A 53,655-nucleotide genomic window follows, 5' to 3' on the forward strand; every position below is an offset into this window, starting at 1 on the left:
TTCTTCGGCTCGGTGATCGCGACGAAATGCTGCCCCAGCCATTTGCCGCCGCCGGCCTTCTCGATGGCGTCCGCCGCGGTCAGCGCCTGGAACAGCGTTTCCGCCGTGCCGCCGGATTTGGAGATCACCACGAAGCGCGTGGTCTTGAGATCGACGGAGGCCAGCGTCTCCTGCCAGCTCCAGGGATCGGGATTGTCGTGGAAGCTGACGCGGGGCGTGCCGCCGGCCCTGGCGATGGCCTTCAGCGCCTGGCCGCCGAGGCTGGAGCCGCCGATACCGAGCACGGCGATGTCGGACGAGTCCTTGGCCCAGCCATCGGCGACCGCCTTCGCCGCGGCGATGTCGTCGGTGCGCTCGACGATGTCGAGCAGTTCGATCGCGTGGGCCTTTTTCTGGTCCCGCAGCCAGGCGAGCGCCGCGGCGCCGTCCTTCAGCGCGGCATCGAACGCGGCGCGCGGAACCGCACCGGGGCCGGAGAGTGCGAGATCGAGAGAGATGGCGAAGGGGAGCGACATGGGCGAATTCCTAGAGTGGCTCGTCGGCATTGTTCAAAAACTGTCATCCCCGGCCGAGCGTCGCGTAGCGACGCGAGGGGAAGGGGACCCAGGTGGTCGGGCGCTGGCAGACTTCGAAGTTTGCCACAGAAGTCAGCACACAACCATCAGCAGTATTCGAGCCTGACCACCTGAGTCCCCTTCCCTCGCCGGGGATGACAGGGCGATAACTCAACCGTGCGCGGCGGGTTTCCGGATCGGCTTGCGGCCGGTCGACGCGACCGCGATGGTGCCGCCGACCACAACGGTCATCCGCCGGGGGTCGAACAGGCGGGCGGCCGCCCGCTTCACGTCGGCCAGCGTCAGCGCCCGGATCAACCCGTTGCGGTGGGCGACATAGTCGAGCGGCAGCCCGGAGCGCTGGAAGGAATTGAGCTGCGCGGCAATGCCGGCATTCGAGGCGAAGGCCAGCGGATAGGACCCGGTGAGATAGGTCTTGGCATCGTCCAGCTCGGCCGCGGTCGGTCCGTGCGCGGCATAGTCCGCCAGCACGCCGCGCATCACGGCGAGCGAGGCGTCCATCGCGTCCTGCCGCGTCGCGACCTGTCCCAGCACCACGCCGCCGTCCCGGAAATCGGAGAAGCCGGTGGAGATGCCGTAGGTGAGGCCGCGCTTCTCCCGCACCTCATAGGTCAGCCGCGAGGAGAAGCCGCCGCCGCCCACGATGTAGTTGGCGACATAGCCGGCGAGATAGTCCTTGTCGGCGCGGGCGAAGCCGGGAAGGCCGAAGATTGCGGTCGGCTGCGGCACGGCCATGGCGACGACCGTCTCGCCCGGCAGACCGGGGCGGACGACCGGCGGCGGCGCGGGCGGAGCGGCGGCCGGCAAGGGATCGAAGGCCGATTTCAGGAGCGCGGTCAGCGTCGCGGCGTCGATATCGCCGGAGACGGCGATCTTCACGCCGCCCTTGACCCAATGCGCCGCGGCGAAGGTCTTGAGATCGGCGGCGCCGATCGCGTTCAGGCTCGCGGTCTCGCCATTGACCGGATGGGCGTAGGGATGACGGCCGAAATAGACCCGGTAGAAGCGGTTGGACGCGACGGCGGCGGGATCGCTTTCGTCCTGGCGGATCGACTGGAGCATCTGGGCCCGCACGCGCTCGATCGCGTCGGCGTCGAAGCGCGGATGCTGCAGCGCCAGCGCGAACAGGCGGAAGGCCTCCCGGGCCTGCGACGACAGCATGCTCATCGAGAGGACCAGCGCGTCGCGGTCGGGCGACATGGAAAGCTGGATGGCGCGGTTGGCGATCTCGGACTGATAGGCCTCCGAGGCGAGCGGGCCGGCGCCCTCGTTGAAGAGATAGGCGGCGAAGGCGGCGAGGCCGGCCTTGCCCGCGGGGTCGTAGGCCGAGCCCGCCGGCAGCGAGACGGCGACGGCCACCATCGGCACGGTGTGGTCCTCCTCGAACCAGACCTCTTCGTTCGGGCCGATGTCGAGGCTGCGCGGCGGCGCGGCCAGCGCGGGACCGGCGAGGCCAAGTGCGAACAGAAGCGCGAGCGCGATCTTTTTCATCCCGGACCCGGCGTCAGATAGAGCGAGACGGACTCGCGGGGGACAAGCTGCTCGGCGGCGGCGGCGCGCACGGCATCGGCACCGACCGCCTCGATGGCGCGCGGCCAGTTCTGCACATCGGCGACGCTGCGCCCCTCGGCGAGCGCCTGGCCGTAGGCGGTGGCGAGCTGGAGCTGGCTGTCGCGGCGGAACACATCGTTGGCGATGAGCTGGATCTTGATGTGCGCGAGCGCCGAGGCGTCGGGCGGCGTCCTGGCGAAGCCGGCGAGGATCGCGTCGATCGCATGTTCGAGCCGGGGCAGCGTCACGCCGGGGCGCGGCGTCGCATAGACCGAGAAGGCGCCGGCATTGCGCGCGTCGCCGTCATAGGACGCGCCGGCGTCGGTCGCGAGCTTCTGCTCGACCACCAGGGCGCGGTAGAGCACGGCATTGGCGTCGCCGCCGAGCAGCGCGGCCAGGATCTCGAGCGCCTCGGCCTGGCCGGGCCTGCCTTCGCTGTAGCTCGCCACGCGCCAGCTGCGCGAGAAGCTCGGCACGCCGGCGTCGGGCCGCGCGATGGCGAGGCGCGTTTCGCCGAGCCGCGCGGGCTCGGCATAGGCCGCGCGGGGATCGAGGGCGCGCGCCGGCACTTTCGCCAAGGTCTCGGCGGCCGCCGCCTTTACATCTTCGGGCGTCACGTCGCCGACCTCGACCAGGATCGCGTTGTTCGGCGCGTAGTGGCGGTCGTAGAAATCCTGCGCCTCGGCGCGGCCCAGGCGATGGACCTCGTCCGGCCAGCCGATCACCGGCCTGCCATAGGGATGCGAGAGATAGAGCGCGGCGTCGACCTGCTCGGCGGCGAGCGAGCTGGGCACGTTGTCGACGCGCATGCGGCGCTCCTCGAGCACGACGTCGCGCTCGGTCTTCACGCCGGTGTCGGTGAGTTCGAGATGCGCCATGCGGTCGGCCTCGAGCCCCATGACGAGCTTCAGGCGGTCGCGCGCGATCTGGACGTAGAAGGCGGTGTAGTCCTCGGTGGTGAAGGCGTTGTCCTCGCCGCCGTTCCTGGCGACCAGGCGCGAGAAGCTGTCGCCGGGCTCGGCCTTGGTGCCGCGGAACATCATGTGCTCGAAGAAATGGGCGAGGCCGGAATGGCCGGCCGGATCGTCCATGCCGCCGACCTTGTACCAGATCATCTGGGTGACGACGGGCGCGCGATGATCGGGAATGACCACGACCTGCATGCCGTTGGGGAGCACGAACTGGGTGACGGATTCGGCGGCGGAAGCGGACCCCAGCGAAAGCAGCGAAGCAGCCATGACGGCGCAGAGGGCTACCCTCCCCTTGAGGGAGGGTCGAAATTTGCGGAGCAAATTTCGGGGAGGGGTCCGGCCCCTGCGCAGAACCCCTCCCCGAAAAATCTTCGCTGCGCTCCGATTTTTCGACCCTCCCTCAAGGGGAGGGTAGAAGGCGGAGCGCATCAAAACGGCCAGAGGCCGCCGAGCCAGCCATCGTCGCTGTTCCTGCTCGAATCGTCGGGCGAGGAGGGACGCGGCGCGGGCGCAGCGCCAGGCGCGACCGGCGTGCCGGCACGGGCGGCGTCGACGCGGCGGGCCTCGGCGTCGGCATCGACCGGCGTCGAGCCCGGTTCGGGCGACGGACCTTTCCAGAACAGGACGTCGTTGGCGAAGCTGTCGTCGGAGGCGCGCATGCCCCGCGCGTCGGAGGCGATCTGCTGGCGGATGGCGGGATCGGCGTTCTGCACGCCGGCGGCGGCGAGGAAGTAGCGCTCGCCCGGGCTCATCGTGGCGGGCAGCGTGGAGGCGACGGTCGCCTGGTCGGCGTTGAACAGCGCGTTCTGCGCGGACTGGGTCGGCTCGATCTGGTTGGTCGGCGCGGTGCCCGGCGCCGGCGGCTTCAGGTTGAAGTCGGGCGGGATGACGAGCGGCGCCTTGGTGACGACCGCGAACTCGTCCGGCGAATCCTTGCCCTGGCCCGAGGCGCTGCGGATCTGCTCGCAGCCGGACAGCGCGGCGGCCGCGGCGAGCGCGATGGCCAGAAGGGTGCGCGAATGCATGGACTACTCCCGAACTTGTCTATTCCGTTCAACCCGGTTCGTGGCCCGGGTGCGCCTCCGGCCGCATCAGCGCGTCGTACAGCAGCGCGATCACGCCGAAGGTGATCGCCGCGTCGGCCACGTTGAACACATACCAGTCATAGCCGAAGACGTAAAAGTGGAAAAAGTCGGCAACCTTTCCGTAGATCAGCCGGTCGATCAGGTTGTTCCCGATGGCGCCGCCGATAACCAGGCCCAGCCCGATCGCCAGCGCCCGCCTTGTCGCGTTCCACAGCCACCATCCGAGGCCGATTACCGCCAAAAGCGACAGGAAAACCAGGAAGGCCGAGCCCAGCCGGCTGTGCGCCGGGAACAGGCCGTAGCTGACGCCGGGATTCCAGACCATCACGAGATTAAAGAACGGCAATACTTGGATGGCCTGGCCGGCAACCATGTCCTTGAAGCCATAGCCGTAGAGCAGGAGCAGCTTGCTCGCCTGGTCCAGCAGCAGGGCGAGCGCGGCCGAGGCCAGGCCCCAATCGCGCGGGGACATGGTTAGCGGCATGGGGCTGCTCCGTTCTCCTCCCCCGCTGTAGCGGAGGAGGTGCCGAGCGAAGCGGTCCGTAGCGACAGCGTACGGACGAGGGGGCCATCGCACAGGCCCCCTCCGTCACGGCTCCGCTTCGCTACGCCGTGCCACCTCCCCCGCAACAGCGGGGGAGGAAAAAGCTCAAGCGGCATCGACGGCCTCGCTGCAGCGGTTGCAGAGGTCGGGATGGTTCGGGTGGGTGCCGACCTCGGGCAGGATCATCCAGCAGCGGGCGCATTTGTCGCCCTCGGCGTGATGGAATTCCACCGCCGCGCCGGCGACGTCGGGCAGGCGGAAGACGTCGTCCGGCGGCGTATGGGTGGAGACCTTGGCGCCCGAAGTGATCGCGATCTCGCCGAGATCGAGGCCGTCGAACAGCGCGGCATCGGCCGCCTCGGCGACATAGAGCACGGGCCGCGCTTCCAGGCTGGCGCCGATCACCTTGTCGCGGCGCTTGAGCTCCAGCGCGCCGGTGACGACGCGGCGGAGCGTGCGGATGCGGTTCCACTTTTCGATCAGCGCGTCGTTCCGCCAGCCCTCCGGCGTCGCGGGAAAGACCTGGAGATGGACGCTCTCATGCTCGCCGGGGAAGCGGTGCAGCCAGGCTTCTTCCATGGTGAAGCAGAGCAGCGGCGCCAGCCAGGTGACGACGCGGCGGAAGACCTCGTCGGTCACGGTGCGGGCGGAGCGGCGGCGCACCGCGCGTTTCGAGTCGCAATAGAGCGAGTCCTTGCGGATGTCGAAATAGAACGCCGAGAGTTCGTTGGTGCAGAACGAGAAGACCGTGTTGTAGACGCGGTTGAAGTCGTAGCTCTCGTAACCCTCGCGCACCAAGCCGTCGAGCTCGGCGAGCTTGGCGAGGATGTAGCGCTCCAGCTCCGGCATTTCGGCCGGCGCGATGCGCTCGGCCTCGTCGAAGCCCGAAAGGTTCGCCAGCATGAAGCGGATCGTGTTGCGCAGGCGGCGATAGGCGTCGGCATTCGCCTGGATGACGTCGCTGCCCATGCGCAGGTCTTGCGTGAAATCCGAGGAGGCGACCCAGAGACGGAAGATGTCGGCGCCGTTCTTCTCGGCGATCGCCTGGGGCAGGATCACATTGCCGACCGATTTCGACATCTTGTCGCCCTCGCGGTCGAGCACGAAGCCGGCGGTCAGGACTTCGTCATAGGGCGCGCGGCCGCGCGTGGCGCAGCTTTCCAGCAGCGAGGACTGGAACCAGCCGCGATGCTGGTCGGAGCCTTCGAGATAGAGGTCGGCATGGTCCTTCCGCGGCCATTCCGGCTCCAGCGGCTGCTCCACCGTGAAGACGTGAGTCGAGCCGGAGTCGAACCAGACATCGAGGATGTCCTTCACCTGCTCGTAGTCGTCGGCGTTGCGGTCAGGCCCAAGGAAGCGCGCGGCGGAGCCGGGCTTGTACCAGGCGTCGGCGCCTTCTTCGCGGAAGGCCTCGGTGATGCGGGCGTTGACCTCGGGATCGAACAGCACGGCCTGCGTCTTCTTCTCGACGAAGATCGCGAGCGGCACGCCCCAGGCGCGCTGGCGCGAGAGGACCCAGTCGGGCCGGTCCTTCACCATGCCGGCGAGGCGGTTCTCGCCGGATTTGGGGAACCATTTGGTGTCGTGGATCGCCGTCATGGCGCGGGCGCGCAGCGTGTCGGCCGGATCGCCGGTGATCGGCTTGTCCATCGCGACGAACCATTGCGGCGTGGCGCGGAAGATCACCGGCGCGCGGGAGCGCCACGAATGCGGATAGGAATGGCGGAGCGTGCCCTGGGCGAGCAGCGCGTGGGCCTCGATCAGCGCGGCGATGACGGATTTGTTGGCGTCGCCGTCCTTCTTGCCGTCGCGCGACAGGATGAACTTGCCGGCAAACAGCGGGACGTTGGCCGAGAACGAACCGTCTTCCTTCACGACGTTGAACGCGTCGGGATTGGTCCGCGCATAGTCGGGGAAATTGTGGAGGATGAGTTCGAAGTCTTCCTCGCCATGGCCGGGCGCGGTGTGGACGAAACCGGTGCCGGTGTCGGCGGTGACGTGGTCGCCTGGGAGGACGGGCACGTCGAAGTCGAAGCCCTGGCCGCGGAACGGATGCGCGGCGAGCGCGCCCTTCGGATCGGCTGCGCCGAGACGATTCAGCACGATCTTCGCATGCTTGGCGGTCTGATCGGCCAGCGCATCGGCCAGCGCGATCCTCTCGCCCGGCTTGGCAAGAGCGCCCTCCTCGACGGCGGTCACTTCATAGAGGCCGTAATCCATCGTCGGCGAATAGGCGATGGCGCGATTGCCGGGGATGGTCCAGGGCGTCGTCGTCCAGATCACGATGCTGGCGCCCTTGAGCGCGCCGGAGACGACCGGAAACTTCACATAGATCGTCGGGCTGGTCTTGTCGTGATACTCGACCTCGGCCTCGGCGAGCGCGGTCTTCTCCACCGGCGACCACATCACGGGGCGGAAGCCGCGATAGAGCAGCTTGTTGGCGACGAATTTGTGCAGCTCGCCGGCGATCACCGCCTCGGCGCGGTAGTCCATCGTGGTGTAGGGCTTGTACCATTCGCCCATGCAGCCAAGCCGGATAAACTGCTTGCGCTGGACGCCGATCCAGTGCTCGGCGAAGGCGCGGCAATCCTTGCGCAGCACGTCGATCGGCACGTCGTCCTTCGACTTGCCTTCCTTGCGGTATTTCTCCTCGATCTTCCATTCGATCGGCAGGCCGTGGCAGTCCCAGCCCGGGATGTAGGGCGCGTCGTAACCGAGGAAGCCTCTGCTCCGCACCACGATGTCCTTCAGCACCTTGTTCAGGCCGGTGCCGGAATGGATTTCGCCGTTCGCGTAGGGCGGGCCGTCATGCAGGACGAAGAGCGGGCGGCCTTTCGCCTGTTTGCGGATGCGACCGTAGAGATCGATCGCGTCCCAGCGCGCCAGCCATTGCGGCTCGGCCTTGGGCAGGCCGGCCTGCATGGGAAAGGAGGTTTCGGGCAGGAAGAGCGTGGCGCGGTAGTCGTGCGCGTCGGAGGGGGTGTCGGTCTTGGACATGTCTTTCAGGCTTTCGCGGGAGTGTGTGGGATCGAGACCCGGCCGTCCGCGCGTAAGGGCTTACCCCCGGCACGGAGCCGGGCGGCAAATTCGCGAATGTCCCGCGAAATCAAGCATCTGGTTCAAGCCCGCCAAATCAGCCCGTGCGTTCTAACAGCGGGGCGGGGACGGGTCCAGCGGCCATGTTTCCTGCCCGCTTTTGCGGGGGAGGCGGCACGCGAAGCGCAGCGTAGGCTGACGGAGGGCGTCTTCGCGCGGTCCCCCTCCGCCTCGCTGCGCTCGGCACCTCCCCAACAGCGGGGGAGGAAATTCATTGCACAACGGCGAGGACCTTTCGTGCCGCCTCGCCGTCCTTCGCGATCTGCGCCTTCAGGGCCTCCAGACCGTCGAGCTTCGCTTCGGGGCGGAGATAGGCCACGAACTCCACCGCCATGTGCTTGCCGTAGAGGTCGCCGGAAAAATCGAACAGATAGGTCTCCAGCATCGGGACCTTGGTCTCGAACATCGGGCGGATGCCGAAATTGGCCACGCCGTCATGGTTCGACACCACCGCGTCGTCCTCGAACACTTTCGCCCGCACCGCATAGATGCCGAAGGCGGGCTGGAGACTGTCGACGAGGCGCATGTTCGCGGTCGGAAAGCCGATGGTGCGGCCGCGCTTGTCGCCGTGCTCGACGCGGCCCTCCACCGACCAGGGATGGCCGAGCAGCCGCGCGGCAAGATCGGGCTTGCCCGCCTTCAGCGCGTCGCGGATCTCGGTCGAGGAGATCTTGTCGCTGCCATGCGCCAGCACCGGATCGAACAGCGTGACGCCGAAACCCTCCATCTCGCCCATATAGGCCAGCATCGTCGTGTTGCCCGCCCTGCCCTTGCCGAACTGGAAATCGCGGCCGACCACGACGGCGCCGACGGCGAGGCCGTCCACCAGCACGTCCATCACGAAATCGGGCGCCGCCTTGGCCGCCATCCCGGCATCGAAGGCGAGCGCATAGAGCACGTCGGCGCCCAGCCCGGCGATCAGCCGCGCCTTCGCGCGGAACGGCGTCAGGCGGAACGATTCGGGCGAGGGACGGAAGAATTCCTGCGGATGCGGCTCGAAGGCGAGGACGCCGAGGGGGGCGTGACGCTCCTCCGCCATGCGGCGCGCCTCGCCGATCAATGCCTGATGGCCCAGATGCACGCCGTCGAAATTGCCGACCGCCACCACCGCGCCCTTATAGGCGTCGGGAACATCGTTGGCGTGGCGGAAGATTTTCATCATCTACCCTCTCTCAAGGGGAGGGTGGAACGGTGCGCTTGAGGCCGAACCCGCAAACATCACCCCTTGGGTTTTGCCGGCGCCATGACGAGGGCCTCGCCGTCGACCACGGTGGTCTCGCCGACCTTGGCAACGCAGTCGAACACCACGCGGCGCTTCTCCGGCACGACCTCGCGCACCGTGCAGGTCGCCACCACCGTGTCGCCGATGCGCACCGGCGCCTTGAAGCGCGTGGTCAGCGACATGAAGATCGTGCCCGGGCCCGGCATCTTCATGCCGAGCACGGTCGAGATGTAGCTCGCCGACAGCACCCCATGGGCGATGCGGCCCTTGAAGATCGTGGTTTTGGCGAAATCCTCGTCGAAATGTACGGGATTGGTGTCGCCGGACACCTCGCCGAACTTCTCGATGTCGGACTCGGTGACGGTCTTGGCGAAGCTCTCCGACATGCCGGGCTTCAGGTCTTCGATGTAATAGGGCATGGGCGCCTCGTGTTGCCGACAGATGTTCTATCGGTTCGCGCCGCTACCAGACAAGCGCCCGCATCGCCGCGATCGCATGAAGGCCGGCGCCCGCGAACAGCTCGGCCATGTGGGCCGCGGTGAACGCCTTGACGTCCTCGCCATGGATGCCGTCGGCGATGAACACCGCGTCGATGCCGGCCGCGTTGGCGCCCTTGATGTCGGTGGCGAGGCCGTCGCCGATGGCCAGGAAGCGGCGGGCGCCGCCGGCCACTGCGCGGACATGGTCATAAATCGGACGGTGCGGCTTGCCGTAGTAGACGACCTCGCCGCCAAGGCTCTCATAGGCCTTCGCCAGGGCGCCGGCGCAGTGCACGAGCCTGCCGCCGCGCTGCACGACGAGATCGGGATTGGCGCAGATCATCGCAAGGCTCCGCGCCTTCATCCGGGCCAGCAATTCCCGGTAGTCGGCCGGACCTTCGGTCTCGTCCTCGTAGAGGCCGGTGCAGACCACGACATCGGCGCGGGCGAGGTCGGTGCGTTGGAGATCGAGGCCGGCGAACAAGCCGAGGTCGCGCTCCGGGCCGAGATGCATGATCGCGGCGCCGCGCCGGCGCGCCAGCTCCTCCCGCGTCGCGCCGCCGGAGGTGACGATGGCGTCGTAGCAGTCGAGCGGCACGCCGAGGCGTTCGAACTGGTCTTCGAGATCGGACGGCGGCCGCGGCGCGTTGGAGAGCAGGATGACGCGGCCGTGATTCGCGCGGAAGGTCTTGAGCGCGGCGCAGGCCGGCGCGAAGGCCGCGTGCCCGTTGTGCAGCACGCCCCACACGTCGCAGACCAGCGCGTCGTAGCCGGGCGCGACGGCGGCGAGATGTTCGAGAAGGAGCGGTGCGGCGGCCATGACGTAGCGGTCGCATACCGGCGGCAGTGCGGTCAATGCCGGACGTTCGTCGCGCGAAGCGCAATTGAAAAGATTCACGCGGAGCCGCGGAGGCGTGGAGACGTACAGCGCTCCGCGTCTCCGCGTGAAACTTTGCGTTGGCGCTCCGCGCCGTCAGAAATAATGCGAGATGCGTATCAGCGCGTTGGCGGCTTCGGGGATGCTGCCGTAGTCGGAGCGGCGGCCGCCGAAGGTGGCATCGACGAGGCCGCCGACCTGCCAGGTTCGCGACAGAACATAATCCGCGTCGAACTGCGCGAGGCCGGAGCCGTCACGCGTATCGGCGAGGATGAAGCCGGTAAGGCCGAGATCGTGGACAAATGCGTCCGCCCAGGCGGCGCGGAAGAAGACGCTGGACCGCGCGACCGGCTCCTGGCGGTCGGCGGCGTAGCCGCGGATGAACCAGAGGGCACCCCGCGTCCCGTCGTCGCCCGTCGCGCCGGTCGCGAACCAGTCGCGCCAGTCGGCACCGGAGAAGCCGGCCTGGTGATAATGGTATTCGAGGTCGAAGGTGAACTCGTCCGCCGTTGCATAGGATGCGCCGACGGCGAGGTCGCTGCGGAAGGCGCGGGAATCGTCATGCGGCAGGATGCCGGCCGCCGGCGGCGGCAGGGCGTGCGTCGCAATGCCGGAAGCGAGTGCGTCGGCGACCAGGCTTCGCCGTTCGCCGCCGCTCCATTCGATATAGCCGATAACGGATTTTCCGAAGGCGCGGGTGAGGTCGAACCCGGCAAAGCTGTCGCCGCCTTCGCCGTAGAACAGAATTTCCGGCGAAAGGTCGTCGGCGAGCCGGACGCTCGCCTTGGCCAGAAAGCGGGTGCGCGCATTGGTGCGGTCGAACATCGGATCGAAGCTGGGCAGATCGTCATGGGCGTAGAGCGCGCCCAGGCGTGCGATCTTGGGCGCCAGCGCGACGGTCAGCGAAAATCCGTTCCACACGCCCTGCCCCAGCACCATCAGCGTGCCGAGCCGGTCCTCGCGCAGCACGGAGGGATCGGCCGAGAGCGGCTCGACCACGGCGCGGGTCTTGAAATAGTCAGTCGGATTGAAGCCGAGCGCCACGCCGCTCTTCAGGTTGATGCGGCCGGCTTCGAGGAAGAGGCCGCCGCCGGCGTCCCAGGCGAGATAGGCCTCGCGCAGATCGTGGCGGATGTTCTCATGGCCGGGAAAGGGCAGATCGTCCTCGGCGCGCAGATTGAGACGGCCGCTGTAGTGGAGGCTCAGCGCGTCGTTCAGCCGCCATTGCAGGCGGGCGTCGAGGAACAGCCGCTCCTCCCAGGAGGGCGACGGCGCGGGCGGCAGCGGCACGGCGAGCGCGGAGCGGACGGCATAAGACGCGAGATCGTCCTGCACATAATAGATGCCGGTCAGGGACGCGGCCGGTGCGAGCGGCGCCGATGGGTTCGCGGGCGGCGGGATGCGGCCGAGATCGGCGTCGTCGTCCCCGCGCGCCGGCGCGGCCAGCGACAGCAGCGCGAGCGTGAGCACCGCGATGCGCCGCATCACTCCGCCTTCACCTGCGGGAGATAGTCGCGCTGGAACCAGAAATCCGGGATATCGCGGTATTGCATGTCGGAGAAATCGAGCGTGGTCACCAATGCCGGATTGACGGCGTCGATGATGACGGCCTCCGCGGGGCGCACGCCATCGAGGCTCGGCCGGAAATCGCGGTAGTAGAGGATCTTCAGCAGGCGCCCGCTGTCGGAATAGAACTTCGCCTTGATCGGATTGTAGCTGCCCTGCTCCACCCAGTATTCGACGCGGTTGTAGGTCGCGCTCTCATTGGCGGGCTTGAGGTCCAGATGCCAGCAGGCGCGCTTGCCGCGATCCGCGTCCGCGATCGTCTCGGTGCCCAGGAGGGTCGCGGCGTAGTTGACCGCCAGGTTCTCCGTCAGCAGATCGCCGGCCGAGGCCTGGCCGGTGAGGATCTGCTGCGGCGGGATGCGGATGCTGTCCTTCGAGGCGGGGTCGTAGAACCACAGCACATTGCCGCGGAACAAGACCATCTTGCCGGCGTCGCGCGGCGGATCGACATAGATCACCAGGTCGCGGAACTGGCGCGTCGCCGGATCGATCTTGGAATAGACGCTGAAGACGGTCTTGTCGGTGGGCTTGCCGTTTTCGTATTCGACGGTCGTGGAGGTCAGGTGGAACGGCCGGTCCGGATTGCGCACCCGGTCGGCGCCGGCGACGATCTCCTGCGCCGTGTCGGCCTGCGCCGCCGTCGCCGGCAGGCAGGCCAGCAGGAGAACGGCGGCGATCCTATACATGGCGCAGCGCATCGACGATGGGAAGACGCGCGGCACGATTGGCGGGCAGCAGCGCCGCGAGCGTGGCGACCGCGACCAATACGATCCACACGGCGAAAAGGAGTCCGGTCGCGTTCAGCAGATAGAGCTTGAGCGGGATCGGATGGGCGTCGCCCGGCGGGATCCAGGTCAGGCCAAAGCCGTTGACGAGGCCGGTAGCCGCGAAGGCGACGGCGAGGCCCAGCGTCGCGCCGATGACGCCGAGCATCGCGCCCTCGGCCAGGAACTGGCGGCGCACGCGGCTGCGGCGCACGCCGAGCGCCCGCGTGGTGCCGATCTCGTCGGTGCGTTCGACCACGCTCATGCTCATGGCGTTGGAGACGGTGAACAGCACCACGACGCCGATGATGACCGCGATGAAGGAGAACACCGCGACGAAGAAGGCTTCGCTCTGCCCGACATAGGAGCTGATCTCGTTGAAGTCGTGGGTCTCCAGGTTCAGACGATGGGCGGCGATGAGTTCGCGGACGCGGGCGACGGCACGCGGCGTGTCCTCGCTGCGGTGGAGCTGGAGCATGATCGCGGAGACCTTGTGCGGGCCGCGGCCGTAGACGAGCTGTTGCGCCTCAGCCAGATGAAGCTGGACATAGCCGTCGTCCATCTCGCGCGCGCCCTGGACCTCGACTCGCGGAACCCGCACGGTGACGATGTTGGGCGCGCCGCCGGCCGTCGAGGCGAGCAGGTTGAGCGTCGGCGGACCGGAGGGCGCCGTGGCCGACACCCCCTCGCCGGTCATCGCGCTGAAATCCCGCCCCGGCAGCCCCGACACGTCGGCGGCACGCTCCACCGCGTTCTTGGGCTGTTTGGGACAGCTCTTCAGATGCAGGCTCTCGCACATGCCGAGCGTGCGCGCGAAGCCGAATCCGATAGTCGCGACCGTCGAATCGGCTTCGGTCAGGACGGTCGTGTCGCCGCCGGCACGGGTGTCGTATTCGTCCCAGCGCTTCATGCGCGCGAGATCGGAGGGCACGAAGCCGGTCGCGAAATAGGTCTTGGATTGGCCGTTCGCGGGATTCTCGGCGATGCCGGTCAGGAACTGCGCGGGTGTCGCCACGGCGGTCATCGGCGCCAGGACGGGGTCGCGCTTCAGCAGGCGCAGCACGGATTCGTAGTCGTCCATGCCCCAGGCGGCGGGATCGCCGCTGCCGAAATCGAAGAAGCCGTTGCGGTAGACCTGCAGGTGCCCGGTGCGCTGCACTGCGCCGGTCTGAAGCAGGTAGAGATCGTATTGCGCATAGGCGCCGAAGATCAGCATGGCGGCGGCGCCGATGGCGATCGCCAGCACCGTCATGATCGAGCGGCGCGCGTTGCGGAAGATGCTGCGGAAGGCGATCTTGAGCATCATGGCGACGCCAGAAGGCCGTCGCGGATCGTGAAGATGCCGTCGGCATGGGCGATGAGCTGGGGATCGTGGGTGGAGAAGACGAAGGTGGTGTGCGCCTCCGTTTGCATCCGGCGCATCAGCGCGACGATGGCGGCGCCGGTGGCGGTGTCGAGATTGGCGGTCGGCTCGTCGGCCAGGACCAGCGCGGGCTGCTTGACGAGGGCCCGGGCGATGGCGACCCGCTGCTTCTGGCCGCCGGAGAGCTCGTTCGGACGCTGGCCGCGCTGGTCGGCGAGACCCACCGCCTCCAGCATGGCGAGCGTGGCGCGGCGGCGCCGGGCGGCCGGCGCGCCCGTCAGAAGCAGCGGGTATTCGACGTTCTCATAGGCCGACAGCACCGGGATCAGGCTGAAGCCCTGGAAGATGAAGCCGATGGTGCGGGCACGGAAATCCGACAGCGCATTGTCGCCCATGCCGGTGACGTCGCGGCCGGCGATCTCGACCCGGCCGGAGGTCGGCGCGTCGATGCAGCCGATCAGATTCAGGAGCGTGGTCTTGCCGCTGCCGGAGGGGCCGACGACGGTGGTGAAACGGCGCGGCGGAATGTCGAGCGATACGCCCCGCAGCGCCCGCACCTCGGTCTTGCCGACCCGGTAGCTCCGCGCGACGTTGTGGAGGCGCACGACGGGCGCATCGTCGCCGGATTGTTCGACCATCCCTGCCGTCCTTCGACATTGCAGGACGGACGTAGGACGGGCCGGCGCCTAGCGCCAATGATATCGGTTCATGTGTGATATCGAGCGTGTCGATATCAAATGGGAGAATATCCGCCCAGTCGTCTGGATGCCCGCCTGCGCGGGCATGACAAAAGCGTTCTACCCCGCCTTGCGGAGCGGGATGACGGCGGCGTCCTTTTCGACCGCCTTGAGCGTCTCCTCGCGCACCGCGCGCGGCTCGCCGAAGAGATAGCCCTGGGCGTAGTCGACGCCGTAGTCAAGGAGCTGGACGACGGTCTTCTCGTCCTCGACGCGCTCGGCGATCAGGTTGAGGCCGTTGCGTTCGAGCAGCTTCTTGAGGTCCTCCGCCGCGACGGCGGCGCCGGAGCCGCTCATGCCGTAGGCCAGCGTGTGGGCGCGAACCTTCAGATGGCGGAAGCCGGTCTTCTTGAGCTTGGCGAAATCGAGCGCCAGCGAGCCGACGTGGTCCATCGACAGCGCGAAACCGAGGCTGGAGAGATAGGCGAGGTTCGCCTCGCCCGCGCCGCCGGCCTTGGCGACCGCGTCCTGCGCGAACTCGAACACGATATGGCCCGCGAGGTCGCGGTTGTGATGCATGTATTCGAGGAATTGCGGGAAGAATTCCGTGTCGGTCAGCGTGTCGCCCGAGATGTTGCAGAACACGCCGACGTCGCGGCTCTTCTGCGTCAGGCGGCGCACGATCTGCACGCAGCGGAACAGGAGGAGATTGTCGACCACCGACATCAGCCCGGCGGGGGCCGCGACCTTGATGTACTGCTCCGGCATGATGACCTTGCCGTCTTCCGAGCGCAGCCGCGACAGCGCCTCGTAGAAGCGCAGCTTGCGCTGCGGCAGGCTGACGATGGGCTGCAGATAGAGGTCGACGCGGTTCTGCTCCAGCGAGGCGCGGATGGTCTCGAGCATCGCCGAATCGCCGAGCGTGCCCATATAGGCCGAGGCGGTTCCCTGGCGCGGCGCGGGCGCGCGTTCGGCCGCCGGTTCAAGCCCGGCACGCCCCGAAACCTTGCTCGCGAATTCGCGCATCAGGGTTTCGAGGACCTGGAGCTCGGCGACGATCTTCTTGTTCTGGGCGCTGGTCTTGGCCTCGATCGCCTTGGACATGTCGTCCATCTTGACGCGGGTGTCGTTCAGCGCCTGCTCGAACTGGAAGCTGACGCGCTTGAGGCCGGCGATCTCGCGGTCGGCGATGCGCTTGTCGCGGCGGCGGCGGATGGCGGCGTGGGTCTGGGTGCAGCCGAGCGCGAGCACCACGCCGGTCAGAAGGCCGATCGGGACGCCGGCGACCATGAACATCGCGGTCGCGGCGGTGGCGCAGGCGAGAAGATAGGTCGCGACGATCAGGGCACGCGTCATGAAACGGGCTTTCGGCTTCACTGGGCAAGTTTTGCAGGCCGCGCGTTTCGAAAGGATTAACCATGGAACGGGCCGAGGTCGCGGCGGGCGGAGGTTAAGAAGCGGTTAAAAGCGCCTTGCATCTGGTGCAGCCAGTCGACCGGGCGCTACCATGCGTCTTGCACAACTGGCGGAGGAAGACATGACCACGGCCTATGATTTTTCGTTCACGTCGATCGACGGCGGGGCGCTGCCGATGTCGAATTTCAAGGGCAAGACGGTCCTGGTGGTCAATGTCGCGAGCCAGTGCGGGCTGACACCGCAATATGCCGGGCTCGAAGCCTTGTGGACGGCGAAGAAGGACAAGGGGCTCGTCGTGCTCGGCGTGCCGGCGAACAATTTCGGCAGCCAGGAACCCGGCACAGAGGGCGAGATCAAGACGTTCTGCGAGACGAAATTCGGCGTCGACTTCCCGATGACCGCGAAAGAGGACGTGATCGGCCCGGGCGCCCATCCGCTCTACAAATGGATCGCCGGCGAACTCGGCGAGGACGCGGCGCCCAAGTGGAACTTCCACAAATACCTGATCGGCAAGGACGGCAGCATCGCCGGCGTGTTCGGCTCGCGCACGACGCCGGACGATGCGGAAATGAACGCGCAAATCGACAAGGCGCTCGCCACGTAGCCGCCCTTCTCGGTGTCATCCGCCGCTAATGCGGCGGACCCAGGTGAAATCCCGCGAGGAATGCGCAGGCGTCAACTGGGTGCCCCGCATTCGCGGGGCATGACAGTTTTTACAGTGCGAACCTTCGAACGGCGGCCGCCGGGGTCACGTGTTCGTCAGGCGGATCACCACGCGGCGGTTGCGCGGCTCGGACACTTCGTCGGCGGTCGGCACCGCCAGGTGCGTCTCGCCATAGCCATGGGTCTCGATGCGCCGTCCGTTGACGCCCTGTTCCATCAGCGCGTCCGCGACGGTGCCGGCGCGCGCATGGCTGAGGTCGAGATTGTGCTCGGGCGAGCCCGTCGTGTCGGTGTAGCCATCGACCACGATGGTGGCGCCGGGATGGTGGCGGGCTTCCGCGGCCAGCGCCTCGACCACCCGGCCGGCATGCTCCGAAAGATCCGCGGAATCGTTGCGGAACAGGACGCGATCGAGCAGTTCGTAGTCGATCTCCCTGTCGTTGCGCGTCATATGCCAGGGCGCCTGGTTATCGGGGTAGGTGTCGTAGTCGGTGTTGTCCGCACAGCCCGCGAGCAACAAAACGGAAGCGGCCGAAGCCAGCACGATACGCGACATGATCGGTTCCTTTGCGTTTAGGGAACTTCCCCGCTCGCATCGGAAACGATTGTCGCGCCGAAAGGTGGCACTCCGGCCTACATCGGCGGCTTGATGCCGTTCTTCTCGAGGACCAGCGAGCCGACCGCGATCTTGCCGTCGGGCAAGGTGGCGGCGTTGGCGAACACGGTCAGGCCGGGCTTGGGATCGGTCGGCTTGGCCGGCACGATGGCGACGATCTGCGTCGCGGGCGTGACCGAGACGGCGGCGACGCCGGTGCAGCCGCCGGCCGCCGGCGCATGGCCGACGCATTTGCCGTTCACCGTTTCGGCGCCGCGATAGGTCACTTTCAGCGCCCAGCCGCCGGACATCGTGACGGTTCCGTTGGTCATGCTGCCCGCCACGGTCGGCGCGCTGCGCACCACGGCGACGGTGCCGTTGGTCATGCTGCCGGCGCTCTGGGGGCCGCCCGGATGATGGTCCCAGGGATAGGTGCCCTCCCCGACATGGATCGGCAGGATGTGGATCTCCTCGGCCTTCAGCGTGTCGTTCGGACCCGGCACCGCGGTGATGCCGACGAAATCCGTCGCCTTGATCTGGTCGAAGCGCCGCGGCTCCACCGCCGAGAAGAACGTGGTCGGCCCGACCGCGCCGGTCACCGAGGATCCGTCCGCCCTGGTGATGGTGACGGACTTGCCGTCGAAGCTCGCGATGACGCCGCGCACCAGCAGCGGCGCCGGCGGCGCGGCATCGGCCGCGAGCGCGGGCCCGGTCAGAAACGCGAACGCCGCGGTCATCATCAGTGTACGGAATTTCATGCGCGTCTCCTCGATGCGATTTGCCGGCGCCAGTGCATACGAGAACGCCCGCCGGGGCAAGCACACTAGCGGTAAGTTTACCGCGTGGCTTGTAGCTTTGCGCTACCCCGGTAAGGGCCGGATGAGGATTTCGGTGCGGCGATTGCGCGGTTCCTTCTTCCCATCGCCGGTCATGACGGCGAGGTGGGTTTCGCCCAGGCCCTGGGCGGAGATGCGACCCGCGGGCACGCCTTCATGCGCCAGCGCGTCGGCGACGGCGCGCGCACGCTTCTGCGACAGCGCCAGATTCTGCGCCGGCGTACCGGCGGTGTCGGTATAGCCGTTCACCGCGATGGCGGTGTGGGCATAGCCGCGCAGGATCGCGGCCAGGGGTTCGAGCACGTCGTCGCCGGCGACGCCGCCATCCTCCGTGAACAGCAGGCTGTTCTCGATGACGATGGCGATGTCGTTGCCCCGCCGCGCCGTGACGAGGCCGCGGGCATGGACGTGGCGGCGCAGAGCCGTCTCCAGCGCATCCATATAGGGCTCGATCCGCGCCACGATGAGCGGACCGGCAAGACCCGGCGGGATGGGCGCCGCAGGCACGATGCCGGGCGCGGCGGCGCGGGCCGGCGGCCTCGCAATGGGCGCATGCGGCGTCTCGCGCGCGGTGCGATCGGGACCGGGGGGCGGCGGCTCGTAGATCGGCCTCGGACCGCCGCCGCAGGCCGGAAGGCCGAGCGCCAGAAGGACGACCGAGAGCTTGAACCTGGACATGCGCGAATTTCCGTTTTTCCCGCGCCGATTCCGCGCGGCGATGGTGGCGGATGTTTGGCCGGGAGGCCGCCCGCTGGTAAAGAGGGCGCCTCGCTATCCATAACGCACGGGGACGGAAAAATGACGACATTGTTCGATCTGACGGGAAAGGTGGCGCTGATCACCGGCTCGACCAAGGGCATCGGCGAGGCCATCGCGCATCGCATGGCCGAGCACGGCGCGAAGGTCGTGATCTCCAGCCGCAAGGCGGACGCCTGCGAGAAGGTCGCCGCCGACATCAACGCGGCGCGCGGCGCCAAGGTCGCGGTGCCGATCCCGGCGAACATCAACTACAAGGAGCAGCTCCAGATGCTGGTCGACGAGACCCGCAGGCAGCTCGGCAACATCGACGTCCTGGTGTGCAACGCGGCGCTCAACCCGGCCTATGGTCCGATGTCGAAGATCGACGACGCGGCCTTCGACAAGATCCTCGGCGCCAACATCAAGTCGAACCATTGGCTGGCGCAGATGGTGCTGCCCGACATGATCGAGAAGAAGGACGGCGCGATCATCATCGTGTCGTCGATCGGCGGCTATCGCGGCTCGCCGGTGATCGGCACCTATTGCATCTCCAAGGCGGCGGACCTGCAGCTCGCGCGCAATCTCGCGGTGGAGAACGGGCCGCACAATATCCGGGTCAACTGCATCGCGCCGGGCCTGGTGAAGACCGATTTCGCCCGCGCCCTGTGGGACACGCCGGAGGCGGAAAAGCGCTCCAGCGTCGGCACGCCCTTGCGGCGGCTGGGCGAGCCGGACGATATTGCGGGCGCCGCGGTATTCCTCGCCTCCCGGGCGGGATCGTGGATGACGGGACAGTCCATCGTGATCGACGGAGGAACGCTGGCATGAGAACGCTGCTGATCGGAGTGGCGGCGGCGCTGCTGCTCGCCGCATCGCCGTCCCGCGCCGACGAATCGGACGGCATCGACTGCGACAACGCGATGACGCAGACCGATATGAACATCTGCGCCGACAAGGACTACCGCGCCGCCGACAAGCTGCTGAACGCGGCCTATGCCAAGGCGATGGCGGGGCTCGACGCGCACAACCGCGACCTGCTGCGGACGGCGCAGCGCCAATGGATCAAGTTCCGCGACGCGGAATGCACCTATGAAAGCGCGCCGAACGAGGGCGGCAGCATGCATCCGCTGAGCTATTCGGGATGCATGACGACGCTGACGCTGGAGCGGACCAAATTGATCAAGGCCGGGCAGCTCTAGGCGCGGCGCCGCTCACATCCCGATGACGTCCTCGGCATCCCTGCAGGGCAGGCCCTGCGCGTCGGCAACGGCCTTGTAGGTCATCGTGCCCTTGTAGACGTTGAGGCCTGCGCGCAGATGGGCGTTGCGCCGCATCGCGGCTTCGGCGCCCTGCTCGGCCAGCGCGATGGTGAACGGCAAGGTCGCGTTGTTGAGCGCGAAGGTCGAGGTGCGGGCCACCGCGCCCGGCATGTTCGCCACCGCGTAATGCACCACACCGTCCACGACATAGGTCGGGTCGGCATGGGTCGTGGCGTGGCTGGTCTCGGCGCAGCCGCCCTGGTCGATGGCGACGTCGACGATCACCGAGCCCTTCTTCATCTGGCTCACCATCTTGGCGGTGATCAGCTTGGGGGCCGCGGCGCCGGGCAGGAGCACGCCGCCGATCACCAGATCGGCGCTGATCACCTGTTCCTCGATCGCGTCCAGCGTCGAGAACAGCGTGTGCATGCGCGAGCCGAACTGCTCGTCGAGCTCCTTGAGGCGGTTGAGCGAGACGTCGAGGATCATCACATGCGCCTCCAGCCCCATCGCCATGCGCGCGGCATTGGTGCCGACCACGCCGCCGCCGAGCACCACGACCTTGGCCGCCGGCACGCCCGGCACGCCGCCGAGCAGCTGGCCGCGCCCGCCCTGCGCGATCTCCAGGCAATGCGCCCCGGCCTGGATCGACATGCGGCCCGCGACCTCGCTCATCGGCGCCAGCAGCGGCAGGCCGCCGCGCGAATCGGTGACGGTCTCATAGGCGATGCAGATGGCGCCGCTCTTGAGCAGGCCCTGGGTCTGCTCCGGATCGGGCGCGAGATGCAGATAGGTGAACAGCACCTGGCCGGGCTTCAGCCGCGCGATCTCGACCGGCTGCGGCTCCTTGACCTTTACGATCATGTCGGCGACGGCGAACACTTCGTCGGCGGTCGCCAGGATCTTCGCGCCGACGCGCGTGTAATCCTCGTCGGAGATCCCGATGCCGCCGCCGGCCTCGGTCTCGACGAACACCTCATGGCCGCGCGATGTGAGTTCGCGCACCGCCGGCGGCGTCATGCCGACGCGGTATTCGTGGTTCTTGATTTCCTTGGGAACGCCGATGCGCATGGGCTGGCCTTTCGGGTTGCGCCGCGAGAGGGCGCCGTCGCGAAGAAAGGCGGAACGTATCGGCCGCGCGGTGCACATTCAATCGAAGCCGATTGCGCTCTTTGCCGTCGTGCGGACCGAATGTTTCAGAAAAGCGTCCCGTCCGGGCAGAGAACGGGGCCGCCGCCGATTCGCGTGCGGAAACGGCTCCGGCGCGTCCGTGCCCGCGTCTGTGAGAAAGAAAACGGGCGACTCTCGCTTGCTGGCGCGAGAGCCGCCCGTGTCGTTTGTTCTAGGCGTTAGTGGTGGTGTCCGCCGCCGCCATGGCCGCCGCCGTGTCCGCCGCCATGACCGCCACCGCCCCAGTTGCCGCCACCATGACCGCCGCCGTGTCCGCCGCCACCCCAGTTGCCGCCGCCATGGCCGCCACCGTGTCCGCCGCCGCCCCAGTTGCCGCCGCCATGGCCGCCGCCGTGTCCGCTCCAGTTGCCGCCACCATGGTGGAAGCCGCCATGCCAGCCCGAGCCGCCATGCCAGCCGCCGTGGTAGTAGAACTGCCGGTGGCCGCCATAATAGCGCGACCGGAAGCCGCCATTCAGCCAGATGCCGTCGATGAAGACCGGGCCGTTATAGTAGTCGTAGTCGTCGAAATCCTCGCAGCGATAGGGGTCGTACCAGCGGCTGTAGGGATCGCAATAGGCCGGCGGATAGCCGCCGTCATAATAGTCGCCGCCGATGCCGATGCCGACCGTCACGCGCGCCTCGGCGGGTGCCGCGGTCAATGTCGCCGCGCCAGCCAGAAGCAGGGCGGCGATGGCGGCCTTCTTGAAGAATTTCATGACTTACCTCGTATCTGAATCGATTGCCGAGCCTCAGATTGACGGCGAGCGCCTGAACCGCACATGAACGCCGCTGTCAGAATGACGACGGCAAAAGGGTCACGCCGAGCGGCCGCGCCCGTCGACCGGCCAGATCGCCTCCAGCGTATCGCCGCGCACGCCGTGATAGCGGTCGTAGAGATTGACCGTCGGATCGCAGTGCGGGACGACGCAGCGCACCACGTCGCCGGGCTGGAGCAGCGGACCGTCCTTCGGATAGGAGATGCCGCCCTGCTCGTCGCCGAAGAAGAAATAGACCGCGCCGGCGGGCGCGCCGGACTGCAGCAGCGGCTGGCCGGCATCGGTCGCGAAGGATTTGAAGCCGGCATCGGTGGTGGCGAGTCCCGGGCGGTTGGCGCTGATCACCGTGGTCTGCACGAACAGCGAGGTCTCGAACGGCACGCGGTCGCCGGGCTTCTCCCACACGTCGTTGTACTGCCGGTCCATGAAGATGTAGGAGCCGACCTGAAGCTCGGTCAGCACATGCGCATCGGGATCGATGTCGAAGGTGCCGGTGCCGCCGCCGGAGACGATCGCGGGCGCCAGGCCCGATTGCGCCAGCGCGTCGCGCAGCTCGCCGAGTTCCTTCATCGCCTGGAGCGAGGCGGCGCGGCGCTCGTTCGGCGATTCCAGGTGCTGCACCTGGCCCGCATAGCATTGCAGTCCGCCATAGATGAGACCGGACGCGGCGGCGACCTGCGCCACGAGGGCCGGTGCGTCGGCCGGCCGGATGCCGGTGCGGCTCATGCCCGGATCGATGTCGACGAGAAGCTTGAGCGGCTTGCCGGCGCTCCGCGCCGCCGCGTCCAGCCGCGCCGCCACCTTGGCATTGTCGCAGACCGCCATCAGATCCCGGATGCGGGCGTTCAGTGCCGTCAGCCGCGCGATGCCGGCCTCGGTCACCACGGGCGAGGTGATGAGGATCGATTCGATGCCGCCATCGGCCAGCGCTTCGGCTTCGCCGAGCTTGGCGCAGCACACGCCGTTCGCGCCGGCCGCGATCTGGCGCCGGGCGATCTCGACCGATTTGTGGGTCTTGGCGTGAGGACGAAGGCCGATGCCCGCACGCTTCGCATGGGCGACCATGTGCGCGAGATTGCGTTCGAGGACGTCCAGGTCGATGACGAGGGCCGGCGTCTGCAGCCGGGCCGCGCCGCCGGCGACGCCGACGAGATCTTCGTTCAGAGCTTTCATGTTTCCCTTGGGGTGGCGATGCGGCGGCAGTATTGCGCGAATGCCGCGCCAAGATAAGGTCGATGCGTGACCTTCGCGCTCGTTCTCATCTTCGTCTCCGCCGCGGTGCATGCCGTCGTCAATGTGCTGACCAAGCGCGCCGAAGACAAATACGCCATGCGACTGCTGATCGGCGTGTTCTCGGCGGTGCTGGTGACGCCGGCGCTGTTCTTCCTGCCCCTGCCGCGCGGGATCGCGGTGTGGCTTCTGGTCGCCACCGCCTTCGTGCATGCGCTCTACGAGCTTCTGCTGGTCAAGTCGTACGAGAACGGCGCGTTTTCCGCCGTCTACCCGGTGGCGCGCGGCACCGGCCCGCTGTTCACCGCGTTGGGCGCGATCCTGATCCTGCGCGAGCACGCGCCGGTCAGCGAGATGATCGGCATCGTGATGGTGTGCGGCGGGGCGATCGCGATCGGGTGGTCGCATCGCGCGAGCGACGGCGCACTGAAGGGCCTCGCCTATGCGCTCGCCACGGGGCTGACCATCGGCGTCTACACCCTGATCGACGCCTCGGGAGTCCGCGCCGTGGCGGAGCCGCTGAGCTATGTCGCCTGGTTCTTCGTGGCGCATGGCGCCTCGGTGCTGCTGACGGCGCCCGGCATCCGCGGCCGGGCGGTGGTGATCGAGGCGCGGCGGCAATGGAAGCTCGGCGTGCTCCTGGGCGCGCTTTCGATCACCACCTATGGCTCGGCGATGCTGGCCTACAGCTTCGGCGCCACGGCGCAGCTCGCGGCCTTGCGCGAGACCAGCGTCCTCTTCGGCACGGCGCTGGCGATGACGTTCCTGGGCGAGCACATGACGCTGCGCCGCTGGCTCGCCGCCGGGGTGATCGCGGCCGGCGCGATCATGCTACAGATGGGCTCATGAAGGTCTTCTATTCGCCCGTCCATCTCGACCATGCGCCGCCCGAGGAGTTCGAGGGCGGGCGGATGCATCCGGCCGTGGAAGTGCCGGCGCGGGTGGAGCGCGTGAAGGCCGAGGCCGAGCGGCGGAAGATCGGGCCGATCCTGGCGCCCATCGATTTCGGCAGGACGCCGATCGCGCGGGTGCACGATGCGGGGCTGGTCAAGTTCCTCGGCGAGGCGAGCGATCTGTGGCGCAAGCAGTATGGCGAGGAAGCGCCGGCGGCGATTCCCTCCGCCTGGCCCGCGCGCGGGATGCGCGACCGTTTCGAGGGCGATGTCGAGTCGCGGCTCGGCAGCTATGCCTTCGACACCGCGACGCCGATCCTGAAGGGCACCTGGCGCGCGACGCTGGCGGCGGTGAATTGCGCGCTGTCGGCGGCGGCGGAGATCGGGAGCGGCGCGCGGTCCGCCTTCGCGCTGGCGCGGCCGCCGGGCCATCATGCGAGCGCCGACGTGTTCGGCGGCTATTGCTATCTCAACAACATCGCCATCGCGGCACAGTGGTTCGCGGACCAGGGCCTGAAGCCCGCGATCCTCGACGTCGACTATCATCATGGCAACGGCACGCAGAGCATCTTCTACGGCCGCGGCGACGTGCTGTTCTGTTCCATCCACGGCGATCCGACTTTCGCCTATCCGCATTTCCTGGGCTTCGCGGACGAGACCGGCGCGGGCGGCGGCGAGGGCGCGAATCTGAACCTGCCCCTGCCGATGTACGCGGCGTGGGACCGTTACGGCGAGGCGCTGGACGCGGCGGCGAAGCGGATCGCGGCGTTCGGGCCGGACGTGCTGCTGGTGTCGCTGGGGCTCGATACGTTCGAGGCCGATCCGATCTCGAAGTTCAAGCTGGCGGCGGCGGACTATCTGCGCCTGGGCGAGCGGATCGCGGCGCTGGGCCTGCCGACCCTGTTCCAGTTCGAGGGCGGCTATAACCTGGATGCACTGGCGCGGATCACGGTCAACGTGCTCGAAGGCTTCGAGGGCGGTTAGGGCAGTCTTGCCGGGAATTGAATCATTCAAACAGGTCGTCATCGCCCGCTTCATGCGGGCGACCCGATTTGGCAACGAGAAAAATGGGTTGCCCGGACAGGCTAACGACAGCGTGGGCCGGGCAATGAAGACTTTTGTGTGAGTGATTTCGAAACGAAACGCGCCTAAGGCGCGTCGCCGCCCATTTTCCGCATCTTCTCGTGCAGCTTGTCGGCCGCGGCCTTGGCGGCGTCGGCGGCCTTCGCGGCGGCGTCGCCGGTCTTGGCCTGCATCTCGTCGATCGCCCGGTCGACCGCCTGCTTCATGCTGGCGGCGGTGCCGCCCTTCTCGAACTCGCGCAGGATCACCGCCTCGACCTTGCCGATCACCGCGTCGACCGTGAAATCCTTGTTCAGGACGCGCTCGCGGTGCGCGACGATGGAATAGATGTCGATGGAATCGTCGATGGTGCGGCCCATCTCCACCATCTTGTAGAAGCGCTCGCCCTCGGTCTTGCCCCGCACCACCAGGTCGAACGCCGCGACCGCCAGCGTCAGCGGAATCTGGAAGAAATTGTGCAGGTTGTTGAGCGCGAGCTTCGCCTCGAAGACCGCGACGTCGCGGATGAACTTCCAGCGCGTGTCGGCATTGGTCGGCGGCGGCAAGGTGGGGTCCGTCATGGCGCGCCGATTATGCCCGAAGGTGCCGTGCGCGCAAAACCGCGCAGGGGTCAGGCGTCCGCGAACATCGCTTCGGGCGTCGGAACGATGCCCATGGCCGCCGTCACCTTGAAGATCCCGCTCGCCCGCAGGCACAAGACGCCGTCGGCCGTCGCCGTGCCCTGCGCGAAGAACAGGCTCTTGCCGGCGCGCAGGAATTCCGCCCTTCCCTCGACCCAGGACCCGAGCTTCGCCGGCGCGATGAAATCGAGCGTCAGGTTCACGGTCGGCGCGAAGCCGACATCGGCCTTGCCCTGCACGCGCGCGCCGATCGGGATGAACATGTCGGCGAAGGTCGCGAGCATGCCGCCATGCGCGACCTGGCCGGGATTGCAGTGGCGCATCTCGACACGGAAGCCCATCGCCAGCGTCTCGCCGTCCCATTTGCCGTAGAGCGGACCGATCGCCTCGATGAAGCCGGTGTTGAACCGGAACGGCCGGAAGCCTTCGGGAATGGACATGGGAAGCCTTGGATAGCGGTTGACGCACTGTGGCGGCGATTGTGGACGCGCACAACATCGCGGCTCACATTTGCGTCACCATGACCGCGCGGCTTGCCAGGCTCGGCGCGCAAACTTACGTTCGGTCAGGCAAACCCCGGCGCACCCCATATCTTGAAACGCGTTCTTCTCCTCCTGCTGCTCGTCGTCTCGTGGAGCGGGGCGCGTGCCGAGGAACACAAGGACCGCGAATTCCAGGAGTGCCCCGGCTGTCCGGTGATGGTCGGCATTCCGGCCGGCAGCTTCACGATGGGCAGCCCGCCGAGCGAGCCGGGTCATTTCGACAATGAGGGACCGCAGCACGCCGTTTCGGTGCGCGCCTTCGCGCTCGGCAAGTTCGACGTGACGAGCGAGGAGTTCCTGCGCTTCCTCCGGGAGACGGGCTACAAGCCGGCGCCGTGCAATTCGATCCTGAACCTGCGCTGGCAATCGGCGGCCGGGGGGCTGCCGCGGCCGCCGGCCGAGGTCGAGCCGCCGCGCTGGCCCGCCGTGTGCCTGGAATGGAAGGACGCGCAGGCCTATGTCGACTGGCTCAATGCGACGGTGAAGACGGCACGGCCGCAGCTTGCCGGCCGCACCGGCCCCTATCGCCTGCCGACCGAGGCGGAATGGGAATATGCCGCGCGCGGCGGCACCGCGACGGCGCGCTGGTGGGGCGACGACCTCGGCGCCGGCAACGCCAATTGCAACGGCTGCGGCAGCACCTCCGACGCGCGGGTGCTGACCGAGGTCGACAGCTTCGCCGCCAATCCGTTCGGCCTTTTCGGCATGCTCGGCAATGCCTGGCAGTGGACGGCGGATTGCTGGCATCCGAGCTATGTCGGCGCGCCGCGCGACGGCTCGGCGTGGACGAACGGCGGCGACTGCACGCGGCACGTGCTGCGCGGCGGCTCGTGGGACAATGTGCCGGTGTTCGTGCGCTCGGCGGCGCGGACCGGCGCACCGGCGGTGACGGGCGAATACGACTATTCGAGCCTGGCCGGATTCCGCGTGGCGCGGACGCTGCCTTAGGGAATCGCCTCCCCTCTCGGACGGTGGAACTGCGACATCGGACCCTGCGGCATGTGCGACGCCGTTCATTGTCCGGTCGGCGGCGCGGTACTATTTCCGTCGCCATGAACGCGCTGACGTCGAAGCTCCAGGAGCTAAAGGCCGAGCCCGTGATCCGCGGGCTCTGCGGCCGTTGTCCCAAATGCGGCGAAGGCCGGATGTTCCGGGCCTTCCTGAAAGTGACCGACATCTGTCCGGCCTGCGGCGAGGAGCTGTACCATCAGCGCGCCGACGATTTTCCGGCCTATCTGGTGATCGTGATCGTCGGCCATGTCGTGGTGGCGCTGGCGCTGGCCGTGGAGGCGACGTTCTCGCCGCCGCTATGGGTGCATGCGCTCCTCTGGACGCCGCTGACATTGGGGCTGGCGCTGGGGCTGATCCAGCCGGTGAAGGGCGCGGTCGTCGCGTTCCAGTGGCAGCAGGGGATGGAAGGCTTCGCCCCCGCCAAGCGCTGCCGCGACCTGCTCGCCGCCGCGGCGACTATCTGAGCGTATCGCGCGGGTTCAGGTTCAACGTCACTTCCATGCTGTAATCGATCGCGCCGGCCGGCAGCGTCAAAGGCGACGACAGCAGCACCGCGTTGCGCGCGCTGAGCGCGATGTCGCGGTAGAGCGCGTCGCGCGTGTAGCGCTCGCGGTCGAGGATCTCCGCGCTCGCCACCGTGCCGTTCTTCAGGACGACGATGCGCAGCGCGACGATGAAGCCGCGGCCGCCGAGCGCGGTCACGTCGAAATTCCATTTGCGCACGACCTGAGCGCGGATGAGGTCGCGCACCGCATAGGCCGCCTGGTTGCCCGGCGCCGCGTCGTTGCTGCTGGCGGCTTCCTCCGCCGCGGGCGTCTCCAGCGGCCTGGTGTTGCTCTGCGGCTGGCGCAGGCGGGCGAGCGAATTCAGCTTGGTCTCGAGATCGTCGGGCAGCGGCTTTCTGCCGACCGCCGAGGTGCCTTCGGGGCGGTTCGCCGAGGCCGGCTCGCGCGCGGCGGTGCGCGGCGCGAAGGGGCGCGGGATCTTCGCCTTCACCGGCGCGGGCAGTGCGGTCGTCTCCTCGCCCAGGCGGATGACGTCGATCGGCACGACATGCGGCGGCGAAGCCGCCGGCGGCGCGGTCCGATGCAGCATCATCAGCAACACCAGCGCCGCGAACAGGCCGTGCAGCGCCAGCGAGACCGCAAGCCCCCGTCCATCGCCTTCGATATAGGCGATGCCCGCGCCCAGCAGCGCTCGTCCATTCTCGATCGTGAACCGGGCGGGCATGCGGCTTCGACAGTATCCCTTTCGCGACGCCCCCGCGGGCGATGCTGCGCCGGACGGGCCGCGCTTTCAAGCACTCGCGGCCGCGGAGTGCTGCCGAACGCGACGCTCGACAAGATGCACCGAACCGCTTCATCCTGCGTTTAACAATGATGTGACAGGATCGGGAAACGCAAAGAGGACGGGCATAACGGAGCAAAGATCGAAGGGGTTATGATGAGCAATCTCGAGTCCCGTCTTCGCGGCTATCGCCTGACCACCGCGGAGATCGTCTATCGCCTGCCCGACCATCCCGCGATGCTTCAGACCTTCGTCTGGCAGGACCTCGACATCGCGCCGCGCTTTCCCGTGCTCAACAAATTCCTGCGCTTCTGGGAAACCTCGATCGAGGGCAAACTCTTCCAGGTGCGCGTCGCCTCGCGCGGGCTGATCAGCGATGCGGAGCTGAAACTCGTCGGCGGCGAATTCGCCCTGCACTAAGGGCGCAACATCGCCGTTTCAAGGTACGGGACCGCGGGACGGGGGCGCGGCACCCGCTGTTGCGCCCGCGCGCCAGCCGCAGCAAAGTCGCCGGCAGCGACCATCCACGGAGCCTGCCGATGACCGACGCCCCCTATACGCCGCCGAAAGTCTGGACCTGGGACAAGCCGAGCGGCGGGCAGTTCGCCAACATCAACCGGCCGATCGCCGGGCCGACGCATGAGAAGGTGCTGCCGATCGGCAAGCATCCCTTCCAGCTCTATTCGCTGGGCACGCCCAACGGCGTGAAGGTGACGATCATGTTCGAGGAGCTGCTGGCGGCCGGCCACAAGGGCGCGGAATACGACGCCTGGCTGATCAATATCGGCAAGGGCGACCAGTTCGGTTCGGGCTTCGTCGCGCTCAATCCGAATTCGAAGATCCCGGCGCTGGCCGACCACACCACCAACCCGCCGACGCGGGTGTTCGAGTCCGCCTCGATCCTGGTGCATCTCGCCGAGAAATTCGACAGCGCCTTCCTGCCCCGGAGCGGCGTGAAGCGCACCGAGACGTTCAACTGGCTGTTCTGGCAGATGGGCAGCGCGCCTTATGTCGGCGGCGGCTTCGGGCATTTCTATGCCTATGCGCCGGTCAAGATCGAATACGCCATCGACCGCTTCGCGATGGAGACCAAGCGCCAGCTCGACGTGCTGAACCGCCATCTCGCCGATCACGAATATTTCGCGGGCGACGAATACACCATCGCCGACATCGCGATCTTCCCGTGGTACGGCTCGGTCATCAAAGGCGCGGCCTACAATGCCGGCGAGTTCCTGTCGGTGCAGGAATACACCCATGTCATCCGCTGGGTCGACCAGATCGCGGCACGGCCCGCCGTGAAGCGCGGCCGCGCCGTCAACCGCGCCTTCGGCCCCGTGGACGGCCAGGTGGTCGAGCGCCACGACGCCAGCGACTTCGACGGCAAGGTGCTGGATTAGAAGCGAGTCGAATACGTTCCGCGCAACGGCGAGAGCCGCACACAATCAGGTGTCATCCGCCGCGAATGCGGCGGACCCAGTTGAACCCTTGCGCAGATACCAAGCGTCACCTGGGTGGCCCGCATTCGCGGGCCATGACAACCATTTTTCATTGCGGACCATCGGCGCGCGTCGCTAACGGCCGCTCCAGCGCATGTCGCGCAGCAATTCAGATGGATGCAGCCCGAGCGCGCGGGAAATCTTAAACAGCGTCGCCAGGCTCGCGCTACGTTCGGCGCGTTCGACGAAGCCGATATAGATGCTGCTGAGGTTTGCGAGCTCGGCCAGCTTTTCCTGGCTGAGCTTTTTGGCGTTGCGATGGCGCCGTATTTCACGGCCCAACGCGACGAGGTCGCGATCCTTCTGCACGCCGCGAATGTTTCGGTCGCGCCCAAACCGCACTACTTACTACTGGTTATGATTACTGCGGGTTAGCTACACGCGATGAGAGATTTAGCCCGGAAGCGCAAGGTCGGCGCCATCGACCGCCACATCGGAGCCCGCATCCGCGCCCGCCGGGTCGCGCAGGGCATCCGGCAGAAGACCCTCGCCATCGACATCGGCGTGACCATGCAGCAGCTTCAGAAATACGAAAGCGGCATCAACCGCGTCAGCGCGTCCAAGCTGTTCGAGATCGCAGCGCTTCTGTCGGTCTCGGTGTCGGCGTTCTTCGACGGAATGCCGGCCGGGGCAAGCGGCAGGCCGGCCGCCGACGCGTCGTCCGCCTTCGAGCGGATGATCGAAACGGAGGAAGGCCTGGCGCTGGTCGGCCTGTTTCCGCGGCTCGTGGCCGCGAACCGCCGCCGCGCCGTGGTCGAGATCGTCCGCGCGATGATCGGCGGCGAATGACGTCAGGCGGCGAGCGCGTCGCGGACGGCATCGGGATTGCGCTGGATCACCAGCAGATAGGCCCGGACCACCGAGTCGGGATGCGTGCGCTTCTGCTCCAGATCCCGCAAACGCGCCAGGTTGAAGCCGAAGCGCCGGGCGAATGCCGCCTGCGTCAATCCGGTCGACTCACGGATCGCCTTGACGTCGAGATCGTCGGGGATGTGGACGTTGTATCGGGACGCATCCGCCTCGCCCTGCGCGAAGGCAAGGGCCTCCTTTGCGCCCGTCATGATGCCGTCAAACACCGACTGCGTCTTCCGCTTCGTCATATCCGTCTCCGCACGGGCCTTGGGCGGCCGTAAGTGGTCGCGATTTCCTTGGTGATCGCGCGCAACGCATTCCGCTGGGCGCCGTCCAGATCGTCCCGGTCCGCCTTCGAATAGGCATAGAACAGAAAGAGTGGGATCGCGGGTCCCGAGAAGAACGTGATCACCCGGTAACCGCCGCTCTTTCCCTTTCCGCACCCGGCAACGCGAACCTTGCGACAGCCGCCGGTGCCCTTGATCTCGTCGCCCGCCTCCGGGTGCGCCGCCAGATGGTCGATCAGGCGCGCGATTTCCTGTTCGGCCATTCCGGCTTGCGCGGCCGATCTCTGGAACGCGGGCGTTTCGACGACCGTCTGCACATCGTTTTATACGGGATTTCCGTAGCTATGTCCAGAACGGGCGGCGCCCCTTGACGCCCTCGCCGCAGACCCCTAAATACCCGCTCAGATGGCTTGGCACTCCCTAAGGGCGAGTGCTGCCATTTCCGAGATCCTCTTATGTTTCAACAATTTAGGGAGCAAGACGCATGAAATTCCGTCCGCTTGGCGACCGCGTGGTCGTCCGTCGCGTGAAAGAGGAACAGAAGACCGCCGGGGGAATCATCATCCCCGACACCGTCCAGGAAAAGCCCCAGGAAGGCGAAGTCATCTCGGTCGGCCCGGGCGCGCTCGACGAGCAGGGCAAGCGCATCGCTCCGGAAGTGAAGCCGGGCGATTTCGTGCTGTTCGGCAAGTGGTCGGGCACCGAGGTCAAGGTCGAGGGCGAGGATCTCCTGATCATGAAGGAATCCGACATCATGGGCATTCTCGAGGGGCGCAAGAGCTCCACGAAGAAGGCCGCGTAAGCAGAAACCAGAGAACAGAATACAGGTATCGGAATCGTTCTGATCCCTGTTTTCCGTATTCCGTATTCAGGAGACAAACATGGCAGCCAAGGACGTAAAATTCGGCGCCGATGCGCGTGAGCGTCTGCTCCGCGGCGTCGACATTCTCGCCGATGCAGTGCAGGTGACGCTGGGCCCGAAGGGCCGCAACGTCGTGATCGAGAAGAGCTTCGGCGCCCCGCGCACGACCAAGGACGGCGTGACGGTGGCCAAGGAGATCGAGCTCGGCGACAAGTTCGAGAACATGGGCGCCCAGATGGTGCGCGAAGTGGCCTCCAAGACCAACGACGCGGCCGGCGACGGCACGACGACGGCCACGGTCCTGGCCCGCGCCATCGTGCGCGAGGGCTCCAAGGCGGTCAGCGCCGGCATGAACCCGATGGACCTGAAGCGCGGCATCGAGAAGGCGGTCGAGATCGTCGTCGCCGACCTCAAGAAGCGCTCCAAGAAGGTCAAGTCGAACGAAGAGATCGGCCAGGTCGGCACGATCAGCGCGAACGGCGACACCGAAGTCGGCAAGATGATCGCCGAAGCGATGGCCAAGGTCGGCAATGAAGGCGTGATCACGGTCGAGGAAGCCAAGTCCCTCGCCACCGAGCTCGACGTCGTCGAAGGCATGCAGTTCGACCGCGGCTACATCTCGCCCTACTTCATCACCAATGCGGACAAGATGGTCGCCGAGCTCGACGAGCCGTCGATCCTTATCCACGAGAAGAAGCTCACCAGCCTGCAGCCCCTGCTGCCGATCCTGGAAGCCGTGGTGCAGAGCGGCCGTCCGCTCCTCATCATCGCCGAAGAAATCGAAGGCGAAGCGCTGGCGACCCTGGTCGTCAATAAGCTGCGCGGCGGCCTCAAGGTTGCCGCCGTCAAGGCGCCGGGCTTCGGCGATCGTCGCAAGGCGATGCTGGAAGACATCGCCATCGTGACCGGCGGCCAGGTGATCAGCGAAGATCTCGGCATCAAGCTCGAGAACGTCAAGCTGAACATGCTGGGCACGGCCAAGAAGGTCCGCATCGACAAGGACAACACCACGATCATCGACGGCGCCGGCAAGAAGTCGGAGATCCAGGCCCGCGTCGGCCAGATCAAGACCCAGATCGAGGAAACGACGTCCGACTACGACAAGGAGAAGCTGCAGGAACGTCTGGCGAAGCTCGCCGGCGGCGTTGCGGTGATCCGCGTCGGCGGCGCGACCGAGGTCGAGGTGAAGGAGAAGAAGGACCGCGTCGACGACGCGCTCAACGCCACCAAGGCGGCGGTCGAGGAAGGCATCGTGCCGGGCGGCGGCACCGCCCTGCTCTACGCCACCAAGTCGCTCAACGGCGTCACCGGCGACAATGACGACCAGACCCAGGGCATCGCGATCGTGCGCCGCGCGATCCAGGCCCCGATCCGTCAGATCGTCGAGAACGCCGGCGTCGAGGCCTCCATCGTGGTCGGCAAGCTGCTCGAGCAGAAGTCGACGACCTTCGGCTACAACGCGCAGACCGAAGGCTATGCCGATCTGATCGACACCGGCATCGTCGATCCGACCAAGGTGGTCCGCGTGGCGCTGCAGAACGCGTCGAGCGTGGCTTCGCTCCTGATCACGACGGAGGCGATGGTCGCCGATCGCCCGAAGAAGGAATCGGCCGGCGGCGGCATGCCCGGCGGCGGCATGGGCGGCGGCATGGGCGACATGGACTTCTAAAGTCCGGTTGCTCGCTGCTCTAGCGAGAAATGCGAAAAGGCCCGGTGGAAACACCGGGCCTTTTTGTTTGCGCGGCGGTCAGGGAAAAGCGTCCTGCTTCTTCTCCGGGTCGGGCGCCTTCTGCGTGTCCGGAGCGGGCTTGCCCGACGCATCCTCCTGATCCAAACCCCACGCCACCTTCACCGTCATCGGCGCATCGACCAGTTGCCCGTCTTTCACCGCGGGGCGGTAGTGCCACTTGCTCACGCAATGCACCGCCGCATCATCGAGCCCCTCCGAGCCGCTGGATTTGGCGACCTTCACGTCGCGCACAGTGCCGTCCGCCGACACCGTGAAGGCGAGCTCGGTGGTGCCCTCGCGGCCGAACACCCGCGCGAAGAACGGATAATCGTCGCGGCAGTTCTCCTGCCTGGACAGCGCCGGCGGCTGCGAGACGTGCTGCACCACGGGCACGCGCACCAGCTGTCGCACGACCTTGACCGGCGCCTCGGTGCGGACCGCGAGCTTTTCGTAGAGATCGTAGAAGAACAGCAGCGAGGAGCCCGTCGCGATGGCGCCGGCGATCACGACGGCCCAGAGGTGGTGGCGGAACCGCCCGCTGTAGAAAAGCCCGGACGACACGACGAAAATCACGAACTCGACGATGATCACTGCTGCTCCTGTCCTGAAACGGCCGGCACTCTAACCGCAACCCAGTTCGCCGCTCCACGTCCCATTCCGGCACATATCTCTAAACTTTTAGGCAAATCCGAGAATTCACAGCAACGACGTTTGGCGCGTCGGAGAATCGTCCATACTGCGCATGGCGGCGTAATCGAGCGCCACACGGTTAACGTCCTCGCAAGGGAATAGGGCCGATGCAGATCGATCCGGTGGTTTTTCTCGCGCAAAAGATCGTGGACGCCGAACGCGCCCTGCGCGACGCGCGGCTCAGGCGCGACGAGAAGATGACGACGCGCTGGCTCGCCGTCCTCTCGATGCTGAACGAAGACCTCTACACCGTCGTGCCTACCAGCCCCCTGGGCGCGGCGGAACTCCTGCGCAAGGCGGCTGCTTCGCTCGGCGGCGCCTGGGCGATCTATGCCGCGCATATGGGCGAGATCGCCGAGCGGCTGTCGAACGGCTCGCGCGCGCTGGACGACCTCGTATGGCTGCGCTCGATGCGGCCGGCGCTCTCCAGCGGGCTGTGCGGCAATGACGGCGTCATCGTCGCGCCGCTGGTCGCGCTCGCCATCCGCGGCGCATCGCGGCCGGTCGTCGTGTTCCGCGCCGTGTTCCCGCCGCGCAACGACGACGGCTGGGGCCACGCCGCCTCGCGGTCGCCATAACGCGCCGGCCGGCCCTTTCCGGTTCGCCGCCGATTTGCCAAGATTGCATGCGGAACTGATATTCCGCGCGAAGGGACGCGATCCTTCCGGGATCGCTTGAGGGCTGGAACGATGTTCAGGCATGCATGCGCCGCCGCCTTGTCGGCCGCTCTGGCGCTCGGCGCCGCACAGGCGGCCGCGCCGCCGGCGCCGGTCCCGACGGCTTCGATCCCGATGAAGAAGGACGGCGGCGTCTATGTCGTGCCGGTGACGGTGAACGGGCTGGTCACGGTCGACTGCATCGTCGACAGCGGCGCCTCGGACGTGAACATCCCCGCCAGCGTGTTCCGCAAGCTCCAGCATGCCGGCGCCATCCAGCAGAGCGACATGCTGGGGACGGAGGACTACACGCTCGCGGACGGATCGACCGAGCGCGGGCGCGTCGTCCGCATCCGCACGCTGAAGGTCGGCAATATCGTCGTGCACGACGTCAACGCCAGCATCGGCGGCGACGAAAGCAGCGCGCTTCTGGGGCAGAGCTTCCTGGAGCGCTTCCGCTCCTGGTCTCTCGACAATGGGCGCCACGCCCTGGTGCTGAACGGCCCGCCCAGCGATCCCGCGCCGCGCGTCGCCCGCGGCGGCAACCGCCCCGTGCCGGCGCCGCATGCCGGCCCGGCCGACAATTCCGGCCCCCCGACCGTGGCGCAGATCTCGAGCGGTCACGGCGGGCACATCCGCCATCCGCCGGCGAAGGCAAGTCCCGGCGAAACCGACGACGACGGCCTTTCCGGCCAGTACAGCGAATAGGGCCGGCGGCCATCGCCACGGTAAAACCCGCAATCGCAAGGCAGGATAGTTCGTCACCTCAACCCCCGACGCGGATATGTGTCGGTCTGCGTTCGCGCGTAAATTCCCGGCACTGGCCGATGGCAGGCGAATTCAAGTCTTGCCGGAAGCCCCAAAGAGGCGTTCCGTCCGCCCGGAAATATTCAAAGCGAGGGCTTTATGGCCTATACGATCTATGACGCATCCATTCCGGTGATGATCCGCAGCCTGACCAGCCTGTCGAAGATCCTCGACAAGGCGGTGGCGCAGGCCAAGGCCGACGACCTGCCGCTCAGCGAGCTTCTCGACGCACGGCTGGCGCCCGACATGCACCCCTTCCCGCGCCAGATCCAGCTGGCGTCGGACGCGGCCAAGAGCGCCGCCGCGCGCCTCGCCGGCGTTACGGCGCCGAGCATGCCGGACACCGAGACCACCTTCCCCGAGCTGCACGCGCGGCTGCAGAAGACCATCGCCTTCCTGGAGACGATCAAGCCGGACCAACTCGCCGGCGCCGAGGACCGCGAGGTCGTGCTCAAATTCCCCAGCGGCGAGATGAAATTCACCGGCCGCGACTTCCTGGCTGGCTTCGCGCTGCCGAACTTCCTGTTCCATGTGACGACCGCCTATGCGCTGCTGCGGCACAAGGGCATCAAGATCGGCAAGACGGATTTTCTCGGCGGCGCCTGAGCGCCAGGCCTCGCGCGGCGGCGCCTATGCCTCTTCGGGGGCGCCGTCCGCCGGGCCCTGGAGATAGGGTTCCACGGTTCCCGTGTATTTGATCGTCATCGGCCGGCCATGGCGGTCGACCGTCTTGCCGACGGCCAGCCGCACCCAGCCTTCGCTGACGCAGTATTCCTCGACATTGGTCTTTTCCTGGCCGTTGAAGCGGATGCCCACGCCGCGCTCGAGGAGCTCGCGGTCGTAATATTGGCTGCGCGGATCCGTGGACAGGCGGTCGGGCGGTGTGTCGGCCATGGTGTGTCGGGCTTTGCGATTTGCGGCGTGCATATTGCGGGGGCGGAGCGGGATTGCAACCGCGCGCCGCGATGGCCATTTCCCCAGGCATGGAAGCCCGGATCGTCCCCTGCCCGCGTTGCGACACCGCCAACCGCGTGCCAGTGGCGCGCCCCGCCGCGGAGGCGCGCTGCGGGCATTGCCACAAGCCGCTGTTCGACGGCCGTCCGCTCGCCCTGACCGCGGCGCGGTTCGACCGTCACGCCGGCGCCGACCTGCCGCTGCTCGTCGATTTCTGGGCCGAATGGTGCGGGCCGTGCCGGATGATGGCGCCGGGCTTCGAGAAGGCCGCGGCGCTGTTCGAGCCGCGGGCGCGCCTCGCCAAGGTCGATTCCGACGCCGAGGGCGCGCTGTCGGCGCGGTTCGGCGTCCGCTCCATTCCCACGCTCGTCCTGATGCACCGCGGCAAGGAAATCGCGCGGATGTCGGGCGCGCTGCCGCCGAGCGAACTCAACCGCTGGATCGAACAGCACCTGCCCGCCTAGACCCGCTTCACCGGATAGCTGCAGAACAGCACGGCGCTCAGACCGCCGCCGGGGCCAGCCAGCGGCAGCGCCACCTCGCAGTACCAATCGGTCGCGCGTCCGAGCGGGACGGACGAGTTCGCGACGACCGGCGCACCTCCCCTGATCGTCGCCCGCAGGATCGCGCGCAACTGCCGCCTGATGTCGTCGGCGAGTTCGTCGACGTCGCGCCCCGTCGCCTCCCGGCCGAAACGCCGGATCAGATGGGTGCCCGAAAGGCGCAGGCGAAAGCGGCTTTCGTCCACGACCTCGATCAGGGCGAGATGGCCCAGCCAGGGCTTCAGTTCCTGGACCGGCAGACTCTCCCGCCACGGCATCGGCCGGCCGCCGCATTTTTGCAGCCAGCAGGAGATCAGCGATTGAAGGGCGGGCGGAAGCGCGTGGGTCTGTGTGCCGAGGCTTTGGATTTTCTGCGCGTTCGTCATTCCCTCGATCGCAAATTTCGCGGCCCCCGCGACACCCGGATTGACAAGAGCGGCGCACAGAAAGAGCAGCCAGAGCGGAAGTTGCTGGCAAGGGACTCAGCTCTTCTGCACGCCGCCGCTTGACGCCCTCCGCATGCCAACCCGATAAAGGTCGGGTTTTCTCGATTTGCGGACGAACATTCGCCCAGGCATCCATGAATACCCCGGCTATCCCGCATAAAATATCGGTCTGTAAGTCTTTATACAGACAAAACTTTAGATATCGGACATTGCAACCTGCGGTCAAGAGAAAAGTCTAGGAATTCCGACGTGAGCGGGCGAAAATCTAAAGGAAATCGAAGCGCCCCGACAAATGTCGGGGAGGCTCCCGCAACTTTCCGGGTCGAATTGGGCGAACGGATACGCTGGCTGCTCGATCAGTTTCCCAACCGCGTCGAGGCGGCGGAGATCGCGGGCGTGACTCCGGAGCATCTCGCCTCCTACATCGCCGGCCGCGCCAAGCCGCCCTTCGAACTCGTCGCGCGCCTCGCCGCGGCCAGGAACGTCTCGCTCGACTGGCTGGCCAGCGGCGAGGGACCGCGCCAGGCGGGCGACGAGGAGCCCGAAGGCTTCGTGGCGATCCCCATCCAGCGCGACGCCGATGCCGATCCGGACGGCGAGGAGGACACGGTGCTGTTCTCGGCCGGCTTCCTGCGCGGCCTGGGCACGATCGACAAGCTTCGCATCGTGGTCCAGCGCGGCGCCGCCAACGAACCGGTGATCCGCGACGGCGACCTGCTGCTGGTCGACACGGCGAACGACCGCATCACGCGCGACGGCCTTTACGTCTCGCTGCGCGACGGGCGGAATTTCGTGCGCTTCGTGGAGACCGCGCCGAACGGCACGGTGACGCTGAAATCGCGCAACCCCGACTACGGCACGCAGACCCTGACGCCCGAGGAAGCGGCGCGGCTGCAGATTTTCGGCCGCGTGCGCTGGCGCAGCGGCGCGATCTGAACTTCCCGCGCGGTCGTCCCGGTCCGGAATTGTCCCTCGGCGATTCAGCCAAAGCGACGCCGCTCAGCCCTTCGCGTGCCGGCGCAGGGTCTCGCGCAGCTCCGCATTCTCCGTGCGCTCGGCGGCCAGCTCGCGCTCGGTCTCGCGAAGCTGGCTGAGGAGGCGCTGGGCCGCGGCGCCGCCGCGCCGGGCGGCGAATTCCGTGCGCAGGTTCATCAGCTCGGTCACGTCCTCGACGCTGTGGATGATCCACTTCACATAGCCGTCGGGGCCGATCACCGGAACGTTGAGCGGACTCCAATAGCGCTCCGCGAAGGCGCCCGAGCCGGCCTCGCGGACGTCGTATTTCTGGATGTTCATGCGGTCCGGCTGCCGCGACTTGAGCACCTTCAGGAGCGAGGCGCGCAGATTCTCGACGCCGTCGGCGGCGGAGTCGCCGGGATTGTCGGGAAACGCCTCGAACAGATGGCGCCCGACGATCGCATCGCGCTCCGTCATCGTCGCCGCGCAGAACGCGTCGTTCGCGGCCATGATCGTGAAGCTGGGATCGAGGACGAGATAGAGCCCCGGCGTCCTGTCGAACACGCCGGAGAATTCGGACGTAGGCAGACGATCGATCGCGCCGTCTTCGGATGTAGGGGTCATGGCATCCGTAGGACTTCAATTACGCCCAATAATATTGAGCCTATTGCGCATCGCGGCATCCCCCTCATTTTGGGGGGAGTGGAAGCGCCCTCTCTCTACCGCGAGTAGAAACAATCGTCGCGGCCGACGCCGATGCGCGCAACCGTAGGACGCGCCGGCCGTGCGCGCCTCATTGCCAGTGATCGAGTTCGATCCACCAATCGCCTTCGAGGTTCTTCTCGAAAGACGCGATCGAAACGCGCTTGTCGAGATAATCGTTGAGGTCCTTCGGCGGCGGCTCCTTGATCTCGATGATGCGGTAGAGCGGCGGACCGTAGCGGTATTTCTTGTAGGCGGGGGCTGCGCCCGCGCCGGCCGACCACATCTCGATCCAGAGCTGGCAGCCGCGGATATAATGCACGCCCGCGGCATCCAGCGTGCCGAGCAGGGCGCGGAACCGCTTCTCGTCGGCCGGCGGCATTTGCGGCTGCGCCCAGGCCGGATCGCGCATGATCGTCTGGTCGTATTTGAGCTTGCACAGTTCGGTGCGCAACGCCTCGAACGCGGCGCGCTTGGCGTGGAACGCGGCGACCATGTCCCGGTCGGTCGGCGGCGCCCGGCCGCAACCGGCAAGGGCAAGCGCCAGGGCAAGAGCCGCCGCCAGGCATGCGCGCGTCATGGCGCGGCCGCGCCCTGGGCTGTCAGGCTTTGCTGTCCGACCGGCATGTCCACCACCTTATAAGGGCCTGCATCAAGCCGGTCGGCGCCGATCGATGCAAGTCAGCCGGCGCGCTGTCCGATCTCTTCCGGCACGAACGGGCCCAGCACGCAGATCTGATTGGTCTGCAGCACACGGATCGATTGCGCGCCGCCGCAGATCTCGTCCAGCGGCGTGACATAGACGAAGCCGTTGAAGCGAAGGCCCAGGCACGGGATGCGGAGGTTGCTGGCGTAGACCTTGCCGCTCTTCAGGCGAAAAAGGATCTTCTTCGGGTTGACCACGGTGGTGCGGTCGATCTGGGTCGATTGCAGGCATATCTGGGGGCGGACGTGCTGCTGCGCAGCGGCCGGCGCGATCGGGACGGCGCCGAAGACGGCGAGGGCGCCGAGGATTGCCAGTTTTCTCATGTCGGTTCTCCGGAAGGCCGCTCCGCGGCCAGTTTCGCGCAACGGCGCCGCCGCGCATAGCCGAAATCCAAGTCACTTTCTTGACTTAGGGCATCACTTCGACTCATGGTCCGCCCCGCTCTTCCGTATGGAGACTGGACCATGTCCGCCGCCGCTTCCGCGCCCGTCCGCATCACCCTGCCCGACGGCAAGACGCTCGACTTCCACAAGGGCGTCACGGGCGCCGAGATCGCGGCCTCCATCGGTCCGGGCCTGGCCAAGGCGGCCCTGATCGTCGAAGTGAACGGAAAGCAATGGGACCTGTTCCGCCCGATCGAGCAGGATTCCAAGGTCCGCATCATCACCAAGAAAGACCCCGAGGCGCTGGAGCTGATCCGCCACGACGCGGCGCATGTGCTCGCCATGGCGGTGCAGGATCTTTATCCCGGGACCCAGGTGACCATCGGCCCGGCGATCGAAGACGGCTTTTATTACGACTTCGCGCGCGCCGAGCCGTTCACGCCGGAAGACCTGCCGAAGATCGAAGCCAAGATGCACGAGATCGTGAAGGCGGCGCTGCCGACCGCGCGCGAAGTGTGGCCGCGCGCCAAGGCGATTCAGCACTTCAAGGACATCGGCGAGACCTACAAGGCCGAGCTGATCGAGAGCATTCCGTCCGACGAGGACGTGTCGATCTACTATCACGGCAACTGGCACGACCTGTGCCGCGGGCCGCATTTCGCGACCACCGCGCCCGTCGGCGACGCGTTCAAGCTGACCAAGATCGCCGGCGCCTATTGGCGCGGCGATGCCAAGAACGCGCAGCTCCAGCGCATCTACGGCACCGCCTGGCGCGACCAGAAGGAATTGGACGCCCATCTCGAACGGCTGGCCGAGCAGGAAAAGCGCGACCATCGCCGGATCGGCCGCGACCTGGAGCTGTTCACCTTCTCGCCGGAGGTCGGCGCCGGCCTGCCCCTGTGGATGCCCAACGGCATGGTGATCCGCCAGGAGCTCGAATTCCTCGCGGTCCAGGAGGAGCGCAAGGACGGCTACAAGCGCGTCTCGACTCCGGAGATCACGAAAGAGAACCTCTATATCCGCTCGCGCCATCTCGCCTATTACGGTGACGACATGTATTCGCCGATCGATATCGAGGGCGAGAATTACTACCTCAAGCCGATGAACTGCCCGCATCACCACATGATCTATCTGGCGACGCGGCATTCTTACCGGGAGCTGCCGCTGCGCCTCGCCGAATACGGCCACTGCTATCGCTACGAGGCGTCGGGCGGATTGTCCGGCCTGATGCGCGTGCGCGGCTTCAGCCAGAACGACGCGCATATCTATTGCCGCTTCGATCAGGCGAAGGACGAGTTCCTGAAGGTGATGCGCCTGCATGCCCGCTATTACGATCTGATGGGCATCAAGGATTATTACATGCGGTTCTCGCTGCCCGATCTGACGAAGAAGCACAATTTCGTCGACGAGCCGGAGAGCTGGCGCGCCTCGGGCGAGATCATCCGGGCGGCGATGAACGAGAGCGGGCTGCCTTACGTCGAGGCCGAAGGCGAAGCGGCGTTCTACGGCCCCAAGGTCGATTTCATGATCAAGAGCGTGATCGGGACCGAATATGCGATCTCGACCAACCAGCTCGACTTCATGGCGACCAAGACCTTCGACCTCAAATATATCGGCGAGGACGGCGCGGAGCATCCGGTCTATGTGATCCATCGCGCGCCCTTGGGCAGCCACGAACGCTTCACCGCCTTCCTGATCGAGCATTATGCCGGCAACTTCCCGACCTGGCTGGCGCCGGTGCAGGCGCGCGTGATTCCGATCAGCGAGAAGGCGTTCGACTACGGCCACAAGGTGGTCGACGCGATCTTCCAGACGCCCGTCGTCAACGGCACCACCGGCCTTCGCGTCGACATCGACACCAGCAATGAGCGCATGCAGAAGAAGATCCGCGACGCCCAGCTCAAGAAGATCCCCTACATGCTGGTGGTCGGCGAGCGCGAGGCGGCGGAAGGAAAAGTCGCGGTGCGCCTGCGTTCCGGCAAGGATCTGGGCCCGATGCCGCTCGAAACCGTCATAGAACGGCTGAAAAAGGAGGCCGAATCCCGTGTGGATGTGGCCGAATAACCCTTGCGAAAACGGAATTGTCTCCTATTCTTAAGGAGTCAACCGTCGCCCCGCGCGACGCTTTGCAAGGACACCCCGCCACGCCGCAGAACCGGACATCGTTTCGCGAGGCTTAATGGCAAGGGTCCTCGCGAAAGGCGTTTTCGCGTCGGCGCAATTGAGGAGAGAAAGTCATAGTCCCCAGACGTTTTCAGCAGCCCGACAAGGCTCCGGCCAAGGGCGGCCCCCGCGTGAACGAGGATATCTTTTCGCGCACCATCCTTCTGATCGGCGACGACGGCCATAAGTACGGCGAGATCGGTCTCGACGAAGGCCGCGCCATCGCGGAAGAAAAAGGCTTCGACCTGGTCGAGGTTTCGCCGGAGGCGAAGCCGCCCGTGGTCAAGCTGATGGATTACGGCAAGTTCAAATACGAGCAGCAGAAGAAGGCCGCCGAGGCGCGCAAGAAGCAGAAGGTCATCGAGATCAAGGAGATCAAGATGCGCCCGACCATCGACGACCACGACTACGACACCAAGATGAAGCAGATGCGCCGCTTCTTCGACGAGGGCGACAAGGTCAAGGTCACGCTGCGCTTCCGCGGCCGCGAGATGGCGCATCAGAATCTCGGCATGGATCTGCTCAACCGCGTCCACAAGGACGTCGAGCCCATCGCCAAGATGGAACAGTGGCCGAAGATGGAAGGCCGCCAGATGATGATGGTATTGGCGCCGCGCTGAACCATCGGCGACGGACAATATTTATCGGAGCGCCGGCGGCGATGGCTGCCGGCGCTTTTTCTTTGTCGATGTCGATTCAGTAGACCGAGCGGGCCGAAACCGGGATCGCCGCCGTCCGCGGGCGCCCGACCGCCGCCATCGCGGGCTCGCGCTGCGCGAGCAGCGTGTCGGGCACGCCGCTGATGGTCTTGTAGGCAACGCGACCGTCCCGCACGAGCAACGTCACCACCGCCTCGCGCGCCGCCGCACTGGCGGAGCCCAGGCCGAGCGATGCCAGCATGCCGGCGCCGCGGCTCTTGTCGCCGGGCTTGAACACCAACGCGGTGCAGCGGTCGCGCGCCTCGATGCATTCCTGCAGCGGCTCGTCCATCCGGTCGAATTTGCGCGAATCGCCGGCGAACCGCTCGATCAGGCCGAGATAAGAGAGAACCTGGACATTCGCCGTCGTCGTATCGAAACCGAGGGCCGCGAGCTGGGAGGCGCGGGTCTCGCCCGGCTGCACCCGGACATAGGCGGCCGCAAGATCCTGCAAGGAGCGGAGCTGGGTGCTGGCGGCTTCGGAGGAGGGTCGCGGCAGCAAGGTGAGCGTGCCGCACCCCAGCAACGCCAGCGTCACCACCAAAATCGCAATGGAAGCGGCATAGCGGAGTGAGCCGCTACCCTGTCCCTCGTCCATGGTACCCCAACGCCCGCTTTATTTGGTTGCCTAATCCTAAACACGTTGTTGTGGATAAGAAAAGCATAACCCGGAGAAATGGTAAGCCAGGATGGTTACGGATCGGTGATAGACCTACAGCAGCGTACAACCGTTGCGATATCGGCGTTGCCGCCGCTGAGCACGACCGCGATGGCCTTGTTTTTGGTATCGAATTTGCCGGCGAGCACCGCCGCCAGAGCGGCGGCGCCGCCCGGTTCGACGACAAGTTTCAACCGCTGGAAGGCGAAACTGACCGCCCTTTCGAGCTCGGCGTCCGCAATTGTACGGACTTCGGCCACAAATTTTTTTGCGAGAGCGAAGGGGATGTGGCCGGGCGCGGGCGCCATCAGGGCGTCGGCGATCGACAGCGCGCCCCCCGGCGCGGCCGTCCGTTCGCCCGCCGCCAGCGAAAGGCGCATGCCGTCGAAGCGCTCGGGCTCGACGCCGACCACCCGGGTCGCCGGGCTGGTGCCGGACAGGGCCAGCGCGATGCCGGTCAGCAACCCGCCGCCGCCGCAGGGCGAGACGACCGCGTCGAGGCCGACGCCCGCCGCTTTCGCGTCGGCCGCGATCTCGAGGCCGACAGTCCCCTGGCCGGCGACGACCATCGCGTTGTCGAAGGGCTGGATCAGGGTCGCGCCAGTGCGCCCGACGATGCCCTGCGCGATGGCTTCGCGGTCGTCGGTCAGCCGGTCGTAGAACACGATCGTCGCGCCCAGCCGGCGCGTGCCGGCGATCTTCGCCTCGGGCGCGTCCTTCGGCATGACGATGGTCGCCGGCAGGCCGAACTGGGCGGCCGCGGCCGCAACGCCCTGGGCATGGTTGCCCGACGAGAAGGCGACGACGCCGCCGGCGCGCTTCTCCGCCGGGATCTGCAGCACCGTGTTGACCGCGCCGCGGAACTTGAACGAGCCCGTGCGCTGCAGGGGCTCGGGCTTGAGGAAGATGCGCCCGCCGGTGCGGGCGTTAAGCTCGGCGTTCTCCAGAAGCGGCGTAAGCACCGCATAGGGCGCGATCCGCCCTGCGGCGGCTTGGACGTCTGCGAAGGTGGGGACGGTGACGGTCATCGGAGTCCGCTCGGTTCGACGCTCTCTTCTACCTCAGCCCGCATCGCGTGAGAGCACATATCGCCGCATGGCCGACAGGAGGGGGTTGGCACCGTTCGCCAGCCAGGACTATGGTCGCCGCGTGTCCGCCCGGGCAGGCGGATACAAGCCTTAAAATCGCTAATCGACACGAGTCCTCGATGCTGAAGGTCTATCAGCAGCAGAATGGCGGCCTGAAAGGTGTTGCCCTTTCGGAAGGCGATGCCCTTGCGCCCGATGCGGTGTGGCTCGACCTGCTCTCGCCCACCAATGAGGAGCGGCGCAAGGTCGGCGAGATGCTGGGCATCGAGATGCCGACCCGCGCCGACATGGAGGAGATCGAGGTCTCCAGCCGGCTCTACCAGGAAGACGGCGCGATCTTCCTGACCGCGCTCATCATCTCCAATTCGGAAAGCGAGAATCCGAGCGCCGATGTGATCAGCTTCGTGCTCACCCACGACAAGCTGGTCACCATCCGCTACATCGACCCGCAGCCCTTCCGCACCTTCGCGATGCGCTGCGAGCGCGGCAGCGTCACGCCGCAGCGCGGCGAGATGGTCCTGATGGCGCTGCTCGACGTCATCATCGACCGCATGGCCGACGTGCTGGAGCGCGCCGGCTCGGAGATCGAGACCCTCTCCAAGGAGATATTCCAGCCCAGCGAAGGCACCGTCCTCCAGTCCAAGGACTTCCAGAACGTGCTGCGCCGGCTGGGCCGCAAGCACGACCTGACCGGCAAGATGCGCGAGAGCCTTCTGTCGATCAGCCGGGTGCTGTCCTTCCTCACCCCGGCGATGGACGGCAAGCCGAACAAGGAAGTGCGCACCCACATCAAGACGCTGACGCGCGACGTGCAGTCGCTGCAGGACCACACGGGCTTTCTGGGCGGCAAGCTGAACTACCTGCTGGACGCGACGCTGGGGCTGATCAACATCGACCAGAACAACATCATCAAGATCATGTCGGTGGCGGCCATCGTGTTCCTGCCGCCCACCCTGTTCGCCTCGATCTGGGGAATGAATTTCCAGGCCATGCCGGAACTGCACACCGCGATCGGCTACCCCATCGCGCTCGTCATCATCGTCATATCCGGCATTCTGCCTTACGTCTGGTTCAAGCGCCGCGGCTGGCTGTAGGCTGGCCGGGATGCAGCACTCCTCCCGGGGCATCGCGCTGAAGCTCGGCGCGACCTTCGCCTTCTCCGTCCAATATGTCGCCCTGAAGCTGGCCGGCAACACCGTGCCGGTCGGCGAGGTGGTGTTTTTCCGCGCCTTTTTCGCGCTAGTACCCCTGCTCGCGCTCTCCTTCTACACCGTCGGCCCGGCGGCCCTGGTGCGCACCAAGCGGCCGGGCCTGCACCTGATGCGCGCCGCGATCGGGTCGTCCTCGATGTTCTTAGGCTTCGCGGCACTGAAGCTTTTGCCGCTGGCCGACCTCACGGCTTTCGGCTTCGTGCAGCCGATCTTCGCGGTGATTCTGGCGGCGCTGATGCTGAAGGAGAAGGTCGGGCCGCATCGCGGCTTCGCCGTCGTCGTCGCGTTCGGCGGGGTACTCCTGATGGTGCAGCCGCATGGCGGGTTCCTCGGCATGGCCTCGGGCGGCTTGTCGGCGGGCGCCGGCCTGGCGCTCACCGCCGCGCTGTTCTCCGCCTTCGTCGTGATCTTCATCCGCCAGATGAGCGCCACGGAGAAGAGCGAGACCATCGTCTTCTACTTCATGTCGTTCTGCGCCGCGCTGGGCGCGATCACCATGATCTGGTGGCGCGTGCCGCTCACCTTGTGGATGGCGACGTGGCTGATCCTGGGCGGCATCTGCGGCGGCTTCGGACAGATCATGATGACCTTCAGCTACCGCTATGCCGAGCCGTCGCTGCTCGCGCCGTTCGACTACACGGCGATGATCTGGGCGGTGGCGTTCGGTTATCTCGTCTTTGCCGAGGTGCCGGTGACGCTGGTGCTGGCGGGCGCCGCCGTCGTCACGGCGGCCGGGGCCTATATCGCGGTGCGCGAGCATCGCCTCGGCCGCGAACTGGCGAGCCGGGTCGAGGCGGTCTGACCGCCCCCTATTCGCAGGGAGCGCGAGGCCTTGACGGCCACCGGAACCCATTGAAAATCGCGCCGGCTGTCGGTTGGGGGATCGCATGAAATTCCGCGCGCTTTGGATCGGTCTGGCGGCGTCCGCCGCCATCGCGTTCTCCGCCAATGCTTCGGGCGGCGGCGGCGAGCCGGTGGGCGACCAGCAATCGCCGGTCGACATCGTCGGCGCCATTCCGGCGAAGATCAAACCGTTCAAGGTCGACTATCGCGCGCGCGACTTCATCGTCACCAATGACGGCCACACCATCAAGGTGACGCCCGCCGGCGGCACCAGCACCGTCACCTATGACGGCGAGGTCTACACGCTCAGCCAGTTCCACTTCCATCACAAGAGCGAGCACTCGGTGAACGGCGTACAGACGCCGATGGAGCTGCATTTCGTGAATACGCTCGGCGACGATGCCGTCGTGCTCGGCGTTTTTCTCGACACCAAGGCGGCCAACGCGGCGTTCAAGACGATCATGGATGCCGCGCCGGCGACGCCCGGCCCAGCGGTTCACGTCACGATCGATCCCAACACGCTGCTGCCGAAGGACCGGCATTACTGGACCTATATGGGTTCGCTGACGACGCCGCCCTACAGCCAGATCGTGCGCTGGATCGTGCTGCAGCACGGGGTGAAGGTCGACCCGGCGAGCATCGAGAAATTCGCGACGATCTATCCCGACAGCGCGCGCGCGATTCAGCCGCTCGACCGCCGCTTCATCCTCTCGGGGCCCTGAGCCGCGAGCCGATCGAGTTCGGCCACGAAGTCCTCGCCGAAATAATATTTGAGCTCGTCGCGGGCGCCTTCGTACACGCTCGGGCCGGCGCCGGCGCAGGCGAGGCTCTTGTCGTGGACTTCGCTGCTGGCTTCGAGCACGCCGTAGTTGAAGGTCGTGGGGAACAGCGTCGAGACGACCGGCTTGAGCTCGTGATAGTCGATCCCCTTCTCGAGCGCATAGGCATGGATCAGGCAGCCGCGGCCGGCCGGGTTGCGGAACACGCATTTGCCGCCGCGCTCGCGGGTGCGCAGATAGCGGCCGGTGGGGAACTCGGCGTCGTCCAGGACCTCGTCGGTGAACCATTCGGTGCGCGGGGCGGTGACGCGCGCGGAGAAATCCTCCCCCAGGGCGGCGATGCGCATGGCATTGCCGACGTCGATATCGACGCCATAGGAACAGCACTGGTCGTCACAGAAGGTGCAGTCCATGCATTTGGCGAAATAGGTGAGCGAGAAGATCGCCGTGTCGACCGAATGGATCACCGGCGCGCCCTGCACGCTTGTATAGGCACGGGCGAGCGCGACGACGCTCATGCGATCTTCCTGAGGGCCGCGCGGTTGCCGGCTTTGCGTTTCGTCGATTGGGCCTTGGCGTTGGCGAGGGCCGTGTCGACCACGCGCTGGATCAGCTGGTCGTAGGAGAGGCCGATCTGCTCGCCGGCGGCGGCGAAGCCGGCATCGGGCGCGATGCAGGGATTGGTGTTGATCTCCAGCACCAGCGGCTCGCCCTTGGGCGTGACGCGGAAATCGACCCGGACATAGCCGGTGAAAGCGAACAGCTTCCACGTGCGCAGGCAGGCCCGCTTGAGCTTGGCGGCCAGCACCGGCTCGTTGGTCTCGGTATCGAAGGCGCGGATCATCTGGTCGTTGATGTCCAGGCTCTCGTCCCATTTGGCGCCATAGCCCACGATGCGCGGCTTGTCCGACGGCCAGTCGTCGAATCGCATCTCGGCCAGCGGCAGGACCATCGGCTTGCCGTTCGGGCCCTGCATCATCGAGATGTTGTACTCGCGGCCGTCGATATATTCCTCGGCGAACCACTGGCCGCCATGGCGCGCCAGGCTTTCCGCGGCGCGGCGCTTGACCGCCTCGGCGCCCTCCACGACGCAGCCGTCGTCGAGGCCGACCGAGGCGTCCTCCAGCGTCGATTTGACGATGTATTTACGCTCGTCGAGCCCGGCCCAGTCCGGCGGCTCATGCCAGTCGGCGGTGGCGATGCCGGCCTCGCGCAGCTTGCGCTTGGTCAGCGGCTTGTCGGTGGTGACCGCCATGGCGGCGTAATCGACGCCGGTGAAGACCGCGCCGGCCTCTTCCAGCATGCGCGGCGCGATGGGGGCGAGGCGCCCGAGCCCGTCGACGCCTTCGACCAGGTTGAACACCACATCGGCGCCCTCGCGGGCCAGGAGGGCGCGGAAGCGGTCGGCGTCGGTGGTGAACGGCGCCTTGGAGACCGCATGACCGTTCTTGAGGAGCGCCTGGGCAACAGCCTCGGCGGAGGTGAGCGTGTCGATATCCTCCGGCGGCGCGTCGGGCGGCACGTCGGAATGCAGAACGAGAATGCGCATGCGGTCCCCCAATCTACTTCGCCAGCGCCGGATAGCGCCTCAGGAACGAGTCCATGATCCTGCCGATCAGGTCCTGGTACGAGACGCCCTCGCGCGCGGCGATGAAGCACATGTCCGAATACTCCGGCCGAAGGCCGGCCAGCGGATTCACTTCGATGAAATGCGGCCGGCCCTCGCCGTCGCATCGTATGTCGATTCGCCCGCCGTCGCGGCATCGAAGACAGCGCCACGCCGCCAGCGCGACGTCGCCGGCGGCTTTCGCCTCGGCCGGCGGCGCGCCGACGATGTCGAGGCGGCCGTCCCAGTCCTCCTTGTTGACGAGGCCGTAGCCGTCGCCGTGATAACCGGCCAGAGGTACGATCTCGCTGACGCCGAGCACGGACGCATCGTCGCCCGTGCCGGTGATGCCGACGGTGAATTCACGGCCGGCGAGGAACGGTTCGACCAGCACGGGCTGGCGGAAGCGGGCGAGCAGATCGGCGGCGGTGGCGCGCATCGCCGCGCGGTCCGCGACCTTGTTGTTGGTGCCGATGCCCTTGCCGGAGCCCTCGGCGACGGGCTTGAGGAACAGCGGAAACGGCAGGTCGACGGTCTCGACGTCCTCGATCCGCTCGATCAGCGCGAAATCGGTGGTCGGCACGCCGCAGTCGCGGGCGATCCGCTTGCACATCGCCTTGTCGAGCGTCACCGCCATGGTCAGCGGATCGGAGAACACATAGGGGATGTCATAGGCTTCGAGGATCGCGGGCACCTGGGCCTCGCGCGCGAGGCCCTTGAGGCCCTCGCAGAAATTGAACACGCCGTCCCAGCGCTCGCCGGCGGCGAGGCGCTCGACCAGGGCCTTCACATTGCCGATGCGGACCGGCGCGAAGCCGAGGCCGGCGAGGGCGTCGCACAGGCCGTCGATGGTGATTTCGGCGTCGAACTCCGCCGTTTCCTCCTCGCTATAGCCCTGGGCGAGGTAGTCCTTGCGCAGGTCGAAGGTGACGCCGATGCGGAGCACTACTCACCTCCCCGGAACGGGGAGGTCGACGCGCGCAGCGCGTCGGGTGGGGCAGCGCGCTTGCGGCACGCCCCCACCCGAAAAATCGCTTCGCGATTTTTCGACCTCCCCCGATGGGGGAGGTGGAAATAAGCCATGGTTACCTTCGACCTCAGTCGCCTATTTGTCGGCGCCCAGCGTGCCGCCGGGATCGGGGTAGCGGTATACGCCGCCCTCGAAATTGCGCAGCAGCAGGTTGTCGCCGTCGCGCCCGACCACAAAGTCCGGTGCAACCTGGATCTTACCGCCGCCGCCCGGCGCGTCGACCGCGAAGATCGGCGTCGCATAGCCGGTGGTGTGGCCGCGCAGCCCTTCGATGATCTCCAGACCCTTCTCCACCTTGGTGCGGAAATGGGCCGAGCCGCGGATCGGATCGCATTGGTAGAGGTAATAGGGACGGACCCGGCGCTTGAGCAGGCCCTGCATCAGGGGCTTCATCACCTCGATATCGTCGTTGATGCCCTTCATCAGGACGGTCTGGCTGCCGAGCGGGATGCCGGCATCGGCCAGGCGGGCGGTCGATTCGGTGACCTCGTCTGTCAGCTCGGCCGGATGGGTGAAGTGGATGCTCATCCAGAGGGGATGATATTTCTTCAGGATGGCGATCAGGTTCTTGGTGATGCGCTGGGGCGTCACGACCGGCATCTTGGTGCCGATTCGCAGGAACTCGATGTGCTTCATCGCCCGGAGGCGGCCGAGCAGCCAGTCCAGCTTGTCGTCGCCCAAGGTCAGCGGGTCGCCGCCCGACAGGAGGACGTCGCGGATCTCGGTGTGCTGCTCCAGATAGGCGAGCGCCTGTTCCCATTGCTTGGTCGAGAACTGGTACTCCCCGCCCGGATTGCCGACGACGCGGGCCCGCGTGCAATAGCGGCAATAGGTCGAGCAGGTGCCGGTGGTCAGGAACAACACGCGGTCGGGATAGCGGTGGACCAGGCCCGGCGCGGCCATGTCGTGGTCCTCGGCCAGGGGGTCGTCGTCCTCGCCGGCCGTGGTCAGGTATTCGTCTCCGGTCATGATGTGGGTGCGCCGCAAGGGTTCGCTGGCGTCCTTCAGCCCCATCAGGCTGGCGTAATAAGGCGTGATGCCGACCGGAAGCGAGCCTTTGTGGCGGCTCACGGCGTCGAACTCGTCGGCCGACAGCGAGAAGATGCGGACCAGCTCGTCGCGGGTGCGGATACGGGCGCGCATCTGCCAGCGCCAGTCGTTCCACTCCACCATCGAGGTGCCGGGATAGAAGGTCTTGTAGAAAGCGCGCGTATCGGGATTGACGGGGAAGCGGAGGGCCACCTTCTTCGCGGGGGCGGCCTCTTTGGAGGGAGCAAGCAGCGGCTGCGCGCCGGACGCTTCCGTCAGTTGGGGTCGGACATCCTGCCGTGGGCGGATCGTCCGGAGCGGAGGCTTGGCTTCACGCCCCCGCGCGATTTGGAGACTCATCGTCCTATAAGACGCTCCGAAGTTGCGATCCACGCGAAAGCCCCAACGACTCCCCATCAACGGATGCAACAACGAGAGCGATATTTAGTAGCTTCAATTCACGCGTCAAGAGTAACAAGCGGTCGGCCCCCGCATGACGAGCGGCAACGAACGCCGCTCGACGACCTGCGAGGGACCCATTCGATGCGTATGAGGATCATCGCGAGGGCCGGCGCATCGGGTGCGACCCGATTCGACTCGCGTTTCATCTAACCCTTGCCGAATCGGCATCGGATGAATTTCGCGGACGCTGCGTCCGGCCGTCTTGGGCCGCGCGCGGACCGCACCGTCGACCGTAGGACCGGCGCATTGGCGTCCGCGCGACGGGGGGCGGCCCGATCGAACGTCCCTGTGAATGAATTGCCGGCCTGTGACCGACGCGCCTCACTCGGCCGGGGGGACGGTCACGTCGTGGGTCTGGGTCACGCGATAGAGCGTGATGTGCACCTTGCGGCCGCGCGTGTAGTTGAACCCGTCGAGGCCGTCGAGCGGCACCGCATCGGTCTCGCGCTCGGCCAGATGGGCGAGGAAGGACGGCCGCTCCTTGTCTTCGACGAGGGCGAGGCCGCCCTGATAGGCGCCGACTTCGGCCGCGCCCATCCCGTCGGTGAGCCTGGTCTCGGTCCCGAGCGCGAAGAGCAGGCTCGGCTCGGCATAGCCGGCGGCGACCACGGGCGGGTCGCCCGGCTTTTCGTATTTCGCGACCAGCGCGGCGGCGCGGGGGCTGATCCAGATCGCGTTCAGCCTGGGTCCGGCGCCCGCGGTAAGCGTCGGATAAGCCACGAATACCGACATTATCGCCAAGCCGAAGGCCGGGACCTTCGCGGCGCGAAGATAGACGATGAGCGCGGCGAGGCTGAGCAGCGCGGCGAGCGCGGCCAATCCGATCAGCCAGCCCGGGGCGCCGGGCCCATAATAGAGTGCCGCCAGGATCGGCGCGGCCGCCAGCGCCGCGGCCCCGATCAGGAACTGCACGGCCGAGAGATAAGAGAGCGCCGCCTGCCAGCGCGGCCCATGGGTCTCGCGCGGCCACAGCATCCAGACGGCGGCCAGCATCGCGAGCGGCGGATAGGCCGGCAGGATGTAATTCGGCAGCTTGGTCGGTACGATTTCGATCATCAGCCAGCTCGCGCCGGCCCAGGCGAGCAGGAATCGGGTCGCCGGATCGTCCAGCTTGCGAATCGCCGCGC

The 53,655-nt window shown here is 66.9% G+C and carries 61 protein-coding genes (2 of these 61 cut by a window edge); 22 read left to right on the forward strand and 39 right to left on the reverse strand.

The features are described from left to right. From WDN01_10120 to WDN01_10185, 14 genes are all read right to left on the reverse strand, one after another. A protein-coding gene (locus WDN01_10120; protein MEJ0026372.1) for a hypothetical protein crosses the window boundary here: on the reverse strand, positions 1 to 515 show its beginning. Its footprint begins 763 nt before the window's first position; the window shows 515 of its 1,278 coding nt (coding positions 1–515); the start codon lies at positions 513 to 515; its stop codon lies off the left edge, out of view. Between the two features lie 210 nt (positions 516 to 725). Next, on the reverse strand, positions 726 to 2,066 hold the full coding sequence (locus WDN01_10125) for a pitrilysin family protein (GenBank protein ID MEJ0026373.1): 1,341 nt from the start codon (positions 2,064 to 2,066) through the stop codon (positions 726 to 728). Beyond that, a complete protein-coding gene (locus WDN01_10130; GenBank protein ID MEJ0026374.1) occupies positions 2,063 to 3,364 on the reverse strand; it encodes a pitrilysin family protein in 1,302 nt (433 codons plus the stop codon). The genes WDN01_10125 and WDN01_10130 overlap by 4 nt, the downstream gene beginning before the upstream one ends. Positions 3,365 to 3,525: 161 nt before the next feature. Next, a complete protein-coding gene (locus WDN01_10135; GenBank protein ID MEJ0026375.1) occupies positions 3,526 to 4,122 on the reverse strand; it encodes a DUF3035 domain-containing protein in 597 nt (198 codons plus the stop codon). A gap of 28 nt (positions 4,123 to 4,150) precedes the next feature. After that, positions 4,151 to 4,666, reverse strand: a complete 516-nt coding sequence (lspA, locus tag WDN01_10140; GenBank protein MEJ0026376.1) for a signal peptidase II — start codon at positions 4,664 to 4,666, stop codon at positions 4,151 to 4,153. Positions 4,667 to 4,831: 165 nt separating this feature from the next. Next, positions 4,832 to 7,723 carry an isoleucine--tRNA ligase gene (gene ileS / locus WDN01_10145; protein MEJ0026377.1) on the reverse strand — a complete coding sequence of 964 codons (2,892 nt, stop codon included), beginning with the start codon at positions 7,721 to 7,723 and terminating at the stop codon, positions 4,832 to 4,834. A gap of 310 nt (positions 7,724 to 8,033) precedes the next feature. Next, positions 8,034 to 8,984: a bifunctional riboflavin kinase/FAD synthetase gene (locus WDN01_10150; protein MEJ0026378.1), complete on the reverse strand. Its 951-nt coding sequence runs from the start codon at positions 8,982 to 8,984 to the stop codon at positions 8,034 to 8,036. A gap of 56 nt (positions 8,985 to 9,040) precedes the next feature. After that, complete coding sequence (locus WDN01_10155) at positions 9,041 to 9,463, reverse strand: MaoC family dehydratase (GenBank protein ID MEJ0026379.1); 423 nt, start codon at positions 9,461 to 9,463, stop codon at positions 9,041 to 9,043. A gap of 43 nt (positions 9,464 to 9,506) precedes the next feature. Then, entirely contained in the window at positions 9,507 to 10,379 is an 873-nt protein-coding gene (locus tag WDN01_10160; protein ID MEJ0026380.1) for a TIGR01459 family HAD-type hydrolase, read from the reverse strand. Between the two features lie 117 nt (positions 10,380 to 10,496). Next, positions 10,497 to 11,885, reverse strand: a complete 1,389-nt coding sequence (locus tag WDN01_10165) for a hypothetical protein (protein ID MEJ0026381.1) — start codon at positions 11,883 to 11,885, stop codon at positions 10,497 to 10,499. After that, entirely contained in the window at positions 11,885 to 12,652 is a 768-nt protein-coding gene (locus tag WDN01_10170) for an outer membrane lipoprotein-sorting protein (protein MEJ0026382.1), read from the reverse strand. The genes WDN01_10165 and WDN01_10170 overlap by 1 nt, the downstream gene beginning before the upstream one ends. Then, the gene (locus tag WDN01_10175) at positions 12,645 to 14,036 is read right to left on the reverse strand and encodes an FtsX-like permease family protein (GenBank protein MEJ0026383.1); all 1,392 of its coding nucleotides are present in this window, start codon (positions 14,034 to 14,036) and stop codon (positions 12,645 to 12,647) included. The genes WDN01_10170 and WDN01_10175 overlap by 8 nt, the downstream gene beginning before the upstream one ends. Further along, the gene (locus WDN01_10180) at positions 14,033 to 14,731 is read right to left on the reverse strand and encodes an ABC transporter ATP-binding protein (protein MEJ0026384.1); all 699 of its coding nucleotides are present in this window, start codon (positions 14,729 to 14,731) and stop codon (positions 14,033 to 14,035) included. Before WDN01_10180 ends, WDN01_10175 begins: the two co-directional genes overlap by 4 nt. A 159-nt stretch (positions 14,732 to 14,890) precedes the next feature. Beyond that, positions 14,891 to 16,126, reverse strand: coding sequence for an EAL domain-containing protein (locus WDN01_10185; GenBank protein ID MEJ0026385.1), 1,236 nt, complete (start codon positions 16,124 to 16,126; stop codon positions 14,891 to 14,893). 151 nt (positions 16,127 to 16,277) lie between these two features. On the opposite strand from WDN01_10185, the gene WDN01_10190 reads away from it, so the two are divergent. Continuing rightward, entirely contained in the window at positions 16,278 to 16,790 is a 513-nt protein-coding gene (locus WDN01_10190) for a glutathione peroxidase (protein MEJ0026386.1), read from the forward strand. A gap of 144 nt (positions 16,791 to 16,934) precedes the next feature. Here WDN01_10190 and WDN01_10195 read toward each other — a convergent pair whose 3' ends face one another. From WDN01_10195 to WDN01_10205, 3 genes are all read right to left on the reverse strand, one after another. Continuing rightward, on the reverse strand, positions 16,935 to 17,405 hold the full coding sequence (locus WDN01_10195) for an OmpA family protein (GenBank protein MEJ0026387.1): 471 nt from the start codon (positions 17,403 to 17,405) through the stop codon (positions 16,935 to 16,937). 77 nt (positions 17,406 to 17,482) lie between these two features. After that, a complete protein-coding gene (locus WDN01_10200; protein MEJ0026388.1) occupies positions 17,483 to 18,202 on the reverse strand; it encodes a hypothetical protein in 720 nt (239 codons plus the stop codon). Positions 18,203 to 18,304: 102 nt separating this feature from the next. Beyond that, the gene (locus WDN01_10205; protein MEJ0026389.1) at positions 18,305 to 18,958 is read right to left on the reverse strand and encodes an OmpA family protein; all 654 of its coding nucleotides are present in this window, start codon (positions 18,956 to 18,958) and stop codon (positions 18,305 to 18,307) included. 120 nt (positions 18,959 to 19,078) lie between these two features. Here WDN01_10205 and WDN01_10210 point away from each other — a divergent pair, with 120 nt between their 5' ends. Continuing rightward, complete coding sequence (locus WDN01_10210; protein MEJ0026390.1) at positions 19,079 to 19,846, forward strand: SDR family oxidoreductase; 768 nt, start codon at positions 19,079 to 19,081, stop codon at positions 19,844 to 19,846. Further along, positions 19,843 to 20,217 carry a lysozyme inhibitor LprI family protein gene (locus WDN01_10215; protein MEJ0026391.1) on the forward strand — a complete coding sequence of 125 codons (375 nt, stop codon included), beginning with the start codon at positions 19,843 to 19,845 and terminating at the stop codon, positions 20,215 to 20,217. Before WDN01_10210 ends, WDN01_10215 begins: the two co-directional genes overlap by 4 nt. A 12-nt stretch (positions 20,218 to 20,229) precedes the next feature. Here WDN01_10215 and ald read toward each other — a convergent pair whose 3' ends face one another. From ald to WDN01_10230, 3 genes are all read right to left on the reverse strand, one after another. Continuing rightward, positions 20,230 to 21,348 carry an alanine dehydrogenase gene (ald, locus tag WDN01_10220; GenBank protein MEJ0026392.1) on the reverse strand — a complete coding sequence of 373 codons (1,119 nt, stop codon included), beginning with the start codon at positions 21,346 to 21,348 and terminating at the stop codon, positions 20,230 to 20,232. 278 nt (positions 21,349 to 21,626) lie between these two features. Further along, positions 21,627 to 22,166, reverse strand: a complete 540-nt coding sequence (locus tag WDN01_10225) for a hypothetical protein (protein ID MEJ0026393.1) — start codon at positions 22,164 to 22,166, stop codon at positions 21,627 to 21,629. A 99-nt stretch (positions 22,167 to 22,265) separates the two neighbouring features. Continuing rightward, positions 22,266 to 23,399, reverse strand: a complete 1,134-nt coding sequence (locus tag WDN01_10230; protein ID MEJ0026394.1) for a DSD1 family PLP-dependent enzyme — start codon at positions 23,397 to 23,399, stop codon at positions 22,266 to 22,268. 66 nt (positions 23,400 to 23,465) lie between these two features. Between WDN01_10230 and WDN01_10235 the strand changes: the two genes are divergently transcribed. Continuing rightward, a complete protein-coding gene (locus WDN01_10235) occupies positions 23,466 to 24,305 on the forward strand; it encodes a DMT family transporter (GenBank protein ID MEJ0026395.1) in 840 nt (279 codons plus the stop codon). After that, entirely contained in the window at positions 24,302 to 25,333 is a 1,032-nt protein-coding gene (locus WDN01_10240; protein MEJ0026396.1) for a histone deacetylase family protein, read from the forward strand. Before WDN01_10235 ends, WDN01_10240 begins: the two co-directional genes overlap by 4 nt. Before the next feature lie 164 nt (positions 25,334 to 25,497). Here WDN01_10240 and WDN01_10245 read toward each other — a convergent pair whose 3' ends face one another. Together WDN01_10245 and WDN01_10250 are read right to left on the reverse strand one after the other, a co-directional pair. Next, positions 25,498 to 25,992: a hypothetical protein gene (locus tag WDN01_10245; protein ID MEJ0026397.1), complete on the reverse strand. Its 495-nt coding sequence runs from the start codon at positions 25,990 to 25,992 to the stop codon at positions 25,498 to 25,500. Positions 25,993 to 26,042: 50 nt separating this feature from the next. Beyond that, positions 26,043 to 26,492, reverse strand: a complete 450-nt coding sequence (locus WDN01_10250) for a PaaI family thioesterase (protein MEJ0026398.1) — start codon at positions 26,490 to 26,492, stop codon at positions 26,043 to 26,045. Positions 26,493 to 26,645: 153 nt separating this feature from the next. Between WDN01_10250 and WDN01_10255 the strand changes: the two genes are divergently transcribed. Then, on the forward strand, positions 26,646 to 27,542 hold the full coding sequence (locus WDN01_10255) for a formylglycine-generating enzyme family protein (GenBank protein MEJ0026399.1): 897 nt from the start codon (positions 26,646 to 26,648) through the stop codon (positions 27,540 to 27,542). A gap of 104 nt (positions 27,543 to 27,646) precedes the next feature. Next, the gene (locus tag WDN01_10260; GenBank protein MEJ0026400.1) at positions 27,647 to 28,069 is read left to right on the forward strand and encodes a DUF983 domain-containing protein; all 423 of its coding nucleotides are present in this window, start codon (positions 27,647 to 27,649) and stop codon (positions 28,067 to 28,069) included. On the opposite strand, the gene WDN01_10265 is transcribed toward WDN01_10260, so the two are convergent. Next, positions 28,062 to 28,835 carry a hypothetical protein gene (locus tag WDN01_10265; protein ID MEJ0026401.1) on the reverse strand — a complete coding sequence of 258 codons (774 nt, stop codon included), beginning with the start codon at positions 28,833 to 28,835 and terminating at the stop codon, positions 28,062 to 28,064. The two genes, WDN01_10260 and WDN01_10265, sit on opposite strands and share 8 nt — an antisense overlap. Positions 28,836 to 29,048: 213 nt before the next feature. Between WDN01_10265 and WDN01_10270 the strand changes: the two genes are divergently transcribed. Together WDN01_10270 and yghU are read left to right on the forward strand one after the other, a co-directional pair. Then, the gene (locus WDN01_10270; protein MEJ0026402.1) at positions 29,049 to 29,312 is read left to right on the forward strand and encodes an usg protein; all 264 of its coding nucleotides are present in this window, start codon (positions 29,049 to 29,051) and stop codon (positions 29,310 to 29,312) included. A 119-nt stretch (positions 29,313 to 29,431) separates the two neighbouring features. Then, on the forward strand, positions 29,432 to 30,289 hold the full coding sequence (gene yghU, locus WDN01_10275; GenBank protein ID MEJ0026403.1) for a glutathione-dependent disulfide-bond oxidoreductase: 858 nt from the start codon (positions 29,432 to 29,434) through the stop codon (positions 30,287 to 30,289). Positions 30,290 to 30,463: 174 nt separating this feature from the next. Here the strand turns inward: yghU and WDN01_10280 are convergent, their stop codons facing one another. Next, on the reverse strand, positions 30,464 to 30,697 hold the full coding sequence (locus WDN01_10280) for a helix-turn-helix transcriptional regulator (protein ID MEJ0026404.1): 234 nt from the start codon (positions 30,695 to 30,697) through the stop codon (positions 30,464 to 30,466). A 75-nt stretch (positions 30,698 to 30,772) separates the two neighbouring features. Here WDN01_10280 and WDN01_10285 point away from each other — a divergent pair, with 75 nt between their 5' ends. Beyond that, entirely contained in the window at positions 30,773 to 31,177 is a 405-nt protein-coding gene (locus tag WDN01_10285) for a helix-turn-helix transcriptional regulator (GenBank protein ID MEJ0026405.1), read from the forward strand. 2 nt (positions 31,178 to 31,179) lie between these two features. Here WDN01_10285 and WDN01_10290 read toward each other — a convergent pair whose 3' ends face one another. Further along, positions 31,180 to 31,488 (reverse strand): hypothetical protein, encoded by a 309-nt coding sequence (locus WDN01_10290; GenBank protein ID MEJ0026406.1) that lies wholly within the window; start codon positions 31,486 to 31,488, stop codon positions 31,180 to 31,182. Next, positions 31,485 to 31,844 (reverse strand): type II toxin-antitoxin system RelE/ParE family toxin, encoded by a 360-nt coding sequence (locus tag WDN01_10295; protein ID MEJ0026407.1) that lies wholly within the window; start codon positions 31,842 to 31,844, stop codon positions 31,485 to 31,487. The genes WDN01_10290 and WDN01_10295 overlap by 4 nt, the downstream gene beginning before the upstream one ends. Before the next feature lie 167 nt (positions 31,845 to 32,011). Here WDN01_10295 and groES point away from each other — a divergent pair, with 167 nt between their 5' ends. Next, a complete protein-coding gene (gene groES / locus WDN01_10300) occupies positions 32,012 to 32,329 on the forward strand; it encodes a co-chaperone GroES (GenBank protein MEJ0026408.1) in 318 nt (105 codons plus the stop codon). A gap of 79 nt (positions 32,330 to 32,408) precedes the next feature. Beyond that, positions 32,409 to 34,058 carry a chaperonin GroEL gene (gene groL, locus WDN01_10305; protein ID MEJ0026409.1) on the forward strand — a complete coding sequence of 550 codons (1,650 nt, stop codon included), beginning with the start codon at positions 32,409 to 32,411 and terminating at the stop codon, positions 34,056 to 34,058. Positions 34,059 to 34,136: 78 nt separating this feature from the next. Here the strand turns inward: groL and WDN01_10310 are convergent, their stop codons facing one another. After that, positions 34,137 to 34,709 (reverse strand): energy transducer TonB, encoded by a 573-nt coding sequence (locus tag WDN01_10310; GenBank protein MEJ0026410.1) that lies wholly within the window; start codon positions 34,707 to 34,709, stop codon positions 34,137 to 34,139. A gap of 206 nt (positions 34,710 to 34,915) precedes the next feature. Here WDN01_10310 and WDN01_10315 point away from each other — a divergent pair, with 206 nt between their 5' ends. The 3 genes from WDN01_10315 (at position 34,916) to WDN01_10325 (ending at position 36,877) form a co-directional block, all read left to right on the forward strand. After that, a complete protein-coding gene (locus WDN01_10315) occupies positions 34,916 to 35,386 on the forward strand; it encodes a hypothetical protein (GenBank protein ID MEJ0026411.1) in 471 nt (156 codons plus the stop codon). Positions 35,387 to 35,497: 111 nt separating this feature from the next. Then, on the forward strand, positions 35,498 to 36,172 hold the full coding sequence (locus tag WDN01_10320; protein MEJ0026412.1) for a retropepsin-like aspartic protease: 675 nt from the start codon (positions 35,498 to 35,500) through the stop codon (positions 36,170 to 36,172). Positions 36,173 to 36,370: 198 nt separating this feature from the next. Further along, a complete protein-coding gene (locus WDN01_10325; GenBank protein MEJ0026413.1) occupies positions 36,371 to 36,877 on the forward strand; it encodes a DUF1993 domain-containing protein in 507 nt (168 codons plus the stop codon). 24 nt (positions 36,878 to 36,901) lie between these two features. On the opposite strand, the gene WDN01_10330 is transcribed toward WDN01_10325, so the two are convergent. After that, complete coding sequence (locus WDN01_10330) at positions 36,902 to 37,165, reverse strand: DUF3297 family protein (protein ID MEJ0026414.1); 264 nt, start codon at positions 37,163 to 37,165, stop codon at positions 36,902 to 36,904. An 89-nt stretch (positions 37,166 to 37,254) separates the two neighbouring features. Here WDN01_10330 and trxC point away from each other — a divergent pair, with 89 nt between their 5' ends. Then, complete coding sequence (trxC, locus tag WDN01_10335; protein ID MEJ0026415.1) at positions 37,255 to 37,689, forward strand: thioredoxin TrxC; 435 nt, start codon at positions 37,255 to 37,257, stop codon at positions 37,687 to 37,689. Here the strand turns inward: trxC and WDN01_10340 are convergent. Further along, positions 37,686 to 38,153 carry a PAS domain-containing protein gene (locus WDN01_10340; GenBank protein ID MEJ0026416.1) on the reverse strand — a complete coding sequence of 156 codons (468 nt, stop codon included), beginning with the start codon at positions 38,151 to 38,153 and terminating at the stop codon, positions 37,686 to 37,688. The two genes, trxC and WDN01_10340, sit on opposite strands and share 4 nt — an antisense overlap. 387 nt (positions 38,154 to 38,540) lie before the next feature. Here WDN01_10340 and WDN01_10345 point away from each other — a divergent pair, with 387 nt between their 5' ends. Continuing rightward, positions 38,541 to 39,149 (forward strand): S24 family peptidase, encoded by a 609-nt coding sequence (locus WDN01_10345; protein ID MEJ0026417.1) that lies wholly within the window; start codon positions 38,541 to 38,543, stop codon positions 39,147 to 39,149. Positions 39,150 to 39,212: 63 nt separating this feature from the next. Here the strand turns inward: WDN01_10345 and WDN01_10350 are convergent, their stop codons facing one another. The 3 genes from WDN01_10350 to WDN01_10360 all read right to left on the reverse strand — a co-directional run bounded on the left by WDN01_10350 (position 39,213) and on the right by WDN01_10360 (position 40,901). Continuing rightward, positions 39,213 to 39,794, reverse strand: coding sequence for a PAS domain-containing protein (locus WDN01_10350; protein MEJ0026418.1), 582 nt, complete (start codon positions 39,792 to 39,794; stop codon positions 39,213 to 39,215). A 169-nt stretch (positions 39,795 to 39,963) separates the two neighbouring features. Then, positions 39,964 to 40,452, reverse strand: a complete 489-nt coding sequence (locus tag WDN01_10355; GenBank protein ID MEJ0026419.1) for a hypothetical protein — start codon at positions 40,450 to 40,452, stop codon at positions 39,964 to 39,966. A 101-nt stretch (positions 40,453 to 40,553) separates the two neighbouring features. After that, positions 40,554 to 40,901 carry a hypothetical protein gene (locus tag WDN01_10360; GenBank protein ID MEJ0026420.1) on the reverse strand — a complete coding sequence of 116 codons (348 nt, stop codon included), beginning with the start codon at positions 40,899 to 40,901 and terminating at the stop codon, positions 40,554 to 40,556. 141 nt (positions 40,902 to 41,042) lie between these two features. On the opposite strand from WDN01_10360, the gene thrS reads away from it, so the two are divergent. Both thrS and infC read left to right on the forward strand, forming a co-directional pair. Further along, positions 41,043 to 43,025 carry a threonine--tRNA ligase gene (gene thrS, locus WDN01_10365; protein MEJ0026421.1) on the forward strand — a complete coding sequence of 661 codons (1,983 nt, stop codon included), beginning with the start codon at positions 41,043 to 41,045 and terminating at the stop codon, positions 43,023 to 43,025. 230 nt (positions 43,026 to 43,255) lie between these two features. Next, a complete protein-coding gene (infC, locus tag WDN01_10370; protein MEJ0026422.1) occupies positions 43,256 to 43,744 on the forward strand; it encodes a translation initiation factor IF-3 in 489 nt (162 codons plus the stop codon). 76 nt (positions 43,745 to 43,820) lie between these two features. Here infC and WDN01_10375 read toward each other — a convergent pair whose 3' ends face one another. Next, positions 43,821 to 44,420, reverse strand: coding sequence for a hypothetical protein (locus WDN01_10375; GenBank protein MEJ0026423.1), 600 nt, complete (start codon positions 44,418 to 44,420; stop codon positions 43,821 to 43,823). A gap of 95 nt (positions 44,421 to 44,515) precedes the next feature. Next, positions 44,516 to 45,508 carry a threonine/serine dehydratase gene (locus WDN01_10380; protein MEJ0026424.1) on the reverse strand — a complete coding sequence of 331 codons (993 nt, stop codon included), beginning with the start codon at positions 45,506 to 45,508 and terminating at the stop codon, positions 44,516 to 44,518. 179 nt (positions 45,509 to 45,687) lie between these two features. On the opposite strand from WDN01_10380, the gene WDN01_10385 reads away from it, so the two are divergent. The 3 genes from WDN01_10385 (at position 45,688) to WDN01_10395 (ending at position 48,344) form a co-directional block, all read left to right on the forward strand. Further along, positions 45,688 to 46,662 (forward strand): magnesium transporter CorA family protein, encoded by a 975-nt coding sequence (locus WDN01_10385; protein ID MEJ0026425.1) that lies wholly within the window; start codon positions 45,688 to 45,690, stop codon positions 46,660 to 46,662. 10 nt (positions 46,663 to 46,672) lie between these two features. Then, a complete protein-coding gene (locus WDN01_10390) occupies positions 46,673 to 47,581 on the forward strand; it encodes a DMT family transporter (protein MEJ0026426.1) in 909 nt (302 codons plus the stop codon). An 85-nt stretch (positions 47,582 to 47,666) separates the two neighbouring features. Further along, the gene (locus WDN01_10395; GenBank protein ID MEJ0026427.1) at positions 47,667 to 48,344 is read left to right on the forward strand and encodes a carbonic anhydrase family protein; all 678 of its coding nucleotides are present in this window, start codon (positions 47,667 to 47,669) and stop codon (positions 48,342 to 48,344) included. Here WDN01_10395 and WDN01_10400 read toward each other — a convergent pair. From WDN01_10400 to WDN01_10420, 5 genes are all read right to left on the reverse strand, one after another. Then, positions 48,305 to 48,919, reverse strand: coding sequence for a hypothetical protein (locus tag WDN01_10400; protein MEJ0026428.1), 615 nt, complete (start codon positions 48,917 to 48,919; stop codon positions 48,305 to 48,307). The two genes, WDN01_10395 and WDN01_10400, sit on opposite strands and share 40 nt — an antisense overlap. After that, complete coding sequence (locus tag WDN01_10405; protein MEJ0026429.1) at positions 48,916 to 49,950, reverse strand: hypothetical protein; 1,035 nt, start codon at positions 49,948 to 49,950, stop codon at positions 48,916 to 48,918. The genes WDN01_10400 and WDN01_10405 overlap by 4 nt, the downstream gene beginning before the upstream one ends. Before the next feature lie 13 nt (positions 49,951 to 49,963). Continuing rightward, complete coding sequence (locus tag WDN01_10410) at positions 49,964 to 50,953, reverse strand: hypothetical protein (protein MEJ0026430.1); 990 nt, start codon at positions 50,951 to 50,953, stop codon at positions 49,964 to 49,966. Positions 50,954 to 51,112: 159 nt separating this feature from the next. Next, entirely contained in the window at positions 51,113 to 52,279 is a 1,167-nt protein-coding gene (locus WDN01_10415) for a KamA family radical SAM protein (GenBank protein ID MEJ0026431.1), read from the reverse strand. A gap of 570 nt (positions 52,280 to 52,849) precedes the next feature. Beyond that, a protein-coding gene (locus WDN01_10420) for a glycosyltransferase family 39 protein (GenBank protein MEJ0026432.1) crosses the window boundary here: on the reverse strand, positions 52,850 to 53,655 show its final stretch. It continues 955 nt past the right edge of the window; 806 of the gene's 1,761 nt are visible here — the last part of the coding sequence; its start codon lies off the right edge, out of view — the gene reads right to left on this strand; the stop codon is at positions 52,850 to 52,852.

Origin of the sequence: Rhizomicrobium sp. (genome assembly GCA_037200985.1) — a bacterium.
In the GTDB taxonomy this organism is placed as follows: Bacteria; Pseudomonadota; Alphaproteobacteria; order Micropepsales; family Micropepsaceae; genus Rhizomicrobium.

Excerpts from the sequence above, each read along its gene's own strand:
- WDN01_10225 (MEJ0026393.1), bottom strand. The coding sequence starts at position 22,166 with ATGAAATTCTTCAAGAAGGCCGCCATCGCCGCCCTGCTTCTGGCTGGC.
- WDN01_10195 (MEJ0026387.1), bottom strand. The coding sequence starts at position 17,405 with ATGTCGCGTATCGTGCTGGCTTCGGCCGCTTCCGTTTTGTTGCTCGCG.
- groL (MEJ0026409.1), top strand. The coding sequence starts at position 32,409 with ATGGCAGCCAAGGACGTAAAATTCGGCGCCGATGCGCGTGAGCGTCTG.
- WDN01_10385 (MEJ0026425.1), top strand. The coding sequence starts at position 45,688 with ATGCTGAAGGTCTATCAGCAGCAGAATGGCGGCCTGAAAGGTGTTGCC.
- WDN01_10170 (MEJ0026382.1), bottom strand. The coding sequence starts at position 12,652 with ATGTATAGGATCGCCGCCGTTCTCCTGCTGGCCTGCCTGCCGGCGACG.
- lspA (MEJ0026376.1), bottom strand. The coding sequence starts at position 4,666 with ATGCCGCTAACCATGTCCCCGCGCGATTGGGGCCTGGCCTCGGCCGCG.
- WDN01_10355 (MEJ0026419.1), bottom strand. The coding sequence starts at position 40,452 with ATGACGCGCGCATGCCTGGCGGCGGCTCTTGCCCTGGCGCTTGCCCTT.
- WDN01_10320 (MEJ0026412.1), top strand. The coding sequence starts at position 35,498 with ATGTTCAGGCATGCATGCGCCGCCGCCTTGTCGGCCGCTCTGGCGCTC.
- yghU (MEJ0026403.1), top strand. The coding sequence starts at position 29,432 with ATGACCGACGCCCCCTATACGCCGCCGAAAGTCTGGACCTGGGACAAG.
- WDN01_10390 (MEJ0026426.1), top strand. The coding sequence starts at position 46,673 with ATGCAGCACTCCTCCCGGGGCATCGCGCTGAAGCTCGGCGCGACCTTC.
- WDN01_10330 (MEJ0026414.1), bottom strand. The coding sequence starts at position 37,165 with ATGGCCGACACACCGCCCGACCGCCTGTCCACGGATCCGCGCAGCCAA.
- WDN01_10230 (MEJ0026394.1), bottom strand. The coding sequence starts at position 23,399 with ATGAAAGCTCTGAACGAAGATCTCGTCGGCGTCGCCGGCGGCGCGGCC.
- WDN01_10325 (MEJ0026413.1), top strand. The coding sequence starts at position 36,371 with ATGGCCTATACGATCTATGACGCATCCATTCCGGTGATGATCCGCAGC.
- WDN01_10185 (MEJ0026385.1), bottom strand. The coding sequence starts at position 16,126 with ATGACGCGTGCCCTGATCGTCGCGACCTATCTTCTCGCCTGCGCCACC.
- WDN01_10200 (MEJ0026388.1), bottom strand. The coding sequence starts at position 18,202 with ATGAAATTCCGTACACTGATGATGACCGCGGCGTTCGCGTTTCTGACC.
- WDN01_10270 (MEJ0026402.1), top strand. The coding sequence starts at position 29,049 with ATGAGCAATCTCGAGTCCCGTCTTCGCGGCTATCGCCTGACCACCGCG.
- WDN01_10125 (MEJ0026373.1), bottom strand. The coding sequence starts at position 2,066 with ATGAAAAAGATCGCGCTCGCGCTTCTGTTCGCACTTGGCCTCGCCGGT.
- WDN01_10265 (MEJ0026401.1), bottom strand. The coding sequence starts at position 28,835 with ATGCCCGCCCGGTTCACGATCGAGAATGGACGAGCGCTGCTGGGCGCG.
- WDN01_10360 (MEJ0026420.1), bottom strand. The coding sequence starts at position 40,901 with ATGAGAAAACTGGCAATCCTCGGCGCCCTCGCCGTCTTCGGCGCCGTC.
- WDN01_10400 (MEJ0026428.1), bottom strand. The coding sequence starts at position 48,919 with ATGAGCGTCGTCGCGCTCGCCCGTGCCTATACAAGCGTGCAGGGCGCG.
- groES (MEJ0026408.1), top strand. The coding sequence starts at position 32,012 with ATGAAATTCCGTCCGCTTGGCGACCGCGTGGTCGTCCGTCGCGTGAAA.
- WDN01_10165 (MEJ0026381.1), bottom strand. The coding sequence starts at position 11,885 with ATGCGGCGCATCGCGGTGCTCACGCTCGCGCTGCTGTCGCTGGCCGCG.
- WDN01_10405 (MEJ0026429.1), bottom strand. The coding sequence starts at position 49,950 with ATGCGCATTCTCGTTCTGCATTCCGACGTGCCGCCCGACGCGCCGCCG.
- WDN01_10205 (MEJ0026389.1), bottom strand. The coding sequence starts at position 18,958 with ATGTCCAGGTTCAAGCTCTCGGTCGTCCTTCTGGCGCTCGGCCTTCCG.
- thrS (MEJ0026421.1), top strand. The coding sequence starts at position 41,043 with ATGTCCGCCGCCGCTTCCGCGCCCGTCCGCATCACCCTGCCCGACGGC.
- WDN01_10380 (MEJ0026424.1), bottom strand. The coding sequence starts at position 45,508 with ATGACCGTCACCGTCCCCACCTTCGCAGACGTCCAAGCCGCCGCAGGG.
- WDN01_10290 (MEJ0026406.1), bottom strand. The coding sequence starts at position 31,488 with ATGACGAAGCGGAAGACGCAGTCGGTGTTTGACGGCATCATGACGGGC.
- WDN01_10285 (MEJ0026405.1), top strand. The coding sequence starts at position 30,773 with ATGAGAGATTTAGCCCGGAAGCGCAAGGTCGGCGCCATCGACCGCCAC.
- ileS (MEJ0026377.1), bottom strand. The coding sequence starts at position 7,723 with ATGTCCAAGACCGACACCCCCTCCGACGCGCACGACTACCGCGCCACG.
- WDN01_10240 (MEJ0026396.1), top strand. The coding sequence starts at position 24,302 with ATGAAGGTCTTCTATTCGCCCGTCCATCTCGACCATGCGCCGCCCGAG.
- WDN01_10180 (MEJ0026384.1), bottom strand. The coding sequence starts at position 14,731 with ATGGTCGAACAATCCGGCGACGATGCGCCCGTCGTGCGCCTCCACAAC.
- WDN01_10250 (MEJ0026398.1), bottom strand. The coding sequence starts at position 26,492 with ATGTCCATTCCCGAAGGCTTCCGGCCGTTCCGGTTCAACACCGGCTTC.
- trxC (MEJ0026415.1), top strand. The coding sequence starts at position 37,255 with ATGGAAGCCCGGATCGTCCCCTGCCCGCGTTGCGACACCGCCAACCGC.
- WDN01_10375 (MEJ0026423.1), bottom strand. The coding sequence starts at position 44,420 with ATGGACGAGGGACAGGGTAGCGGCTCACTCCGCTATGCCGCTTCCATT.
- WDN01_10130 (MEJ0026374.1), bottom strand. The coding sequence starts at position 3,364 with ATGGCTGCTTCGCTGCTTTCGCTGGGGTCCGCTTCCGCCGCCGAATCC.
- WDN01_10190 (MEJ0026386.1), top strand. The coding sequence starts at position 16,278 with ATGCGTCTTGCACAACTGGCGGAGGAAGACATGACCACGGCCTATGAT.
- WDN01_10155 (MEJ0026379.1), bottom strand. The coding sequence starts at position 9,463 with ATGCCCTATTACATCGAAGACCTGAAGCCCGGCATGTCGGAGAGCTTC.
- WDN01_10340 (MEJ0026416.1), bottom strand. The coding sequence starts at position 38,153 with ATGACGAACGCGCAGAAAATCCAAAGCCTCGGCACACAGACCCACGCG.
- WDN01_10135 (MEJ0026375.1), bottom strand. The coding sequence starts at position 4,122 with ATGCATTCGCGCACCCTTCTGGCCATCGCGCTCGCCGCGGCCGCCGCG.
- WDN01_10245 (MEJ0026397.1), bottom strand. The coding sequence starts at position 25,992 with ATGACGGACCCCACCTTGCCGCCGCCGACCAATGCCGACACGCGCTGG.
- WDN01_10210 (MEJ0026390.1), top strand. The coding sequence starts at position 19,079 with ATGACGACATTGTTCGATCTGACGGGAAAGGTGGCGCTGATCACCGGC.
- WDN01_10175 (MEJ0026383.1), bottom strand. The coding sequence starts at position 14,036 with ATGATGCTCAAGATCGCCTTCCGCAGCATCTTCCGCAACGCGCGCCGC.
- WDN01_10350 (MEJ0026418.1), bottom strand. The coding sequence starts at position 39,794 with ATGACCCCTACATCCGAAGACGGCGCGATCGATCGTCTGCCTACGTCC.
- WDN01_10395 (MEJ0026427.1), top strand. The coding sequence starts at position 47,667 with ATGAAATTCCGCGCGCTTTGGATCGGTCTGGCGGCGTCCGCCGCCATC.
- WDN01_10215 (MEJ0026391.1), top strand. The coding sequence starts at position 19,843 with ATGAGAACGCTGCTGATCGGAGTGGCGGCGGCGCTGCTGCTCGCCGCA.
- WDN01_10150 (MEJ0026378.1), bottom strand. The coding sequence starts at position 8,984 with ATGATGAAAATCTTCCGCCACGCCAACGATGTTCCCGACGCCTATAAG.
- WDN01_10260 (MEJ0026400.1), top strand. The coding sequence starts at position 27,647 with ATGAACGCGCTGACGTCGAAGCTCCAGGAGCTAAAGGCCGAGCCCGTG.
- WDN01_10315 (MEJ0026411.1), top strand. The coding sequence starts at position 34,916 with ATGCAGATCGATCCGGTGGTTTTTCTCGCGCAAAAGATCGTGGACGCC.
- ald (MEJ0026392.1), bottom strand. The coding sequence starts at position 21,348 with ATGCGCATCGGCGTTCCCAAGGAAATCAAGAACCACGAATACCGCGTC.